The following is a 53,594-nucleotide window of genomic DNA, read 5'->3' on the forward strand; positions in this document are numbered from 1 at the left end:
TCCAAGCGCGGCATCGCGATGGTGTTCCAGTCCTACGCCCTGTATCCGCATATGTCCTGCGCCGAAAACATGGGCTTTGCCCTGAAACTCGCCGGCACGCCGAAGGCGGAAATCGACGAGCGCGTGAAAAAGGCTGCCGAAATCCTGGAAATCACCCATCTGCTGGAGCGCAAGCCCAAGGCCCTGTCCGGTGGCCAGCGCCAGCGTGTGGCCATCGGCCGTGCCATCGTGCGCAATCCGAAGGTCTTCCTGTTCGACGAACCGCTGTCCAACCTGGATGCCGCGCTGCGTCTGAACATGCGTGTCGAACTCTCCAAGCTGCACCAGGAGCTGAAGACCACCATGATCTACGTGACGCACGATCAGGTGGAAGCGATGACCCTGGCCGACCGCATCGTGGTGTTCCACGCTGGTCTGATCCAGCAGGTGGGCACGCCGCTCGACATGTATGACAACCCGTCCAACCTGTTCGTGGCCGGCTTCCTCGGTTCGCCGAAGATGAACCTGCTGGAGGCCGAAGTGGTGGCGGCATCCGGTTCCGAGGCCACCGTCAAGCTGCCCAAGGGGCTGACCGTGCGTGCGGCCGTTGACGCCAGCACGGCCAGGGTCGGCGACAAGGTGACCATGGGCGTGCGTTCCGAGCACATCCGTCTGGTCGAAGCCGGCACGCCGGATGCGCTGCCGGCGCGCGTCGACCTGATCGAGCATCTGGGCGACATCGTGCTGGCCTATATCGAGATTCCGGGAATCCACGAAATCCTGTGCATGAAGCTGCCGGGACACATGACCGGGCTGAAGTATGGCGACGCGATCCACATCGTCTTCCCGCAGGAACACACCATGCTGTTCGACGCCGAGGGGCTGGCGCTGCCGCGGGTGGGACAGGTGTAAACCATAAAAAACCCGCCGGGCTCGGCGGGTTTTTATTGGGTATATGACTACAGCCATTATCCATATTTGGCTGCAGGGCAATACCCCTCAGTCACCAAGAAAGAGCTGGTAAGCCGGATTGTCGCTTTCGTCCCACCACGGGTAGCCGATGGCCTGCAGGAATTCGGCGAACTGCGCGTCGTCGCTGTCCGGCACCTGGATGCCGACCAGCACGCGGCCATAATCGGCGCCGTGGTTGCGGTAATGGAAGAGGCTGATGTTCCAGCCGACATTCATGCCATTCAGGAAGGCCATCAGGGCGCCCGGGCGCTCGGGGAATTCGAAGCGCAGCAGACGTTCGTGCGTGACCTGTGGCGCGCGCCCGCCGACCAGGTGACGGATGTGCAGCTTGGCCAGCTCGTTGTCGGACAGGTCGATGGCGGCCAGGCCCGCGCTGGCGAGCTTTTCGATCAGCTCGACGATTTCATGGCGATTCTGCACCGAGAGACCCACGAAGACGTGCGCAGCCTCGGCGCTGGAATAGCGGTAGTTGAACTCGGTGATGTTGCGCGCACCGATCAGCTCGCAGAAGGTCTTGAAGCTGCCGGGACGCTCGGGGATGGTGACCGCGACGATGGCTTCGCGCTGCTCGCCCATTTCCGCCTGCTCGGCCACATAGCGCAGGCGGTCGAAATTCATGTTGGCGCCCGAGGCAATCGCCACCAGCGTCTTGCCCTGCACGCCCTCGCGCGCCGCCCAGGCCTTGGCTCCGGCAATGGCCAGCGCCCCGGCCGGTTCGAGAATCGAACGGGTGTCTTCAAACACATCCTTGATCGCCGCGCACATGGCGTCGGTATCGACCAGCACCACATCGTCGACGAGGTCCTGGCACAGGCGGAAGGTTTCCTCGCCAACCTGCTTCACCGCCACGCCGTCGGCAAAGATGCCGACCTGCGGCAGATTGACGCGGTTGCCCAGCTTCAGCGACAGATACATCGCGTTGGCGTCGGTCGGCTCGACGCCGATGATCTTCACTTCGGGGCGCAGCGCCTTGATGTAGGCGGCCACGCCAGCGAGCAGGCCACCGCCGCCGACCGGGATGAAGATCGCATCGAGCGGATCGGGGTGCTGCATCAAGAGCTCCATGCCGATGGTGCCCTGGCCGGCGATCACGTCCGGATCGTCGTAGGGGTGGACGAAGGTCATGCCTTCTTCCTCGGCCAGCTTGACCGCATGGGCATAGCAATCGGAATACGAGTCGCCGACGAGCACGACCTCGGCGCCACGGCGGCTGACGGCGTCCACCTTGATGCGCGGCGCGGTGGCCGGCATGACGATGATGGCGCGGCATTTCAGCGCCTGCGCCGACATGGCCACGCCCTGCGCATGGTTGCCGGCGGAAGCGGCCACCACGCCGCGATCCAGCTCGGCGCGCGAGAGCTTGACCATGCGGTTGTAGGCCCCGCGCAGCTTGAAGCTGAATACCGGCTGCATGTCCTCGCGCTTGAGCAGCACGGTGTTGCCGATGCGGCGCGACAGGTTCGGCGCGATGTCCAGCGGCGACTCGATGGCGACGTCGTAAACACGGGCGGTGAGGATGCGTTGCAGGTATTCGGAAGCCATGGCAAATCCGCAAAAATGGGCGTCAAACGCAGGATTGTACGCACAAATGTCACAGGCCGGCAGAAGCCGGCCTGTTTCACAATGCACAAGCGCGAGGCTCAGACCGGGTCGCTGTCCTGATACTGCTCGACGATGGCCTCGAAGGCCGGCAGGCTGCGCAGGAAGGCCTCGACCACGCGCGGATCGAAATGCGTGCCGCTGCCCTCATCAATGGTCTTGATCACGTCCGCGGGCGGCCAGGCCGGCTTGTAGCAGCGCGCGTGCGTCAGCGCGTCGAACACATCGGCCAGCGCGATGATGCGCCCGGCGATATGGATGTCTTCGCCCTTCAGACCACGCGGGTAACCGCTGCCGTCCCATTTTTCGTGATGCTCGTGCGCAATCGTCGCGGCCATCCTGAGAATGCGCGGCTTGGCGTCCTTGAGCATGCGGTAGCCCAGCTCGGCATGGGTGTCCATGATCTTGCGCTCTTCCTCGTCCAGCCGGCCGGGCTTGTTGAGCACGCGATCGGGAATGCCGACCTTGCCAATGTCGTGCAGGGGGCTCGCCGCCTTGATGATCTGCGCTTCCTGCTCGTCCAGCCCCAGCTCGCGGGCCAGCACATAGGCAAATTCGGCCATGCGGTGGATGTGCTTGCCGGTGTCGGTCGAGCGGCTTTCGACCACCTCGGAGAGCTGGTAAATGATGCTGCGCTGCGTATCCTCGATTTCCTTGGTCAGCATCAGGTTTTCATAGGCGATCGCGACGTTCTTGCAGAACAGCTCGATCAGGTCGGCATCGGGATGCGACAGCGCCACCGGGCCGTCGATGATCAGCAGATTGACCGGGCCGTGCGGCGCCTGGAAGAAACCGACGAAATGATCGGGGGCATACACGGTGCGCTTGCCGGCGATGGCTTCGTCGATCGAGGGCTTGAAACGCAGCAGCGCCGCGTCGTCCAGCTCCTTGCCGCAGTAGTTCTGATAACCGCCGGTGGCGTACATCACCTTGACCTTGTCGTCGTGCGTCAGCGCGGTCATGCCGCCATTGACGACGACAAACAGTGCTTCCTGCTCGAAGAACAGCAGGGCCTGCAGCTGCTCGAGCACGCCCTGGGCGAACTGCTGGATGGACTGCTGGCGGAAAATGGTGGTGGACGCCTCGACCACCTTGATCAGCCCGCGCCGGTTCGCCTCCAGAATCCGGCGCTGGTGTTCGATGGTCATGATGTCGTTGTAGGAGCGCAGCGTGCCCAGCACGGCCGTGTAGAGCTTGTCGCGCGTCAGCTCGGTCTTGGCCTTGTAGTCGTTGATGTCGTAAGACTCGATGACATGGCGCTCGGGCGCAACGCCGGGCTGACCGGTGCGCAGGATGATGCGGATGCAGTGGTTGTGCAGCTCTTCGCGGATGATGCGCGCGACCTTCAGGCCGGCGTCTTCGGTTTCCATCACCACATCGAGCAGCATCAGCGCGATGTCATGGCGTTCCTTGAGGATGGCAATGGCCTCGCGGCCGGAATAGCAGGACAGGATGTTCAGCGGGCGGCCGAGGAAGGAAATATTGGTCAGCGCCAGCCGCGTGACGTGATGGATATCCGGCTCGTCATCGACGACCAGCACATTCCAGGGCTCGAGCTGGGCCACCGTGCCTGCGTCATCGGTGTCGTCTTCAAGCCAATCGTCATCCTGCGCTGCCATACTTACTCCGGTCTTTCCTAGCTTGGGCCAAGGCCACACGTACTGAGCAGTTTAGAACGGCTGACACCGTTTCCCCAAACGGCGCGCAGAAAAACGAGTCGCTGTTGCCACGCCCGCCCTTTAAATCCGGCGGAACGGCCCCGATCTGCGCTGAATAATCCACGCATCCCACATGAGGCAGGGCAATGAGCCAGATGACGCCGCAGGAAATCGTTCACGAACTCGACAAGCATATCGTTGGCCAGCGCGACGCCAAGAAGGCCGTCGCCATTGCGCTGAGGAACCGCTGGCGCCGCCAGCAGGTGGCTGAGCCGCTGCGCCAGGAAATCACCCCGAAGAACATCCTGATGATCGGCCCGACCGGCGTGGGCAAGACCGAAATCGCCCGGCGGCTGGCAAAGCTGGCCGACGCCCCTTTCATCAAGGTCGAGGCGACCAAGTTCACCGAGGTTGGCTACGTCGGCAAGGACGTCGACAGCATCATCCGCGACCTGATGGAAATCGCCATGAAGCAGGTGCGCGACCGGCTGATGAAGCAGAACCGCATCCGCGCCGAAGAGCTGGCCGAAGAGCGCGTGCTCGATGTGCTGCTGCCGCCGCCGGCGCCCAGCTATGGCAGCGTGAATGCCGACGAGGGGCAAAGCGAAACACGGCAGAAATTCCGCAAGATGCTCAGGGAAGGCAAGTTCGACGACAAGGAAATCGAAATCGACGTTGCCGCCAGTGCGCCCAGCATGGAGGTGTTCGGCCCGCCGGGCATGGAGGATTTCTCCAGCCAGATCCAGAGCATGTTCAAGGGCGCGTTTGCCGACAAGAAAAAGTCGCAGAAGCTGAAAGTGAAGGACGCGCTCAAGCAGCTGAGCGACGAGGAGGCCGCCAAGCTGGTCAATGAAGACGACGCCAAGGCCGAGGCGCTGCGCGTGGTCGAGCAGCACGGCATCGTCTTCATCGACGAAATCGACAAGGTCACCACGCGCGCCGAGGGCAGCGGTGGCGAAGTCAGCCGCCAGGGCGTGCAGCGCGACCTGCTGCCGCTGGTCGAGGGCACGACGGTGTCGACCAAGTACGGCATGGTGAAAACCGACCACATCCTGTTCGTGGCGTCCGGGGCCTTCCACCTGGCCAAGCCGTCCGACCTGATTCCGGAGCTGCAGGGTCGCTTCCCGATTCGCGTGGAGCTGACCTCGCTGACGGTGGATGATTTTGTGCGCATTCTCACCGCCACCGACGCCTGCCTGACGCGCCAGTACGAAGCGCTGCTGGCAACCGAAGGCGTGACGCTGAGCTTTACCGATGCCGGCATCCGGCGGCTGGCCGAAATGGCCTGGCAGGTGAATGAAAGCACCGAGAATATCGGTGCGCGCCGGCTGCACACGGTCATGGAAAAACTGCTGGAGGACATTTCCTTCGATGCGCGCAGCGGCGTCGTGAACATCGACGCGGCCTTTGTCGAGGAAAAGCTTGGCAATATTGCAGGGAATGTCGATCTCGCGCGCTATGTGCTGTGATGACGCGTGTGGCCTTTCGAGAGGACGAATGAGGCCTTTCGAGAGGGCGAATGAGGCCAGCGAAAGGACGCGTGAGGCCTTCGTGAAGACGCGTGAGGCGTGAGGCGTGAGGCGTGAGGCGTGAGGCGTGAGGCGTGAGGCGTGAGGCGTGAGGCGTGAGGCGCAGAATACCCGCAGACCCATGCCGCTCAAGCCTTTTTTTTGAATTGACCTGCATGAAGATACCCATTGAACCAGCCAATTCCCACTTACCAGCAATTGCTGCGTGACAGCGGACTGGAGCGCATCGATGCCCAGGTGCTGTTGCTGCATGTCTGCCGGCAGAACCGTGCCTGGCTGATCGCCCATGGCGACGAGATGGCGAGCGCGGCACACGCGGCCGCCTTCGCGGCGCTGAGCGCGCGCCGCCGCGCCGGCGAGCCGGTCGCCTATCTGGTTGGCACGCGCGAATTCTATGGCCGCGAATTTGCGGTCTCCCCCGCCGTGCTGATTCCGCGCCCCGATACCGAACTGCTGGTCGAGCTGGCGCTGGAACTGGCGCCGCCCGCCGCGCGCGTCGTCGACCTGGGCACCGGCTCCGGCTGCATTCCGGTCACGCTCAAGCTTGAGCGTCCGGATCTCTTCGTCAGCGCCGTCGATGTCTCGCCGGACGCGCTGGCCGTCGCGATGGATAACGCCCGCAGGCTGGGCGCCAGCGTGCAGTTCCACGAGTCCGACTGGTATGCGGCGCTCGCCGGGCAATGCTTCGATCTCATCGTCAGCAACCCGCCGTACATCGACCAGCACGATCCGCACCTGCAGCAGGGCGATCTGCGCTTCGAACCGCGCGGCGCGCTCACCGATCACGGTGACGGCCTGAGCCATCTGCGCGCGATTGTCGCCGCAGCGCCCGCTCATCTGGTGCCCGGCGGCTGGCTGCTGCTGGAACACGGCCACGACCAGGGCGCCGCCTGCCGCACCCTGCTGCACGAGGCCGGCTTTGCGGCGGTCGCCACGCGACGCGATCTGGGCAGCAACGATCGCGTCAGCCTGGGGCAGCTCGTTCGTCCGGACGATTGCCGAGCCTGAGGCATCTGTCTTACAATTTATCCGAGTAATTTGCTCAACTTTTATCCCCCCATTTTTGCAAGCGAGAAGGCCATGACCGCCCAGGAATTCATTCATCAAACCGTTACCGAAAACCCGGTCGTGCTGTTCATGAAGGGCACGCCGACCTTCCCGCAGTGCGGTTTCTCCGCCGGCGCCGTGCAGATCCTGAAAAACTGCAATGCGCAGTTCGTGGCGATCAACGTGCTGGAAAACCCGGAAATCCGCCAGGGCATCAAGGACTACGCCAACTGGCCAACCATTCCGCAGCTCTACATCAAGGGCGAATTCATCGGTGGCTCGGACATCATGCGCGAGCTGTTCGGCAACGGCGAGCTGCAGCAGCTGCTGTCCGGCACCAGCGACGCGGCCTGATCGCGATGAGTGATGCGATGACGGGCGAACTGCAGGTCTTCGACCTGCAAACCGGCACGGGCAAGGCCGCGGTCAAGGGTGCGCTGATCACCGCGCACTACACCGGCTGGCTGGAAGACGGCACCGAGTTCGATTCCTCGCACGCGCGCGGCAAGCCCTTCCAGTGCGTGATCGGCACCGGCCGCGTGATCAAGGGCTGGGATCAGGGGCTGATGGGCATGCAGGTCGGCGGCAAGCGCCGCCTGCTGGTGCCCAGCCATCTGGCCTATGGCGAGCGGCAAATCGGTGCGCACATCAAGCCGCACTCGAACCTGATCTTCGAAATCGAGCTGCTGGAAGTGCTGACCCGCGACGACTGAGCCGCCACGGCGCGCGACAAGGCCATGCCCGCGGCATGGCCTTGTTGTTTCACCCGGTTGCCGAAAGCATCAGCCCTCGCTAATCTTGCTCCAGAACCGCGCCAAGGACAGGACCATGAAGCGATTGCTGACCCCGGTATCCAGACTGCTCGACCGCATCGGCTTTGGCCCGCGCACGCCGGCACAGGGCGCCGATGCGCGCATCCAGCAATTGCTGGCGCTGCTGCACAAGCAACGCTTCGGCGAACTGGAACAGTTGCTGCTGCGCCTGCCTGCGGATCTGCAGCACCCCGCCTATCTGGCCCTCGGCGAAGAGCTGAAACTGGTCGAAGACTGGGTGCTGCTGCAGGCCTCGCCGCCCGCGCTCCTGGCCGAGGCCGCCGCCCACCTGCACACGGCGCGCAGCCAGAGCAATGCGCTGGAGCAGCATGGCAGCCTGCAGGAGGCGGAACGCAGCCTGCGCAAGGCCCAGCAGCTTGATCCCGGCAATCCGGAACTGTTTTGCCTCGGCATCGTGGTCGGCAGCGAACAGGGCCTGGATCTGGCCACGCTGGAAGACCGCTGTACGGCGTTGCGCCGGCTGGCCTCCCGGCATTACTGGGGGCAGGTCGCCATGCTGGAAGCCTATGCGCGGCGCGGCACTGAGAGCCAGCTGTTCGAATTCGCCCGCAAGATGCAAAGACGCAGCCCGCGCGGCGATGGCCTGAACCTGCTGCCGGTGTATGCGCATTTGCTGCTCATGCGCGACATGAGCCTGACGCAACGCCTCGACTATGCCCGCCGTCCCGAAGTGCGCGAGGAAGTCCTGCGACTCTATCGCCGCTCGCTGGGCGCCAGCCAGTATGTGATCGGCCCGGCCACGCTGCACCAGCGCAATCGCTGCGCGGTGGCGCTGGCCTGCTGTGGCGCGAGCCGGCTGGCGCTGCGGGAAATCCGCCAGCTGCGCCAGCACGATCCGGCGCCGTGGGCGCTGCTGGCGCGCAACTGGCGCGAAGAAGGCAATACCGGCCACATCGTTGACCGCGTGGCCCGCGAACTGCACGGGCAGCGCCTGCGCCGGGAAGCCGGTGCAAGGCCCTCAGGCCAGATGGCCGAGACCGTGCCGGGCTAGCAGCTGTGCGGTTTCATGCACCGGCAGGCCCATCACGCCGGTAAAACTGCCGTCCATCCAGCTCACAAACAAACCTCCCCAGCCCTGGATGCCATAGGCGCCGGCCTTGTCCAGCGGCTCGCCGCTGGCGACATAGGCGGCGATCTGCGCATCGGTCAGCGGCATGAAGCGCACCGCACTCGTTGACAGCGTCACCTCGACCTCGCCGCCCACGCACAGCGCCACGGCGGTGAGCACCGCGTGCGTGCTGCCTGACAGGTCGCGCAGCATGGCCACGGCATCGGCCGCGTCGGCCGGTTTGCCGAGAATGCGCCCGTCATGCGCGACGGTGGTGTCGGCGCCGAGCACCGGCAGCGCCGGTTCGCCCGCCGCGCGCCAGCCGGCCAGCGCCTTCTCGCGCGCCAGCCGCAGCACATAGGCCTCGACGCCTTCGCCGGGCAGCGGCGTTTCGTCGATGTCGGCGCGGATGATGTCAAAGGTCACGCCCAGCTGCGCCAGCAGCTCGCGCCGGCGTGGGCTGCCGGAAGCCAGATAGAGTTGGGGTTGAGTCATGCCTGATTCGCCTTGCGAAGATGATGCAGGGTATATGGCCACAGCCATTTCACTTGATTGGCCACCAGCTGATAGCCATACGGGTATCTATTCGCGATGGTAGGGATGATTGTTCAGGATCGACACCGCGCGGTAGAGCTGCTCGGCCAGCAGCACGCGCACCATGCCGTGCGGCAGCGTCAGCGCGGAGAGCTGCAAGAGCTGGTCGGCGCGCTTCTTGACCTGCGGGTCCAGCCCGTCGGTACCGCCGATCACGAAGGCCACCGGCCGGCCGTCGCCATGCCAGCGCTTGACGTTATCGGCGAGCTGCATCGTCGTCCAGTTGGCGCCGCGCTCGTCGAGCGCCACCAGCCTGGCATCCTGCGGCACGGCGGCGAGAATGCGTTCGGCTTCCTCGGCCATCACCTGCTGCGGGGTTTTCGCCCCCACGCGCTTGTCGGGCTTGAGCTCGACGAGTTGCAGCGCGAATTCGCGCGGCATGCGCTTCACATACTCGGCAAAGCCGTCGGCGATCCAGCCCGGCATCTTGTGGCCGACGGCGATCAGGATGATCTTCATGCGGGGTTCCTGAAAACACAACGCCCGGCGCGGGCCGGGCGTTGCATTGTGCCAGAGTTGGCAAGGACTTGGCACCGGCCGCCAGCGCAGCCATGCCATCTGTGGCGACCCGCTGTCAGCGGCTGACTTCGCGCACGATCTTCCACAGATTCTGTTCACGCGCCAGCGTCAGCACCTTCTGTACCTGGTCGCTGTAATTGTCGGCCTGGTAACGCTGGGTGAAACGCACCTCGACGGTATTGGCGTCGATCTTCTTCACCACCGGCTGCTCGACCTTGACGCTGATGCTGTTCGCCCTGGCGATGCGCTGCTGGCGCTGCTTTTCCCAGTCGGCGCGGCTGCCCTGTTCGGGCTTGAACTGGCTGCCATAGCTGGCCAGATACTTGCCCGCATCGCGCGCCGACCAGGCGCTGGCCCAGGCGTTGACCGCATCGAGCACGGCCTTGTCGGCGACGTCGGCCACCGGCTTGACTTCGCCCTTCTCGGCCGCCTCGACCAGCGGATCCGGGCCGCGGGCCGGGCGCTCGGCCATCGCGGCAGCACGATCCAGCGTGACGGTTTCCGGAATCGGCACCGCGCAGCTCACCTCATCATCATTGGCTTCCAGGCCACCCAGATCGCTGTCGGGCGAGGTCTGCTCCAGCGGCGCCAGTTCCAGCGCCGGCAGCAGGCGGTTGCTCACCGCCAGCACGCGTACCTGTGCGAACAGCTGCTCGTATTCGGAACGCACCACGCTGGCGCGGGCCAGGAACAATTCGTTTTCGCTGTCGAGCAGGTCGAGCAGCGAACGCTGGCCGATGTCGTACTGACGCTGGTAAGCCTCGCGCGCCTTGGCGGTCGACAGCGCGTGCTGCTCCTGATAGCGGCGCTGCTCGCTCAGGCGATGCACATCGTTCCAGGCAATCGCCACGGTCTGGCGCAAATCGCGGCAGGCCTTGTCGCGCTGCTCATAGGCGCCGTTGAGCAGTTGTGCGTGCTGGCTGACGCGCGCGCGATCAGCGCCACCGCTGAACAGGTTGTAATTCATGACCAGCTGGACGACGCCATCCTTGTAGTTGCCGTCGATGCCGTCACGATCCTGATCCCAGCCCTGCGAGGCGCGCAGTTCCAGCTGCGGCCAGTAGCCACCCTTTTGCACTTCGGTCTTGGCACGGGCTGCGCGCAGATTGCTGACTGCAGCCAGGAAACCCGGGCTGCGCTTGAGCGCGGCCAGCAGTTCGTCGCGAGCGGGCAGCTTGCCCGACAAATCCGGCGCCGGCGCCATGTCCGCCGGCGGCGGGCTGCCCACGATGCGGGTAAAGCGCGTGCCGACATCCTGCAGATTGGCCTTTTCGGTCAGCCAGTTCGACTCGGCCAGCGCCAGACGGCCGGCGGCCTGCTCCAGATCGACACGGCGGCCGACCCCGGCCTTCACGCGCTCTTCGATCTGGTCGTACAGCTCGCGGTGCACGGCGTAATTGTTGCGCGCCAGCTCTTCGAGCTTGCGATAGCGCTGCACGTCGTAATAGGCGAGCGCGGCCTGCTGGGCGATGTCATCGCTGGCGGCCAGCAGTTCGTAATAGCGGGTCAGCTGGAAATAGCCCTGGCTGCGCACTTCGTTCTGGGCGGCGAAACCGTCGAACAGCAGCTGGCGCAGCTCAATGCTGGCGCCGGGATGACTGAAGGAATTACCGTCGGTACGCGGGCGACTCTGGCGCTCGCCGCCAACATAGCCCTGCAGGTTGACTTGCGGCAGATAGCGGCTGCGCGCCACATCGACCTGATCGCCTGCCGCCTTGTATTCGTACCAGCGCGCCTTGATTTCCGGGTTGCGCAAGACCGCCTGCTCGGTGGCGTCCTTGAGCGTGTACGCGTGCGCCGTGGCCAGCATGCTGCCGGTCAGGGCCATGATCATGGCCATTGTCAGCCGTTTTAGGGTCATTTCCGTGCTACTCCAGTCAGTAATAAGTAATCTTGTCTCGTCAGACTATTGCGCGCAGGTCTGGGCTCTTGCTATATATCGGATGCGCCAGAGTAGCTGGTGGCGCCCCAAGGGCAGTCCAGCCTTATTCCGCAGGCATTCTACATTCCCTCAGGGGTTTTCGGAAAATTCGGGATTTTCTTGACCGCTTTCGGCAAATTGCTGCCGTTTCCTTCATTTATGGGATAATTCTTGCGCGTTCACCTGTCCGGGCGGCCAGTCGGGCCACTCCTTCTTGCCGCAGCCCTGCTGCTGGGCGCGCTGGCCCTGCTGGGCAGCGCCGCAGGCTGGGACAATGAACGCATCGGCAAGCTGATGGCCCAGCGCCATGGCAATCAGGCCGCGCGCAGCTTCGACGAGCTCGACCGCGTCATCAGCGCCAGCCGCACTCTCGCGGACGCCGACAAGCTCAAGCGCATCAACGAATTCCTCAACCGCAAGCTGCGTTTCGACGACGATGACAAGCTCTGGGGCCAGGCGGATTACTGGGCCTCGCTGGGCGAGACGCTGGCCAAGGGCGCCGGCGACTGCGAGGATTTCGTCATTGCCAAATTCGTCAGCCTGCGCGAGGCGGGCATTGCCCCGGAAAAACTGCGGCTGACCTACGTCAAGGCCCGCATCGGCGGCGCCAACAGCAGCGTCACCCAGGCACACATGGTGCTGGCCTACTACGCAAACCCGGAAGCCGAGCCGCTGATTCTCGATAACCTGCTGACCGACATCAAGCCGGCCAGCGCCCGCCCGGACCTCAATCCGGTGTTCAGCTTCAACAGCGAGGGCATTTTCACAGGCGGCGCCAAGCGTCCTTCCGCCGGTGTTGATCGCCTGTCGCGCTGGAAAGACCTGCTGCTCAAGCTGCAGGCCGAAGGCATTGATTAGGAAACGCCCATGTCGATTTACCGCCAACTCTGGCTTGTCATCGCCACCCTCATGGCCATCATGTTCATCGGCTGCTTTGCCCTGAACCTGCATACCGCGCGCGGCTATCTGGAACAGCAGCTCTACACGCAGAGCAATGACAGCGCGGCCGCCCTGGCGCTGACCATGTCGCAGAACACCGACCCGGTGTCCGACGAGCTGCTGATCAGCGCCCTGTTCGACAGCGGGCATTTCCAGCGCATCACGCATCTGGACGCGCGCGGCAAGGTCGTGCTCGAGCGCACCAGCAGCACCCCGCCCGACCGCGTGCCGGAGTGGTTCATCCGCCTGCTGCCCATCACGCCGCAATCGGGCAAGGCCCAGGTCACCCATGGCTGGAAACAGGCCGGATCGGTAGTCGTGGAGGCGCACACCCGCTTTGCCTATGTGTCGCTGTGGAAAGGCTTCATCAGCCTGCTGCTGTGGATGCTCGCCGGCGGCATCGCCATCGGCCTGCTGGCGACGCTGTTCCTGAAATGGCTGAAAAAGCCGATCAGCCAGATGGTCGATCAGGCACAGGCCATCACCGAGCGCCGCTTCATCACCATCCCCGAGCCCCGCACCAAGGAGCTGCGCACGGTGATCCGCGCAATGAACGCCATGGTGCTGCGCGTCAAGGCCATGTTCGACGAACAGGCCGAGCGCATCCAGCAGCTGCGCCAGGATGCCAACCGCGACCACACCACGGGCCTGGCCAACCGCGCCTACCTGATGGGACGCCTGGCCAGCACGCTCAGCGACCATGACGCGCCGCCGCAGGGCAGCCTGCTGCTGATCCGCCTGCACGACCTGGCCGGCATCAATCGCGAGCTGGGCCGCCAGGCCACCGATCGCTTGCTGGCACGCCTTGCCGAGCAGCTGGCCAGCATCAGCAGCGGCAATCCGGACTGGCTGGCCGCGCGCCTCAACGGCGCCGATTTTGCGCTACTGGCGCCGGAACTCGACGCTGCCGACAGCCTGGCCGCGCAACTGCTGGCCGCGCTGGCGCCGCTGGCCGCCCGCCCCTGGCTGGTGAATATCGGCCACAGCAATTATCAGCATGATGAAAACCCGGCCCAGGTGCTGGCGCGCACGGATGCGGCACTGGCGCGCGCCGAGCAGCAGCAGGCCAACGCCTGCGCCGGCGACCAGCAGGGCTGCAGCCAGCAGGCCAGCGGGCAGTGGGAAGCCCAGCTGCGCCGCGCCATCGCCGACGGCAGCTTCGAGCTGATGAGCTACCCGGTGCTGCGCATGGACGGCCAGCTGCTGCACCACGAAATGCTGCTGCGCATGCTCAATCCGGGCGGCGGCCCGCTGCTGGCGGCCGGGCAGTTCATGCCCTACGCCAGCCGCTACAACCTGCTGCCGCAACTCGACCTGATCGCGGTACGCCTCACGCTGGCCCGGCTGGCCGACAGCAAGGACGCCATGGCGGTCAATCTGGCGCCGCAATCGGTGCGCAATCCGCAATTCCGCCAGGAACTGGTGCGTCTGCTGGAACTGGCCGGGCCGCTGGCGCGCCGCCTGTGGCTGGAAGTGTCGGAGAACGGCCTGACACTGGAGCTGGATTCCTTTGCCACCTTTGCCGCCGAAGTCAGCCGCTATGGCTGCCAGGTCGGCATCGAGCATTTCGGCCGCCAGTTTGGCAGCATGCCCAGGCTGTATGACCTGCCGCTGGCCTTCCTGAAGATCGACGGCAGCTTCATCCACGAAATCGACCAGCACCCTGGCAATCAGCACATGGTGCAGGCCATGGTCGGAATTGCCCGCAGCCTCGGCATCCTCACGATTGCCGAACAGGTCCGCAGCGACGGCGAATGGCGACGACTGCAGGAGCTGGGCCTGGATGGCGCCACCGGCCCGGCAGCCGGCGCGCGGCAGTCAGCATAAAGGTATACCCCTGCAGCCAAACCAAGCATTGGGCCACAAGCAGATACCCCATGCACATGCAAACCGGTTCCTGATTATGTCTCTGCTTCAGGAAGCCTGAGCAACAAAGGCGCTGATTAGCACGCTCTGCCCTGAAAGCCGCTGAGAAGCGCAGGTTTTCCGGGATCAGGCGCGGGACGTGTTTGAGGCCCGCAGGGCCGAGTTGTCCCGCGCCCCCGGAAAAACGAGCATCGCAAGGCACCCCGCGCAGCGGGGCGGCTGACCGGGCGCGCCTTGGGGGTGTCGGGGGGCTTGGCAAGACAAGCCCCCTGACGTGCCGCCGGGCACCCCCGGCATCAAAACACCGCGCCGCAGGCGCTGAAAACCTTGCTTCCTGAAGGAAAGACATAATCAGGAACCGGTTTAGTACAGGGGCGACTCGGTCGTCCCGCTGCCGGTGGCAGCCGCAAAGAAAAAAGCCCAGTCTGACGACTGGGCTTCTTATTGGTGGGTTGTCACAGGCTCGAACTGTGGACCTACGGATTAAGAGTCCGCTGCTCTACCAACTGAGCTAACAACCCGAAGACACCCCGGAATCCGGTGCGCCTTGCAAGGGGGTGGTGGGTTGTCACAGGCTCGAACTGTGGACCTACGGATTAAGAGTCCGCTGCTCTACCAACTGAGCTAACAACCCATTCTGGAATTTGGTGGGTCGGGTGGGGGTCGAACCCACGGCCAACGGATTAAAAGTCCGCTGCTCTACCACTGAGCTACCGACCCGTTTTCCAGAGAGGCTGGATTATTCAGTCTTCACCGCCGGGTGTCAAGCCCCTTTTTCGCCATCCGGGATTTGTCACACAGACATCGCCGGGCCTCTTCCCGTAAACTCGCGACCATCCTGTCTCACACACCCTGTTTACGGAGCTTGATCATGCGTTTGCTGCACACCATGTTGCGGGTCGCCAGCCTCGACCGATCGCTGGCCTTCTATACCGACGTCCTGGGCATGCGCCTGCTGCGCCGCCAGGACTACCCGGAAGGCCGCTTTACGCTGGCCTTTGTCGGCTATGGCGACGAGGCCGACCATACGGTGCTCGAACTCACGCACAACTGGGATACCGATCACTATGAACTTGGCACGGCCTACGGCCATATCGCCATCGAAACCGCCGACATCGTCGCCACCTGTGACGCCGTGCGCGCCAGAGGCGGCAAGGTCGTGCGCGAGCCGGGCCCGATGAAACACGGCACGACCGTCATCGCCTTTGTCGAAGACCCGGACGGCTACAAGATCGAATTCATCCAGCGCTGATGCTGGGCTGCCCATCCACTCCCGCCCGGCACGCCGGGCGCACCCGTTCTTTTGCGAGCCCTTCATGTTCCGCACCCTGCCCCTCCTTGCCCTGCCCTGTCTGCTGTTCCCGGGCGGCGCAGCGGCCGCCACGCTGGACGGCAGCCAGCTGTCGCTGGCCTGGATCTTGCCGTTTGCCGGCATCCTGCTGTCGATCGCGCTGTGCCCGCTGTTCCTGCCCAAGTTCTGGCACCACCATTTCGGCAAGGTGGCCGCCTTCTGGGCCCTGGCCTTCCTGATCCCCTGCGCCCTGAGCCTTGGCCCGGGCCTGGCCGGCGGCGTGGTCGTGCATGCACTGGTCGAAGAATACATTCCCTTCATCATCCTGCTGCTGGCGCTGTATACGATTTCGGGCGGGATTCTGATCTGGGGCAATCTGCACGGCTCGCCCCTGCTCAACACCGGCCTCCTGGCGCTGGGCACCGTGCTCGCGTCGCTGATGGGCACCACCGGTGCGGCCATGCTGCTGATCCGCCCGCTGCTCAAGGCCAATGACAACCGTCGCCACAATGTCCATGTAGTGGTGTTCTTCATCTTTCTGGTCGCCAATATCGGCGGCGGGCTGACGCCGATTGGCGATCCGCCGCTCTTTCTGGGCTTTCTGAAGGGTGTGGGCTTTTTCTGGACGTTTGAGCACATGCTGCCGCTGGTGGCGCTGGCCGCGGCCGTCTTGCTGGCGGTGTTCTATGCCATCGACAGTTATTACTTCCGCAAGGAGGGCGTACTGCCCGTCGACAAGACGCCGGATTCGGCGGTGAAAATCCATGGCAAGCGCAATATCGTACTGCTGGCGGCGGCGGTGGCCTGCGTGGTGCTCTCCGGCGTCTGGAAGCCCGGCATCGAACTGCAGCTCGGCGCCGTGGCGCTGCAACTGCAGAACATCGTGCGTGACCTGCTGCTGCTGGGCCTCACCCTGCTGTCGCTGCGCATCACCCCGAAGCCGGTGCGCGCCGGCAACGATTTCAGCTGGGGGCCGATCCAGGAAGTGGCCAAGCTGTTCGCCGGCATCTTCATCGTCATGGCGCCGGCCATCGCCATTCTGCGCGCCGGCGAGACTGGCGCCCTGGCCGGCCTGGTGCGCCTGGTCTTCGACGCCGACGGCCTGCCGCGCGACCACATGTTCTTCTGGCTCACCGGCGCGCTGTCGGCCTTCCTGGACAATGCGCCGACCTATCTGGTGTTTTTCAACCTCGCCCACGGCGATGCCCAGCACCTGATGAGCGCCATGGGCACGACACTGCTGGCCGTCTCGGCCGGCTCGGTCTTCATGGGGGCGATGAGTTACATCGGCAATGCGCCCAATTTCATGGTCAAGGCCGTGGCGGAAGACCGTGGCGTGAACATGCCCAGCTTCTTTGGCTATATGGCCTGGTCCTGCGCCATCCTGCTGCCGACCTTTGCGCTGATTACCGGGGTATTCTTCCTGAATTAAAGCAGAGCAAGGGCTTCAGCCACATACCCATAAAAATGCCCGGCATCCAGCCGGAATTGCGTCAGACAGGACACCCGGCCAGACCGGGTGTTTTGCCATCTGCCAGTCACGCCTCAGCAGACCCTTGGTATGACAATGCGTTTTGTTTGTATAAACTTGCCCAGGGCTGTCTTCCGGCTTGTGAAGGCCGGTTTTTTCAGGCAATACGGGAAAAACAGTCTTGCTGCCGCACCTTTGACCTTAGTCAGTAGGCAGAAACATCAGCTGCGTATACTGCATTGCGAAGAGGGAAGTCAGCCGGAAGGCCGATGGCCTCCGAGAAACCAATCACAAACCAAGAAACGAGGTGTACTGTGGCTCAACAACCGCTTTCTGCCGATCTGCTCGACAAGATGCATCGCTACTGGCAGGCGACCAACTACCTGTCCGTTGGTCAGATCTACCTGCTGAACAACCCGCTGCTGAAAGAACCCCTGAAGCGCGAACACATCAAGCCGCGTCTGCTTGGTCACTGGGGCACGACTCCCGGCCTGAACTTCATCTACGTTCACGCCAACCGCCTGATCAACGACCGCGACATCAACGCCATCTACATCACCGGCCCTGGCCATGGCGGCCCCGGCTTCGTGGCCAACACCTGGATGGAAGGCTCCTACGAAGAATTCTTCCCGAACATCGACCGCACCGAAGCCGGCATGCAGCGTCTGTTCAAGCAATTCTCCTTCCCGCGCGGCATTCCTTCGCACGTGGCTCCGGAAACCCCGGGCTCCATGCACGAAGGCGGCGAACTGGGCTATTCCGTCTCCCACGCCTATGGCGCGGCACTGGACAACCCGGATCAGGTCGTATTTGCAGTAGTCGGTGACGGCGAAGCCGAAACCGGCCCGCTGGCTGCATCCTGGCACTCCACCAAGTACATCCACCCGATCAACGACGGCTTCGTACTGCCGATCCTGCACCTGAACGGTTACAAGATCGCCAACCCGACGCTGATGGCCCGCATGAACAAGGACGAACTGACCGCCCTGTTCGTCGGCTACGGCTATGAGCCGATCTTCGTTGAACTGAAGAACGAAACCTTCAACGACAAGCCGGAAAGCTTTGTCGACATCCACCAGGAAATGGCCGCCGCCATGGACCTGTGTATGGACAAGTTCAACGCCATCCGCGAAGCCGCCAAGGCCGAACAGGCTGCCGGCAAGCCGATCACCCGTCCGCGCTGGCCGATGATCATCATGCGCACGCCGAAGGGCTGGACCGGTCCGAAGGAAATCAAGGGCAAGAAGGTTGAGGATTACTGGCGCAGCCACCAGGTGCCGTTCTCCGACATCGACGGCGAAAACGTGCAGAACCTGGAAATCTGGCTGAAGTCCTACCAGATCGATAGCCTGTTCAACGCTGACGGCACCGTCAAGCCCGAACTGCTGGCCATCGCACCGAAGGGCCTGAAGCGCATCGGCTCCAACCCGGTCGTGCACGGCCAGGTGTCGAAAGACCTGAAGATGCCGGACTTCCGCAAGTACGAAGTGAAGTTCGACAAGCCGGGTACCGTGAACGCCGAAATGACCCGCGTGATGGGCAACTTCCTCGCCGACATCATGCGCGAGAACGAAGCCGAGAAGAACTTCCGCATCTTTGGCCCGGATGAAACCGCGTCGAACCGCTGGAACGCCACCATCGAGTACTCCGGCAAGACCTGGCTGGCCAACCACTTCGAAGTGGACGGCATCAATAACAACGACAATCTGCAGCAAGACGGTCGTGTTATGGAAATCCTGTCTGAGCACACCTGCCAGGGCTGGCTGGAAGCGTACAACCTGACCGGTCGTCACGGCTTCTTCAGCTGCTACGAAGCGTTCATCCACGTGATCGATTCGATGTTCAACCAGCACGCCAAGTGGCTGAAGACGACTCGTCACATCAACTGGCGCAAGCCCATCCCGTCGCTGAACTACCTGCTGACTTCGCACGTATGGCGTCAGGATCACAACGGCTTCTCGCACCAGGATCCGGGCTTCATCGATCACGTTGTGAACAAGAAGGCCGAGGTGATCCGCGTTTACCTGCCGGCCGATGCCAACACCCTGTTGAGCGTGACCGACCATGTACTGCGCAGCCGTCACTATGTGAACGTGGTGGTAGCGGGCAAGCAGCCGGCACTGCAATACCTGACCATGGACCAGGCGATCAAGCACGCCACCAAGGGTCTGGGTATCTGGGACTGGGCGTCCAACGACCAGGACGGCGAACCGGATGTGGTCATGGCGTGTGCCGGTGAAATCCCGACCATGGAAGCCCTGGCTGCGACCGATCTGCTGCGTCAGCACTTCCCGGATCTGAAGATCCGCTTCGTCAACGTCTGCGACCTGATGACGCTGCAACCGGAAGAAGAACACCCGCACGGCCTGTCCGATCGCGAATTCGACGCGATCTTCACCGCCGACAAGCCGATCATGTTCGCCTTCCACGGCTACCCGTGGCTGATCCACCGCCTGACTTATCGCCGCAACGGCCACAGCAACATCCACGCCCGCGGCTATATCGAGGAAGGCTCGACCTCCACACCGTTCGACATGGTGGTCGTGAACCAGCTGGACCGCTTCAACCTGGCCATCGACGTGATCGACCGCGTGCCGAAACTGCAGAAGACCGGCGCACACGTTCGCCAGAAACTGCAGGACAAGCTGGTTGAACACGCCCAGTACATCGCCGAAGTGGGTGACGATCTGCCGGAAGTGAAGAACTGGAAGTGGTCGTACTAAGCGATTGACCACCGCATGGCCCCAGGGTCATGCAGCCGGAGCAGAAAACCCCCGCCACAAGCGGGGGTTTTCTTTTGCCGCACGCCTGCGCCGGCTATGAAGGCGATAGTGATTTTTTCACAGCACAAGGGCATGGCCTGTGCTTTAATCCGAGAACTTTGTGCGGGCTTAGCACTCTATCCGCGAGAGTGCTAATATCTACGCCAAGCCGTATCTTCCCAGGAAGGAGCAACATCATGTCCCATGCGCTTGCCTTGCCGGTTCTCTCTGCGGGTGACAGCATCGACCGCTACATCCAGAGCGTCAACACGGTGCCGCTGCTCACGCAGGAAGAAGAAACCGAACTGGCAACCCGTTATCACCGCGACGACGATCTGGAAGCCGCCCGCCGGCTGGTGCTCTCGCACCTGCGGGTAGTGGTCTCGATCGCCCGCGGCTATTCCGGCTACGGCCTGCCGCAGGCCGACCTGATCCAGGAAGGCAATATCGGCCTGATGAAGGCCGTGAAGCGCTTCGAACCCGATCGCGGCGTACGCCTGTTCAGCTTCGCCGTGCACTGGATCAAGGCCGAAATCCACGAATACATCCTGCGCAACTGGCGCCTGGTGCGCATCGCCACCACCAAGGCGCAGCGCAAGCTCTTCTTCAACCTGCGCTCGATGAAAACCGGCTTTGCCGCGCTGACCCACGCCCAGGCCAAGGAAATCGCCGACGACCTCGGCGTGAAAACCGAAGAGGTGCTGGAAATGGAAACGCGCATGACCGGCCAGGACATCGCGCTGATTGCCGACGACGGTGACGAGGACGGCTATGCCCCCATCGACTGGCTGGCCGATGCGCACGACGAGCCGACCGAGGCGCTGAACCGCCGCGCCATCGACCACCTGCATTCGGAAGGCCTGCAAAACGCCCTGGCCACGCTGGATGACCGCAGCCGCCGCATCATCGAGACGCGCTGGCTGGCCGATGAGGGCGAGAGCAAGACGCTGCACGACCTTGCCGCCGAATACAATGTTTCGGCCGAGCGCATCCGCCAGATCGAAAGCAAGGCACTGCAGAAAATGAAACTGGCACTGTTGCCGGCCTGATCATCCGCAAGCGGAGCACCGGGTTTCGCCAAGACAAGGACTCCCCACGGGGAGTCCTTGTTTATTTCGGGGGTATGTGACTCCAGCCCAAGCAGGGCATAGGCCACATGACCATGGATATCAACGTATCAGGCGCAGCAACAGCACGGCGACGGCACTGCACAGCAAAACGGCAGCACTGATGCGCACGGTGCGGTCCAGCTCGGCCCGCTGCCGCACCCCGAGACAGCGCCATGTCAGCCAAAGGGCAAAACCGGCCAGCAGGCCGTAGATCAGTACTCCGGGCAAGCGCATGACGGCCACTCATCGTGAAAATTCTGGGGAAAATCGTAAGCAAGGCCAGCCACCGCGCCACGAGTTAAGAGATTACTTTAACTTGTGCTTATTAAGCATTCTTTTAAAAAGAAAATAGATTCAGGCACTTAGTCCGGCTAAGTGATTGTATCAAAAAGACATTTCCCCGGGTCGCGCTTGTGCGGCCCTTTTTTTTCCCTTATAGTGGGCCGTAGTGGGAAAAAGTGGGTAAAAGTGGCAGAAATTGGCCAACCCGTGAGCCAGGCCAAACCGGCTGAGAAGCTGGAAGCTTACGGGGTTTCTGACACAACCGTTCCTTTCCACCCGAGATGGGCATGTTCAGTGGTGTTGCAACTTTGACGATCGACAGCAAGGGGCGCATGGCGATTCCAGCCAAGCAGCGCGACCTGCTGGCCGCGCTCGGTCAAAACCGCCTCTGGCTCACGCTCAACCTCACCGGCAGCAACCCTACCGGCTCGCTGGCGCTCTATACCGATGCCGAATGGCAAAAGGTCTGCAGCCAGATCAATGCCACCCCCGGCACCCAGGGCCAGATCCTCAAGCGCACGCTGATCGGCAATGCCGAAGAAATCGAGCTCGACGGCTCGGGCCGCATGCTGCTGTCCGCCAATGTGCGCAAGCTCTCCGGGCTGACGAAGGCCGTCGCCTTTGTCGGCGTCGGCAACCGCTTTGAAATCTGGGATGAAGAGCGCTGGAATGCGCTCAATGACGACGTGCTGGCGCTGGATGGCGACGCACTGAGCACACTGATGCAGGGGATCGTGCTGTGAGTTTTGTTCACAAGACGGTCCTCCTTGACGAGGCCGTGGCCGGGCTGGCCATTGATCCGGCCGGCATTTACGTTGATTGCACCTTTGGTCGCGGCGGCCATTCGCGCCTGATCCTCGGGCAACTGGGCCCGCAGGGGCGGCTGATTGCCTTCGACAAGGACCCGGCCGCGATTGCCGAAGCCGCCACGATCACCGACCCGCGCTTCACCATCGTGCACAACGGCTTTGCCACGCTGGCCGATGCGCTGCGAGGGCTCGACATCGCCGCTGTCGATGGCGTGCTGATGGATCTGGGTGTCTCATCGCCGCAGCTGGATGACGGCAGCCGCGGCTTCAGTTTCCGTTTTGATGCGCCGCTGGACATGCGCATGGACACCACCCGCGGCATGACCGCTGCGGAATGGCTCAACACCGCTCCTGAAAAGGACATTGCAGAGGTTATCAAGGACTATGGCGAAGAACGGTTTGCTAAATCGATTGCAGCAAAGATTGTTGCGCGTCGGCTCGAACAGCCCCTTGCAACAACACGCGAGCTTGCCGCACTCGTGGCGCAATGTGTCCGCACCCGCGAGCCGGGCCAGGACCCGGCGACGCGCACCTTCCAAGCTGTTCGGATTTTCATCAATCGGGAGCTTGAGGAGCTCGCGCTAGTCCTCCCGCAGGCACTGGCGGCACTCAAGCCCGGCGGTCGCCTGTCGGTGATCGCCTTCCACTCGCTGGAAGACCGCATCGTCAAGCGCTTCATGCAGGACAAGGCCAGCGCCGACAAGCTGCCGGCCGGCCTGCCGATCCGCGCCAGCGACATTCCGCCCGCGCCGCTGAAGATCGTCGGCAAGCCCGTGCGCGCCAGCGAGGCCGAAGTCGCCGCCAATCCGCGCGCCCGCAGCGCCATCCTGCGCATTGGCGAGCGCACCACGGGTGCGCTGTGATCCGGCTCAATCTGTTTTTGCTGGCCTTGCTGGTGCTGTGCGCCCTCAGCGTCGTCACCAGCTCGCACCGCACGCGCAAGCTCTATGGCGAGCTGCAAAAGCAGGAGGCCGCCGCGCGTGCGCTGGAACTCGAATGGGGCCAGCTGCAACTCGAGCAGAGCGCCTGGGCCATCCACTCGCGCATCGAGCGTGAAGCCAGCCAGCGTCTGGGCATGATGGTCGCCCCCAGCAACCGCACCCAGGCCATCTTTTCCAGCGGTGCCAGCGTGCCGCAACCGGTCATCCAGCAGGATCTGTACTGATGGCCTTTGCCCACACCGCCAGCCGCCACGCCGGCCGCCGCCCGCAAAACCCGCAACCACGCCTTGAACACTGGCGCACCTGGTTCGTGCTGGGCAGCCTGCTGGCACTCTTTGCCGTATTGCTGGGGCGCGGCATATACCTGCAAGGGTTCAATGAAGAATTCCTTCAGGAGCAAGGGGAACAGCGCTATACCCGCAGCCTTCGCCTTGAAGCGCTGCGCGGCATGATTGTCGACCGCAATGGCGAGCTGCTCGCGCAATCGACTACGGTGCAATCAATCTGGGCCAGCCCCCGTTCGGTTTACGCCCTCCCCAAGGGCCAGCAGCGCCCCAAGGACTGGCGGCAGAAAAACGACACCGACAAGGTGCCGGTCAGCGGCGAGGAAATCCAGCTGCTGGCGAAGCTGCTGGGCGTGCCGGAGGCGGAAATCCGCCGCAAGATGTTCGACGAGCGCCGCAACAGCAAGGGCGAGGTGCTCAAGCCCGCCGATTTCGTCTGGCTCAAGCGCCAGCTCTCGCCCGAAGAAGCCCGCAAGGTCATGGCGCTCAATATTCCCGGCATTTATTCGCAAACCGAATATCGCCGCTTCTACCCGGCCGGCGACCAGCTGGCGCATGTCATCGGCTTTACCGACATCGACGGCCGCGGCCAGGAAGGCTTCGAACTCACGCGCGACAAGACGCTGGCCGGCAAAGCCGGCAGCCGCACGGTAATCCGCGACCGGCGCGGCTACATCGTCGAGGATGTCTCCACCATCGTGCCGCCACTTGACGGACAGACGCTGCAGCTGTCGATCGATGTGCGCATCCAGTACCTGGCGTTTCGCGAACTGAAGGCCATGGTCGAGCAGAGCGATGCCAAGGGTGGCGCCATCGTGGTGCTGGATGCACGCACCGGCGAGGTGCTGGCGATGGCCAATGCCCCCTCCTACAACCCGAACAGCCGCAATGGCATCGACCCCGCGCACCGTCGCAACCGCGCGATTACCGACCTCTACGAGCCCGGCTCGACGATGAAGGCGATCACCGCCGCGATGGCGCTGGATGCTGGCAAGGTCAAGCCGACCACGGTCATCAGCACCGATGGCGGACGCATGACCATTGGCCCGGCCACCATCCGCGACGATCACCCCGGCGGCGCGATGACGGTCGAGCAGATCATGCAGAAGTCGTCCAACGTCGGTGCCGCCAAGCTGGCGCTGATGATGGACCGCGAAGCCATGTTCAATTTCCTGAAAAGCATGGGCTTTGGCGAGAAGGTGAATACCGGCTTTCCTGGCGAAGCGGCCGGCCGCGTGCGGCCCTGGAAGGACTGGCGCCCGATCGAACAGGCCACGATGGCCTATGGCTACGGCGCCTCCGCCAGCGTGATGCAGATGGCGCGCGCTTATCAGGTCTTTGCCACCGACGGTGAAATCCGCCCGCTGACCTTTACCAAACTGGTGGCGCCGCTGCCGGGCCGCCCGGTCATCAAGCCGGAAACCGCGCAGGCCGTGCGCAAGATGCTGGAAATGGTGACCTTGCCCGGCGGCACCGCCACGCGCGCGCAAGTCGTCGGCTACCGTGTCGGCGGCAAGACCGGCACGGCCAAGAAGCTCGTCAACGGCGTGTATTCCGACACCGCCCGCGTCGGCTCCTTTGTCGGCATCGCGCCCATTTCCAGCCCGCGCATTGTCGTGGCGGTGATGATCGACGAGCCGCGCTTCGACATGCGCTATGGCGGCCTGGTGGCTGCCCCCGTCTTCAGCAATGTCGTGGCAGGCACCCTGCGCATTCTGGGCGTGCCGCCCGATTCGCCCACCGAGAACATCCTGCTGCCGCCGCCGGGAGCGGCGGAAATCCTGGAGGAAACATGAAGCCAGCCAGCTGGGCCCTGCCCGCGCTTGACCTCGCCGCCATCGATGCCATCGCCGCAGGCAGGCCGCTGGCCGTCGACAGCCGCAAGGTCCAGCCGGGCGATGTGTTTCTGGCCTTCCAGGGCGAATACGCCGACGGCCGCCAGTACATCGCCGACGCGATTGGCAATGGCGCCGCCGCCATCCTCTGGGAAGCCGAGGATTTCCGCTGGGATCCGGCCTGGACCGTTCCGAACCTGGCCATCGCGCAATTGCGCGCCCAGGCCGGCATCGTGGCCAGCCATCTGCTGGGCAATCCCTCGCAGCACATGACAGTGGTCGGCATCACCGGCACCAATGGCAAGACGTCGATCGCCAACTGGCTGGCACAGGCCTTCGCGCTGCTGGGCAAGCAATGCGGGGTGCTCGGCACGCTCGGCAACGGTTTCCCGGGCGCACTGGAAGAATCGACGCACACGACGCTCGACCCGGTCAGCCTGCAGGGCTGGCTGGCCCGCCTGCACCAAGCCGGCGCCAGCCATATCGCCATGGAAGTCTCCTCGCACGGACTGGTGCAGGCGCGTGCGCATGGTACGGCCATCGACATCGCGGTATTCACCAATCTGACGCGCGACCACCTCGACTATCACGAGACCATGGACGCCTACGGCGCGGCCAAGGCGCAGCTGTTCGCCTGGGAAGGTCTGCGTGCTGCCGTGATCAATGCCGACGATGCCTTTGGCCGCCAGCTGCTGGAGCAGTGCCAGGCCGCACTGGTCCATGGCTATGGCTTTACCGCTGGCGACCTGCGCATCACCCGCTATGCCGCCACGCTGGACGGGCTCAGGCTGGACATCCACACGCCGCAGGGCGAAACGCGCATCGAATCGCCACTGCTGGGCCGCTTCAACGCCAGCAATCTGCTGGCCTGCCTGGGCGTGCTGCTTGCCAGTGGCGTGACGCTGTCGGATGCCAGCCGGGTGCTGGGCCAGATCCAGCCGGCCGCCGGACGCATGCAGCGCCTTGGCGGCGCGGGCAAGCCGCTGGTCGTGGTCGACTACGCACACACGCCGGATGCGCTGGAAAAGGCGCTGGCCACGCTGCGTGACGCCATGCCGTCGCAAAGCCGGCTGTTCTGCGTGTTCGGCTGCGGCGGCGACCGTGATCGCGGCAAACGCCCCATCATGGGCGAGATTGCCTGCCGCATGGCCGATTCGGTGGTGATTACCAGCGACAACCCGCGCAGCGAAGCGCCGCAACGCATCATCCAGGACATCGTCGCCGGCGTGGCCGGCGTGCCGGGTACCGGGCACGCCAATTATTCGATCGCCTCCGACCGCGCCCACGCCATCAACGACACCATCGACATGGCGCACGCCAATGATGTGGTGCTGATCGCCGGCAAGGGACACGAGACTTATCAGGAAATCATGGGCGTGCGCCACCACTTCGACGATGTCGAGGTCGCCACGCGCGCCCTGGCCAGGAAGAAGAAGTAATGATGCTGTCGCTGCGGGAAACCGCAACCGCCCTTTCTGCAGAACTGCTCGGCGACGACGCGCAGGCCTTTGCGCGCGTCACCACCGACAGCCGCGCCCTGCAGCCGGGTGATCTGTTCGTCGCGCTGAAGGGCGAGCGCTTTGACGCCCACGATTTCGTGCCGGCGGCGCTGGCCGGCGGTGCGGCCGCCGCCCTGGTCGACCATGCCGTGCCGGATTGCGCACCGCAACTGGTCGTCAAGGATACCCTGCAAGGGTTAGGGCAACTTGCTCATTACTGGCGTGGGCTGCATGACGATACCCCACTAATCGCCATCACCGGCAGCAATGGCAAGACCAGCGTCAAGGAAATGTGCGCCAGCATTTTTGCGGCCGCTGCCGGCGACGCTGCGGCGGTGCACGCCACACAGGGCAATCTGAACAATCACATCGGCCTGCCGCTGACCGTACTGGGCATGCGCGCCGAACACCGTTACGTCGTCGCCGAGATGGGCATGAACCACTTCGGCGAGATCGACTACCTCACCCGCATTGCCCGGCCCGATGTGGCACTGGTCAACAATGCCGGCGCGGCACATCTGGAAGCACTCGGCTCGGTCGCCGGCGTGGCGCGCGCCAAGGGCGAGATCTTCGCCGGCCTCAAAGCGGACGGCGTCGCCATCATCAACGCCGACGACGAATTCGCCCCGCTGTGGCGCGAACTGGCCGGCCCCTGGCGCCAGCTGAGTTTTGGCCTTGGCGCAGAGGCCGACATCGGTGCGCGCGCGCTGGCCAGCGATGCGCTGACCAGCCGCTTCGAGCTGGTGATCGGCGGCGCCACCGCCAGCGTCACGCTGGCGGTGCCCGGCCAGCACAATGTACGCAATGCGCTGGCCGCCGCCGCCTGCGCCCATGCGCTGGGCGTGCCGCTGGCCACCATCGCGCAAGGGCTGACAGCGTGGCAGGGCGTGAAGGGCCGCTTGCAGCGCAAGCTTGCCGCCAATGGCGCGACCGTGCTCGACGACAGCTACAACGCCAATCCCGATTCGATGAAGGCCGCCATCGACGTGCTGGCCGGCATTCCCGGCGACACCATCCTGGTGCTGGGCGACATGGGCGAGGTCGGCAGTGACGCGCCGCAGCGGCATGCCGAAATCGGCGCTTACGCCCGCGACAAGCACATCGCGGCGCTGTTCACGCTGGGTGAACACATGGCCGAGACTGCGCGCGCCTTTGGCAGCACGCATTTCGCCACACTGGCCGAACTGCTGGCCGCGCTCGACGCTCGCTGCGCGCCGCATTCGACCGTGCTGGTCAAGGGTTCACGGTTCATGAAAATGGAACGCGTCGCGGATGCACTGGTCCACGGCACGCTGGTCGCTGACACACCAAAGGGAGAGAAGTAATGCTGTTGTGGTTGACCCAATGGCTCGGCGAATCGGTTCGCGCCTTCAATGTTTTCAATTACCTCACGTTGCGTGCGGTGCTGGCGACCATGACCGCACTGGCCATGTCCTGGCTGCTCGGCCCCTATGTGATCCGCAAGCTGACCGAACTCAAGGTCGGCCAGGCGGTGCGCAACGACGGCCCGCAAACGCATCTGGTCAAGGCCGGCACGCCGACAATGGGTGGCACGCTGATCCTGCTGTCCATCGGCATCACCACGCTGCTGTGGGGTGACCTGAAGAATCAGTACATCTGGCTGGTGCTGATCGTCACACTGGCCACCGGCGTGATCGGCTTTGTCGATGACTACAAGAAAGTGGCGCTGAAAGACCCGAAGGGGCTCTCGGCCCGCGCCAAGATGTTCTGGCAATCGCTGATCGCCATCGGCGCCGGCATTTTCCTGACCGTGTATGTGAAGGATCCGGCCCAAACCGGCTTCATCATTCCGCTGTACAAGGAAATCCTCTATCCCTTTGGCGCGGTGGGTTTCTGCGTACTGACCTACTTCGTGATCGTCGGCACCTCGAATGCGGTCAATCTCACCGACGGGCTCGATGGCCTGGCCATCCTGCCGACGGTGCTGGTGTCCGGCGCCTTCGTGATCTTCGCCTATGTCGCCGGCAACGCGGTGTTCTCGAAATACCTTGGCGTACCGCACGTACCCGGAGCCGGCGAGCTGGCGGTATTCTGCGCGGCAATGGCTGGCGCGGGGCTGGGCTTCCTGTGGTTCAACGCCTATCCGGCCGAGGTCTTCATGGGCGACGTCGGCGCGCTGGCGCTGGGTGCGGGCCTGGGTATCGTCGCCGTGATCGTGCGCCAGGAAATCGTGCTGCTGATCATGGGCGGCGTGTTTGTCGTCGAGGCGCTCTCGGTGATGATCCAGGTCGCCAGCTTCAAGATGACCGGCAAGCGGGTCTTCAGAATGGCGCCGCTGCATCACCACTATGAACTCAAGGGCTGGAAGGAGACGCAAGTCGTCGTGCGCTTCTGGATCATCACCATGCTGCTGGTGCTGGCGGGTCTCGCCACGCTGAAACTGCGCTGAGGTGAACGATGAAGCTCAACGGTAAACACTGCATCGTCGTCGGCCTGGGTGAAACCGGCCTGCCCACCGCGCTCTGGCTGGCCAGACACGGCGCGCGCGTGACGGCTGCCGACAGCCGCAGCGCCCCGCCCAGCCTGGCAGCGCTCCAAGCAGCACTGCCCGACATCGAAGTCCGTCTTGGCGCCTTTGACGACCACACCTTTGCCGACGCCGACCTGCTGGTAACCAGCCCCGGCGTGCCGCTGGCCACTCCCGCCGTCGCGGCCGCTGCGGCGCGCGGCATTCCGGTGGTGGGCGATGTCGAGTTGCTGGCGCAGGCCATCGAAGGCAAGCCGACCAAGGTCATCGCCATCACCGGTTCGAACGGCAAATCCACCGTCACCACCATGGTTGGCGAAATGTGCAGGGCGGCCGGACTGGATACCGTCGTCGCCGGCAATATCGGCCTGCCGGTGCTGCAGGCACTGAGCGATTACGAAGCGCAGGGCAAGCTGCCGGATGTGTGGGTGCTCGAATTGTCCAGCTTCCAGCTGGAAACCACGGCCTCGCTGAAAGCCGATGCCGCCACCGTGCTCAATGTCAGCGAGGATCACCTCGATCGCTACGCCGGCATGCGTGAGTATGCCGCCGCCAAGGCGCGCATCTTTGCCGGGCTGGGTGTGATGGTGCTCAATCGCGAAGATGGCTGGTGCAGGGGTATGGCAGCTGCAGGTCGCGACATTGTTTGGTTCGGGGCAGATACCCCTCGAAACGGCAGTGAGTACGGCCTTGTTGCACAGGGCGATGACTTCAGTTTGCGTGCCGGTGATTACGAAATGATGAAGGCGGCCGAACTGCCGCTCGCCGGCCTGCACAATGCGGTCAATGCGCTATCCGCCATCGCGCTGTGCCGCGCCATCGGCATCGCCACCGGCCCGCTGGTCGCCGCGCTGAAAGCCTTCAAGGGTCTGCCGCATCGTGTGGAATTCGTGGCCGAAGTAAATGGCGTGCGTTACTACGACGATTCGAAGGGCACCAATGTGGGCGCGACCGAAGCCGCGCTGAAGGGCATGACCCAGCCGGTCGTGCTGATCGCCGGCGGCGACGGCAAGGGCCAGGATTTCACGCCACTCAAGCCCGCCTGCGAGCGCATCTGCCGCGCCGTGGTGCTGATCGGCCGTGACGGCCCGCAAATCGCCGAGGTGCTCTCCGATGCGCAATCGGCACTGGTGGCGGAAAACGACGAAGGCGAAGCCTTCCTGCCGGTGCTGCAGGTGCCGACGCTGGAAATGGCCGTGAACGTGGCCGCCAACCTGGCCGAGCCGGGTGATGTGGTACTGCTTTCGCCGGCCTGCGCGAGCCTCGACATGTTCCGCAACTATCACCACCGCGCCGAAGTCTTCATCGCCGCCGTGCAGGCGCTGGGAGCCTGAGCATGCGGCACATCTTCTACCAGGCCATGAAGCGGCTGAAGCCCACGATGAGCGCCTATGACCAGGCGCTGCTGTGGTGCGTCGTCCTGCTGCTGGCAATCGGCCTGGTGATGGTGTATTCCTCCTCGATCGCCATGGCGGAAGTCGACAAGGACACAGGCTTTCGCTCCGGCTATTTCCTCGGTCGGCATGCCGTGTTTCTGGTCGTGGGTGGCCTAGCCGGGCTGGTGGGCTTCAGCATCGCCAGCAAGCACTGGCAGGATTACGCCCCCATGCTTTTCCTGCTGGGAGTCTTCCTGCTGATCCTGGTGCTGATTCCCGGCATCGGCCGGGAAGTGAACGGCTCGCGGCGCTGGCTGTCGCTGGGGGTGGTGAATCTGCAGCCTTCCGAGCTGATGAAGTTCTTTGTCGTGCTCTATGCCGCCGACTACGCCATGCGCAAGGCGCACAGCATGAGTGGGCGCTTCATCGACAGCATCACCAAGGTGCTGCTGCCCATGGGTCTGGTCATGGCCATCGTCGGCGCGCTGCTGCTGCTGGAGCCCGACATGGGCGCCTTTGTGGTGATTACCGCCATCGCCATGGGCCTGCTGTTCATCGGCGGCTTCAACTGGCAGCTGTTCGCCGCCCTGGTGCTGATGCTGGGCGGCGCCTTCGCCGCGCTGATCATGTCATCCGAATACCGGCGCGACCGGGTTCTGGGTTTCATGAATCCCTGGGATGACCCGTTTGGCAAGGGCTATCAGCTGTCGCACTCGCTGATCGCTTTCGGACGCGGCGAATGGACGGGCGTCGGCCTGGGCGCCAGCGTGGAGAAACTGTCCTACCTGCCCGAGGCGCATACCGACTTCATCATGGCCATCATTGCCGAAGAATTCGGCTTTATCGGCGTCGCCGTCGTGATCCTGCTGCTGACCTTCCTGGTGTTCCGCGCCTTTCGCATCGGCCTGCAGGCCGCGAAGCTCGAACGTCACTGGCAGGCGCTGGCAGCACAGGGCATCGGCATCTGGATCGGCGTGCAGTCGGTCATCAATATCGGCGTGAACATGGGCCTGCTGCCCACCAAGGGGCTGACCCTGCCGCTGCTGTCGTTCGGCGGCTCCGGCATCGTCGCCAACCTGCTGGCGCTGGGCGTGCTGCTGCGCATCGATTATGAAAACCGCCAGATGATCCGGGGGTATGCACTATGAGCAAACGCACGCTGCTCGTGATGGCCGGCGGCACCGGCGGCCACATTTTCCCGGCGCTCGCCGTGGCACAAGCCATGGAAGCCCGTGGCTGGAAGATCATCTGGCTGGGCGCGGCAGGCGCCATGGAAACGCGCGTCGTTCCGCAATACGGGATCGCGCTGGAAACCCTGGCGATTACCGGTGTGCGCGGCAAGGGTCTGCTGACCAAACTGGCCCAGCCCTGGGTGCAACTGAAGGCGCTGTTTGGCGCGCTGCGCGTGATTTTCCGCCACCGCCCCGATGTCGCCATCGGCTTTGGCGGCTTTACCGGCTTTCCCGGCGGGCTGGCGATGCGACTGCTGTGGCTGCCGCTGGTCATTCATGAGCAGAACTCGGTGGCCGGGCTGACCAACAAGGTGCTGGCCCGCATAGCCAATCGCTTGCTGTTTGCCTTCCCTTCCGCCTTTCCGGGGCGCGATGGCTGCATCGGCAACCCGGTGCGCGCGGAACTCAGCGCGATGCCAGCACCGGAGCAACGCTTTGCCGGACGCAGCGGCCCGCTGAAGCTGCTGGTCGTCGGCGGCTCGCTCGGCGCGCAGGTGTTCAATGAAGAAGTGCCCAAGGCGCTGGCGCTGCTGCAGGCGGATGAGCGCCCACAGGTCATTCATCAGGCTGGCGAAAAGCACATCGATGCACTGCGCGCGAACTACGCCGCTGCCGGTGTTGCCGCCGAATGCGTCGCCTTCATCAGTGATATGGGCACTGCCTATGCCGAAGCCGATCTGGTAGTGTGCCGCGCCGGCGCGCTGACGGTTTCGGAGCTGGCCTGCGTGGGCGCGGCCAGCGTGCTGGTGCCTTTCCCGCATGCCGTGGATGATCACCAGACGGGTAATGCCCGCTACCTCAGCGACAACAAGGCCGGCAGACTGATACCCCAGACAGAATTCAGCGCAGCACAGCTGGCGGCGCTCTTGCAGGACATGAATCGCGACCAGTGTCTGGCGCTGGCGCAAGCCGCGCGGCAGCTGGCCAAACCCGATGCGACCGCCAGTGTGGTCGCCGTCATCGAAGAATTGGCATCGTAAGAATATGAACCACAGAGACACAGAGTTCACAGAGAAAGCCACAGAGATTTTTCCTCTGTGTTCTCTGTGCCTCTGTGGTTAAAAAGGTCTTGAACGTAATGAAACACAAAGTCCATCACATCCATTTTGTCGGTATCGGCGGCGTTGGCATGAGCGGCATCGCCGAGGTGCTGCTCAACCTCGGCTATCGCGTCAGCGGCTCGGACCTCGGCAGCAATGCCACGACCCGGCGCCTGGAGGCCGCCGGTGCGACCGTGTATCAGGGCCATGCGACCGAATACATGCAGGGCGCCGACGTGGTGGTGATTTCCAGCGCGGTGAAGGATGACAACCCGGAAGTCGTCGCTGCGCGCGAGAAAAAGATTCCGGTCGTGCCGCGCGCGATGATGCTGGCCGAGCTGATGCGCCTGAAGCAGGGCATCGCGATTGCCGGCACACATGGCAAGACCACCACCACCAGCCTGACCGCGTCAATTCTGGAAGCCGCCGGGCTCGATCCGACCTTCGTGATCGGCGGCAAGCTGCACGCGGCCGGCAGCAATGCCCGGCTGGGCAGCGGCGACTTCCTGGTCGCCGAAGCCGACGAAAGCGATGCGTCCTTCCTGTTGCTGAGTCCGGTGATTTCGGTCGTCACGAATATCGATCAGGATCACATGGATACTTACGGGCATGACTTCGAGAAACTGAAGCAGGCCTTCGTCGATTTCCTGCACCATCTGCCCTTCTACGGGCGAGCCGTGCTGTGCATCGACGACCCGCATGTGCGTGCCATCCTGCCGCGCGTGACGAGCCCGGTGACGACCTATGGCACAAGCTCCGACGCCATGCTGCGCGCCGAGAACATCCGCGCCGTCGGTCACCAGATGCATTTCGATGCCGTGTGGGAAAACGGTGAAACCCGCCGCATTCCGGTCGTACTGAATACCCCGGGCCATCACAACGTGCTGAACACGCTGGCCGCGATCGGCGTGGCACTGGAAGTCGGCGCCGACGAAGCCGCCATCCAGAAGGCACTGGCGGAATTTGCCGGCGTCGGTCGCCGCTTCCAGCGCTATGGCGACGTGGCGCTGCCGCAGGGCGGGACGATGACCGTCGTCGACGACTACGGCCATCACCCGGTGGAAATGGCTGCGACACTGGCCGCCGCACGCGGGGCGTTCCCGGGACGCCGGCTGGTGCTGGCCTTCCAGCCGCACCGCTATACCCGTACCCGGGATTGCTTTGAAGACTTTGTAAAGGTTCTCTCCACGGTCGATACCCTGGTGCTGGCCGAGGTGTACGCCGCCGGCGAAGCGCCCATCGTCGCCGCCGATGGCCGCGCACTGGCCCGTGCCGTGCGCGTCACGGGCCGTGTAGAACCGATTTTTGTCGAACAGATTACCGACCTGCCCGACGCGATTCTGGCCATCGCACAGGACGGCGACGTGATCATGACCATGGGCGCCGGCTCGATCGGCGGTGTTCCCGCAAAACTGCTGGCGAAAAACGAACAATGACAACGAAACACTACGGCAAGGTCGCCGTGATCATGGGCGGCAGCTCCAACGAACGCGAAGTGTCGCTGATGAGTGGCGGCGGCGTGCTGGCCGCGCTGCAAAGCCGCGGTGTCGATGCGCATGCTTTCGATCCGGCCGAAAAACCGCTGGCCGCCTTGCAAACGGAAGGCTTCGACCGCGCCTTCCTGATCCTGCACGGTCGCGGCGGCGAGGACGGCACCATCCAGGGCGCGCTGGAATTCCTCGGCGTTCCCTACACCGGCTGCGGCGTGATGGCCTCGGCCATCGCCATGGACAAGTGGCGCACCAAGCTGCTGTGGGAAGCCGCCGGCCTGCCGGTGCCCGAATACCGCATCGTCGAGAGCGCCGACGAACTGGTGCGCGCCGCCGACGAGCTGGGTCTGCCGCTGTTTGTAAAGCCGGCGCATGAAGGTTCGAGCGTCGGCGTGGTGAAACTCAAGACGCTCGATCAATGCCAGGCCGCCTGGGAAGAAGCGTCGAAGCACGACGCCATCGTGCTGGCCGAGCGCAACATCGCCGGCGGCGAATTCACCTGTGCGGTGCTCGACGGCAAGGCGCTGTCGACGGTACGCATCATTCCGGCGACCGAGTTCTACGACTTTGAGGCCAAGTACATCCGCGACGATACCGAATACCGCTGCCCGGCCGGCCTGTCCGATGCCGACGAGACGCTGGCGCGCCAGCTCTCGGAAAAAGCCTACAAGGTACTGGGAGCCTCGGGCTGGGCGCGCATCGATTTTCTCGCCGACACCGATGGCACGCTCTACCTGCTCGAAGCGAATACCGCACCGGGCATGACCAGCCACAGCCTCTTTCCCATGGCCGCCCGCGAAGCGGGGCTGAGCTACGAGGATCTGGTGCTGCAGGTGCTGGACACCACTTTGTAAAAGGAAGGAAAGGAAACGTGTATTCGAGCGGAAAACCTTGTCAGGCCGTCGCGAGCGGCACCCGGACAAGGAGCCAGCAGCGCAGCGACCGGAACGTACATGCGGTACGTGAGGATCGCGAGCAGCGCACGACGCCGGACGGGTGTCGCGCAGTAGGCATGGCGAGGTTTTCCAATGTGGGATAAGCCGCAACTGCTGCTCTGGCTGGCCAACTTGCTCACCGCGCTGGCCGTGCTGCTGCTGTTCTATTCGCTGCTGTTCCTGGCCGTGCACTCGCCGCTGTTTCCGGTGAAAAGCATCAAGGTCGACGGCAACCTCGAACACATCACCCGGCAGCAATTGCAATACGTCGTGAAGAACGAACTGAAGGGCACGTTCTTCACGCTGAATCTGGACAAGACCCGGCAAGCCTTTGAAAAGCTGCCCTGGGTCAGAAAGGTCGAAGTACGCCGCCGCTGGCCGGACCGGCTGGAAGTGAACATCGAAGAGCATCGCGCGATTGCACGCTGGGGCACGGTGGGTCTGCTGAACCAGTACGGCGAGCGCTTCGATGCAGCAAGCAATGATGTCCTGCCGGTGCTCGAAGGCCCGGAAGGCACGGAGAAGGAAGTGGTGGACGGGTATCTGGCGCTGAATGCCGCCTTGCAGCCCTTGGGCAAAAAAGCCACGCACCTGTGGCTGTCCGAACGGCGCGCCTGGCGCATTCAGCTCGACAAGCAGCTGATCGTGGAAGTCGGTCGTGACAACGCCCGCGAACGGGTGCAGCGCTTTGTCGCAGCCTACCCGCATTCGCTGGCCCGCCTGCAGCAGCCGTTTGAATACGTGGATTTGCGTTATCCGAACGGTTTTGCCGTGCGCCTGCCGGATTTCCGGCCGGCCAGCGGTCCGGCTTCGGCGCCGGCGGCCAGGCCGCCGGTGAAGCCGGTCGTCCCACGCGCATCGGTTTGAATGGTTTAATTCGGATTTATTCGATATAAAGCAATTAATTAGCCGGTAAATTTAAAGTACTGGTTTAAGTGAAGAGGTTTTCAGTGACAAGAGACGCAAAAAATCTCATCGTCGGACTCGATATCGGCACCTCAAAGGTCGTGGCCGTGGTCGCGGAAATCACCGATGAGGGGGCGCTGAACGTGGTCGGTCTGGGCTCGGCTGCGTCCAGGGGGCTCAAGCGCGGGGTCGTGGTCGACATCGAGAAGACGGTGGCTGCCATCCAGTCGGCGCTGGGTGAAGCCGAGCTGATGGCCGACTGCAAGATCCGCGAGGTGTTCACCGGCATCGCCGGCAGCCACATCAAGGGCATCAATTCGCACGGCATGGTGGCGATCAAGGATCGCGAGGTCACCCAGGCCGACATCGACCGCGTCATCGAAACCGCCAGCGCGGTGAACATCCCCACCGATCACCAGGTGCTGCACATCCTGCCGCAGGAATACATGATCGACGGCCAGGAAGACGTGAAGGAGCCGCTGGGCATGTCCGGCGTGCGCCTGGAAGTCCGTGTGCACATCGTGTCCGGCGCGGTGTCGTCGGTGCAGAACATTACCAAGTGCATCCGCCGCTGCGGACTGGAAATCGCCGAGGTCGTGCTGCAGCCGCTGGCCAGTGCGCACGCGGTGCTCACCGAGGACGAGAAGGACCTGGGCGTGTGCCTGGTCGACATCGGCGGTGGCACCACCGACATGGCCGTATTCATCAATGGCGCGATCCGCCACACGGCGGTGATTCCCATCGCCGGCGATCAGGTCACCAACGACATCGCCATGGCGCTGCGCACGCCGACCGGCGAGGCCGAGAGCATCAAGATGCAGCACGGCACGGCGCTGCGCCACATGACCGATCCCTCGGCCATGATCGAAGTACCGGGGGTGGGCGAGCGCGGGGCGCGCCAGATGAGCCGCCACACGCTGGCCGAAGTGGTCGAGCCGCGTGTGGAGGAGCTTTACAGCATGGTGTTGCAGGAACTGCGCCGCTCGGGTTTTGCCGAGCGCCTCTCCAGCGGCATCGTCATCACCGGCGGCGCGGCGCTGATGCCCGGCATGGTAGAGCTCGGCGAGGAGATTTTCCACATGCCGGTGCGGCTGGGTCTGCCCAAATACGTGGGCGGCCTGGCGGAAGTGGTGAAAAACCCGCGTTATTCGACTGCAGTGGGCTTATTGCTGCTGGCGCGCGAACAGATGATGAAAAACCCGATGGGGCGTGGCAAGGAAGCCGGCATTGGCGACCTGCTGGGCCGCATGAAATCGTGGTTTAAAGACAATTTTTAGGCAATCAGATTTCTGATTAATTCAGCTTGGCGGTAAAATCGGGTCAGAGGAGAAACAAAATGGCATTGACCATCGAAGTACAAGAACCAGTTCATCACGTGAACATCAAGGTAATCGGCGTGGGTGGCGCCGGTTGCAATGCGATCAACAACATGATCGAACACAATCTGCGTGGTGTGCAGTTCATTGCGGCCAATACCGACGCACAGGTACTGCGCCTGTCGCAGGCCAATGACGTGCTGCAGCTTGGCCAGGCGCTCACGCGCGGCCATGGCGCCGGCTGCAAGCCGGACATCGGTCGCCAGGCAGCAGAAGAAGATCGCGAAGAGCTGGCCCGCCTGATCGAAGGCGCCGACCTGCTCTTCATCACCGCCGGCATGGGCGGCGGCACCGGCACGGGCGCAGCCCCGGTGATTGCACAGATCGCCCGCGAAAAAGGCATCATGACCGTCGCTGTCGTGACCCGTCCGGGCATGGTCGAAGGCGTGCGCGAAAAGGTGGCACAGGCCGGTATCGACGAGCTGTCGCGCTATGTCGATTCGATGATCGTGGTCTCCAACGCCAAGCTGGAAGAAGTGCTGGGCGATGACGTCACCTTCGACGAGGCCTTCCGCGCCGCCGACAATGTGCTGCGCGACGCCGTCGCCTCCATCGTCGAGATCATCCATTACCCGGGCCTCGTGAACGTTGACTTTGCCGACGTGCAGACCGTGATGCGCGAAGTCGGCATGGCGATGATGGGCTCGGCCCGCGCCGCCGGCGAAGGCCGTGCGCTGGCTGCCGCCGAGGAAGCCATCCGCAGCCCGCTGCTGGACAATATCAGCATCAAGGGCGCGCGCGGCGTGCTGGTCAACATCTCCGGCGCACGTGCTTCGCTGAAGCGCTCCGAATACACCAATGTGTTGCGCTTCATCCAGGAACAGATCGCCGAAGACGCCGAAATCAAGTGCGGCGTGATTTACGACGAAGAACTGGGCGACGATATCCGCGTCACGCTGATCGCCACCGGTCTGGGCGGCAAGGCCAGCGCCAAGCCGCAACTGTCCGTGGTCAGCACCCCGGCGCTGAAGACCGGCACCGACAATGCTCCGGTCATCAACCCGGAAGACTTCGACACGCCGGCCATCTGGCGCAACAACCGTCGCGGCAGCGATGGCGGCACGGGCGGTCGCACGCCGGTCAGCGTTGGCAGCAATGTCGACATGGACATCCCGGCCTTCCTGCGCCGCCAGGCCGACTAAGCAGCAGCACGCAGTACCGCAGCACCCGCCAAGACAGCAAAACCCGCCAGCACCCTGACCCGGGCTGGCGGGCTTTTGCGTTTCCTGATCCGCAAGATTTCACGGTAAAACCCAAATCAGGCACAAAGGCACAGAGAAAACCGAAGGCAGGCCAGCGGCTTGTTTCAGTGTTTTGCTTCCTCTCGGGCCACAGTGGCTCAAAATGGTTTCTGATTATTTGTCCTCAGGAAGTCCGAGAAGCAACGGCGCTGGTTAGTACGTTCTGCCCTGAAAGCCGCTGAGAAGCGCAGGTTTCCCCGCAGGGGGATGATCAGGTGCGGGACGTGTCTGAGGGCGAAGCCCGCGTTGTCTCGCGCCCCCCGGAAAAACGAGTCCCCCAAGGGGATTTCCTGCGTGGCACATCGCAAGGGACCCCGAGCAGCGGAGCGGAGCGGCTGTCACCGCGCGCGCCTTGGGGGTGTCGGGGGCTTGGCAAACGCGGGGTCCCCGCAAAGTCGCAGACTTTTGGGGGTGCAGTAGAGCCCCTTGACGTGCCGCCGGGCACCCCCGGCATCTAAAACATCGCGCCACAGGCGCGGAAATGATTGCGGCTGTGCTGGCACAACCGGCGAACAATCGGCCTGATTGGCGCAATCAATCCAGCCGGGCCGGCCGTGCTGCTAGAATGCGCAGACACGTCAAGAACGAAGCCGCCATGTTCCAGCAACGCACCCTGAAGTCGCCCATTCGCGCCACCGGCGTCGGCCTGCATTCCGGCGTCAAGACCACGCTGACACTCAAGCCCGCTCCCGTCGATTCAGGCATCCGCTTCCACCGCGTGGATCTGCCCGACAGCCAGCCCTTTCGCGTGCATCCGGACCAGGTGAACGACACCCGCATGTCGTCGACGCTGGTCGTTGATCAGGTACGCGTCGGCACCATCGAGCACCTGATGTCGGCCTTTGCCGGGCTGGGCCTGGACAATGTGCTGGTCGAGGTCGACGCGCAGGAAATGCCCATCATGGACGGCTCGGCGGCGCCCTTCATCTACCTGCTGCAAAGCGCCGGCATTGTCGACCAGGCCGCGGCCAAGCGTTTTGTGCGCGTGAAAAAGCCGCTGGAAGTGCACGACGGCGACAAATGGGTGAAGCTCGAACCGCACGAGGGCTACAAGGTGCAGCTGACCATCGATTTCCAGCACCCGGCCTTCAAGAAATCCAGCCAGACCGTGGCCTTCGATTTTGCTGACACCAATTACATCGACGCCATCGCGCGCGCGCGCACCTTCGGCTTCATTCACGAGGTCGAATACCTGCGCGCCAATGGCCTGGCGCGCGGCGGCAATATGGACAACGTCGTGGTGATCGATGAATACCGCGTCATCAACGAAGGCGGCCTGCGCTTTGAGGACGAGTTTGTGCGGCACAAGATTCTGGACGCCATCGGCGACCTCTACATCCTTGGCCACCCGCTGATCGCCAGCTTTTCCGGCTTCAAGTCCGGCCATGCGCTGAACAACAAGCTGCTGCGCGCCCTGCTCGCCGACCCGGATTCCTACGAGTTCGTCACCTTCACGCGCCGCGAAGACGTGCCCTCAAGCTTCCACGAACTGCCGCCGCTGGATATCTGAAAAGCATCTCACCACAGAGTCACAGAGAACACAGAGCAGGCAACAGGCTGTGCGAACACTGGACATTCCGACCGTATTAGCCTGTAGCCTTTTATAAATAAGCGCTACAGCGCCATACCTAGCCCATCGTCGTCTTGAAGTTTCGTTTTCTCTGTGTCCTCTGTGTCTCTGTGGTTCATAAATAGGTTTTGCAAGCATGCCCCGTTTCCATCTTCCCCAGGCACTGAACCCCGGTGCCGAGTTCGAACTGCCCGAGGCGCAAGCGCGCCATGTGCAGGTACTGCGCATGCAGCCCGGCGAGTCCATCATCCTGTTCAACGGCGCTGGTGGCGAGCATACGGCGGTGATCACCGCAATGGGCAAGCGCAGCGTGGCGGTGCGGGTCACCGGTTTTGACGAAACCACGCGCGAATCACCGCTGCAGCTCACGCTGGTGCAGGTCGTCACCGCCGCCGATCGCATGGACTACACGGTGCAGAAGGCCACCGAGCTGGGCGTGAACGTCATTCAGCCCATCACCAGCCAGTATTGCCAGCAGCGCTTTGCCGGCGAGCGCGCCGAAAAACGCCTCGCTCACTGGGAAGGCGTCGCCGCCGCCGCTGCCGAGCAGTGCGGCAGAACGACGGTGCCGGAAATCCGCGCCATCGTGTCACTGGAGCAATGGCTGGCGCAGCCCTGTGCGGCCGATTTGCGCCTGCTGCTGTGCCCGACCGGCGCCATGCGCTGGGCCGATCTGCCGGCCACGGCTACTTCGGCGGTCATGCTCGTCGGCCCGGAAGGGGGGTTTAGCGCCGCCGAGGATGAAATGGCGATCGCCTGCGGCTATACCCCGGTCATTCTCGGCCCGCGCCTCTTTCGCGCCGAAACCGTCGCCCCGGTCGTTGCCGGCCTTTTGCAGGCCCGCTATGGGGATTTCTGAGTGAGGTGTGAGGTGTGAGGTGTGAGGTGTGAGGTGTGAGGTGTGAGGTGTGAGGTGTGAGGTGTGAGGTGTGAGGTGTGAGGTGCAGCCCAGCATACTGCAATGCCCATAACCACACAGCCCAACAGAGCAAAAGGCTGCAAGCGCATACCCATCAATCCAGCAATTCATTCTGCTGCAAGGCACCTGAATGGCTGCCGCCGTACCTGGCAAACCACAGCTTGCCCGCGCCCAGCGCCATTCTTCGGCCCGCCCCTTCCCGTATAATCGCCGGCTTCATCCGGAGGCACCATGAACAGCAGGCAGCTCTATTTCCGCGTCCTGGGAGAAATCAAACCCTATTGGCCGGTCATCCTCTTCAATATGGTCTGTCTGGGCCTCGCAGCGGCGGTCGACGCCGGCATGACGCTGCTGCTCAAACCATTGATCGACCAGAACCTGAAGGCCGACTCGCTGGCGCAAACCGCCGCCTGGGTCGTGCCCGCGCAGATTTTCGGGCTGGCCATCCTGCGCATGCTGACCAATTTCGGCAATGAATACACCAGCAACTGGCTGGGCACCCGCGTGGTGGCCGACCTGCGCGACAAGATGTTCGCCCGCATGATCAACATGCCGGTGCGCTTTTTTGACCAGAGCTCGACCGGGGTGCTGATTTCGCGCATCACCAACGACGTCAACCAGATCATGCAGGCCGGCATCCAGGTGATGACGGTCTTTGTGCGCGACATTCTCTCCGTCATCTTTTACCTCGGCGTCATGCTCTATCAGGACTGGCGCCTCACGCTGCTGTGCATCGGCCTGATTCCCGCCGTGGCGCTCAGCATACGCCTGGTGGGCAAGCGCCAGCGCCGGCTGGCGCGCGAATCGCAGAATCAGGTCGGCATCATCACCAGCACGCTGGACGAGGCCTTTTCCGGCCAGCGCGTGGTGAAGATTTTCGGCGGGCAGGAGTATGAAAAGGGCCGCTTTGGCGTGGTGAACAACAAGCTGCGACTGGTCAACGTGAAGCAGACTGCCACCTCCAGCCTCAACTCCAGCCTCATGATGCTGATGATCGGCACCACACTGGCCATCGTCATCTACTTCGCCACGCTGCAGGCGCAGGCCGGCCACCTCACGGCCGGCGGCTTTGTCGCCTTCATTGTCGCCATGATGGCGATGCAGGGGCCGATCAAGAGCATCACCAAGATGAACGAGCAGCTGCACAAGGGTCTGGCGGCCGCCGAATCGGTGTATCACGTGCTCGACCAGGAGGCCGAACGCGACAGCGGCACACGCCCGCTCGAACGGGCACGCGGAGAAATCCGCGTCGAGGGCCTGCGCTTTCACTATGGCGCCGAGCACGCGGGTGATGCGCAAAAATGGGCGCTCGACGGCATCGACCTCGCCATCGCCGCCGGTGAAAGCATCGCCCTTGTGGGTTCATCCGGCTCGGGCAAGACCACGCTGGCCAACCTGATGCCACGCTTCTACGAGCCGGTGGCAGGACGCATCCTGCTCGATGGCGTGCCGCTCGCCGATTACCGGCTGAAGGATCTGCGCCAGCAGATTGCGCTGGTCAGCCAGGATGTCGTGCTGTTCAACGACAGCGTCAGCGCCAACATCGCCTACGGCGACCCGCAGCCGGACGCGGAACGCATCCGCCTGGCGGCCGACGCGGCCTTTGCCACCGAATTCATCGAGCAGATGGCGCAGGGCTTCGCTACCGAACTGGGCGAGAATGGCGTCAGACTCTCTGGCGGCCAGCGCCAGCGACTGGCCATTGCCCGCGCCATCTACAAGAACGCGCCCATCCTGATTCTCGACGAGGCGACCTCGGCACTCGATACCGAATCGGAGCGCAAGGTGCAGGCCGCGCTGGAAAACCTGATGAAGGACCGCACGACGCTGGTGATCGCGCACCGCTTGTCCACCATCGAAAACGCCGACCGCATCGTGGTCATGCGCCAGGGCAAGATCGTGGAAACAGGCCGCCACGCCGAGCTGCTGGCCAGACAGGGGCTGTATGCACAGATGCATGCCGTGCAGTTCAGTGACGCACCATAAACAGCAAGGGTATTGGCTTGCAGCCTTTTCACCTCAAGGCCCGCAGACCCATACCCATCAAACGCAGCACTGATCAGGCAGCTGCGTCAGCAAAGTTCAATTCGTCATTCCCGCAAAAGCGGGAATCCAGCTGCAATGCCTGTTCAAGCGGTGCTCTGGATGCCGGCTCTGACCTGGGCAATCCCCGTGGGACGCCGGCACGACGAGTTGCTGAGCTGGCTACCTAATCAGGAACTGCCTTGCCCTCTACTTGAGCAAGCCCTCCTCGCCCAGCGCACGATGCACGGCCGGCCGTGCGGCGATGCGCGCCTGGAACGCCAGCAGGGCCGGATAGCCGGAGAGGTCGATGCTCAGGAAATCGCACCAGCCCAGCAGCGCAAACAGATAGCCATCGGCCACGGTGAACTGGCGCAGCAGGTAATCATGGCTGCCCAGCACCTGCTCCAGCCGGCCCAGCCGTGGCGCCAGCCGCGCGAGCAGCAACGCCTTGCTCTGGTCCGGCACGGCCGGGCTGAAAAACGGCGTGAGGCACTGGTGGATTTCGGTGGCGAGAAAATTCAGCCACTCCTGCAGGCGATAGCGCGCCAGCGTGCCATTGGGCGGCGCCAGCTGTTTTTCCGGCACGCGGTCGGCGATGTACTGCACGATGGCACTGCCCTCGGTGAGGATTTCGCCATCCGGCAGCTCCAGCGCCGGCACATAGCCCAGCGGATTGACCAGATAGTAGTCGCGCCCGGCTTCGGTGACGTGGCTGGCAACATCGATGCGCTCCAGCGTGTAATCGAGCCCCGATTCGGCCAGGGCGATGTGCGGCGACAGCGAGCTGGCGCCGGGAAAATAATAGAGTTTCATGACGGATTACCTCGCAGCGTGAAACACAGACTGGCCGCCCACCTGCCGGCCGGCAAGACCGGGGACAACCTCCAACGGCTGAACTGTGGTCCAGTTCCCCAGCCAAGACAAGCCAGACTGCCCGCAATCCGTTCCCGCCGGCGATTGCCAGCGCCAGCGCGGTATCGCACACTGCGGCATCGCCACGCTTGCCGGAGCATGGTCAGCAAGTCCTGGTACTTGCTTGCGCTTGCTTTCGCGCCCCGGCAAACTGGCGGGCTTGCGTAAAAAGTAATCAAACATCAACTGAGCCTGGCCCATGTTGCTGCACCGCATCCAGATCGCCAACTTTCGCGGCATCAGCCAGATTGACCTGACGCTGGATGATGACGCCACGGCGCTGTTCGGCGAGAACAACTGGGGCAAGACCAGCCTGGTCGTCGCCCTGTCGCGCTGCCTGGCCAGCCCGCTGCCCGACGCCAGCCTGTTCAGCCTGGACGACTTTCACCGCGTCGCCAACAACCGCGCCAGCATTGCCAAGCGCCTGCACATCACGCTGTGGTTCCGCCTGCGCGACGGCGAGGACTGGTTTGACCGCCGGCTGGCGGTGCTGGGCTGGCGTGATGCCGAGGGGCGCATGCTGCTGGGCCTGCGCTTTGCCGCCGAACGCTTCGGCCACGGCGAGTGCCGGGCACGCCGCAGTTTTGTCGGCGAGGATGGCAGCGAAATCCGCCCGGCCGACGGCGACGCCCTGATCGATGCGCTGATCCGCCTGCACCCGGCACTGCGCTTCAAGGACATGATGCTCACCGACTGGCTGGAGCATCCGCGCCTGAATGCGCGTGCGGCGACCGAGGCGGCCGATCTGCCGGCCAACGACGCGGTGCGCGCCGTCTTCGAGCGCATCCTGAATCTGCCGCACCAGCTGCACCCGCAGGAGCTGGCCCAGGGCCTGGCTGCGATGCAGGGCCTGCTGGGCGAACACCACCGGCTGCTGGGCGAGCGCGCGCCCGACCAGCGCACCGCGGAAGACATCGCTGCCGCGCCACTGCGTTTTCGCAGCGAGGACAGCCTGATCGAGCTGGCGCAGCGCTCGGGGTCGGGTCTGCGCCGCGTCGCGCTGCTGATGCTGCTGGGCGGGCTGCTGGCCGCGCGCGGCGAGCACCCGCTGCCCGACGAGGCCGAGCCCATCCTGGTCATGGAAGACCCGGAAACGCATCTGCACCCGATCCAGCTTGCGCTGATGTGGGGGCTGATCGAGCAGCTGCCACTGCAAAAGCTGGTCACCACCAACAGTGGCGAACTGCTGGCCAGCTTTCCGCAGCAGGCGCTGCGCCGGCTGGTGCGCCAGCCCACGCACATCGAGGTCTACCAGCTGGGCGCCACGGCCTTGTCGCTGGCCGACGCGCGCAAGGTGGCCTTTCACATCCGCAGCAACCGCGCCAGCAGCATGTTTGCGCGCGTGTGGCTGCTGGTCGAGGGCGAAACCGAGTTCTGGCTGCTGCCCGAGCTGGCGCGCATCTGTGGCGTCAATTTCGCCGTGGACGGCATCCGCTGCGTCGAATTCGCCCAGACCGGGCTGACACCGCTGATCAAGTTCGCCGATCACCTCGGCATCCGCTGGCATGTACTGTGCGACGGCGACGACGCCGGGCAGAAATACCTGCAGCGCAGCCAGGCGCAGCTGCGCGGCCGTGACGCGGCGCTGCACATTACCGCGCTGCCCAGCCGCGACATCGAGCATTTCCTGTGGGACAACGGCTTTGCCGATGCCTTCCGCGACGCCGCCGCCCCCAAGGCCAGCGGCAATCCCTGGCATGAGGCGGCGCTCGCCAGGCAGGCGCCGCTGGCCGACGAAGAAGTGATCGCCCGCGCGCTGCGCCATCACAGCAAACCCGGCATGGCGCTGGAAATTGCCGAGGCCGCCGAAATCAAGGGCCGCGACGCCATCCCCCTGCAACTGCAGCAACTGTTCGCCACCGTGCAGCGACTGGCCGGCGAAGGCGACTGATTGCCCGGCACGGCCAAGGATCGGCGTCGGCGGCAGCGCAGCTGGCCGGCAATACACGGCACCGTATATTACTGCAGCCAATCGCCATGAAAGGCTGCACGCCCATACCCCATCAACCCTGCAATGCCGCCAGTACGGCCTGCTGGTTGTCGCAGTTTGCCAGCGCCAGCCGCAAACGGTTGTAGGCGGCACTGGCCTCGTCCGGGTATTTGCCGAAAGGCACCAGATTGTGGTGCTTCCAGCCAGCCGCCTGCAGCGCGGCCGTGCGGAACTTGTTGTGATCGCTCATTTCCCCGGGCAGCTGCAACAATGCATGATCAATCAGCACATGCGGCCAGGGCGTGCGGGAAAGCGAGGTGAAATGCTGGGGCTGAACTTCATCAAACTGCATGGCTGGGATTCCCTTTGCCGGGTGAATGGGCCGAGCCACAGGCAGTGGCACTGGTTCAGGAAGTCTTGGTCAGCCCCCGGAGAAGTGCAAGCGCCGTTGGCGTGCCGGCCTCAGAAAATGAAGGCATAAGCGATCATCACCGCCAGATCGATCAGCATGCCGGCCACCACCAGATACAGCGCATTGAACACCCACTGCTGCTCGGCCGGAATTGCATGGCGGCAGGCCCGGGAAAACACCAGATCGTTCACCGTATTGGCGTCGCTGTTGAACTGGCCGATCATCAGACGCGGATCGTTGAAATGCCGGGTGCGCAGATCGCGCTCGTTTTCCAGCTCCACGTCCGGGTAGTAGCGATAAATCAGCCGCCGCGCGCGGTGATAAAGCTCGGCGTACAGCACGCCGAGTGCGGCCATGATCAGTAACAGGATGAGCGTCATTTCTGATTGTCCGGAAAGGGCCTGGCGCCACGATGCTGCCGGCCTTTCTGCATGATAAGCTGGCTTACTCCCAACCGACAGGGTTCCGCGATGTCTGTTCACCTGCTGCTCATCGACCCGCAAAACGATTTCTGCGACCAGCCGGGCGCTGCGCTGCCGGTGGCCGGCGCGACCGCCGACCTGCAGCGCGTGGCGCAGTTGATAGCCCGGCTCGGCGAGCGGCTCGCCGCCATCCATGTCACGCTCGACACCCACCAACCGCTCGACATCGCCCACCCGGTCTGGTGGCGCGATGCGGCGGGCAACCCGCCTGCGCCATTCACCGTCATCACCGCGAATGAGGTGCACGCCGGGATCTGGCTGGCGCGCGACCCCGCGCAGCAGGCGGCGAGCGTAGCGTATGTCGACGCACTGGCCGCCAGCGGCAAATACCAGCTCGTCATCTGGCCCGAGCACTGCCTGGCCGGCAGCCCCGGCCACGCCGTGCAGCCGGACGTGCTCGCCGCGCTGCACAACTGGAGTCGCAGCCAGCTCAAGACGGTGAACTTCGTCAGCAAGGGCATGAATCCGCGCACCGAGCATTACTCGGCGATCCAGGCCGAAGTGCCCGACCCGCAGGATGCCGCCACGCGCCCCGACGACGCCTGGCTCGCGCAGCTGGCGCAAGCCGACACGCTGCTGATCGCCGGCGAAGCGCTGTCGCACTGCGTCGCCAGCACCGTGCGCGACCTTGCCGCGCAACTGCCGGATCGCATTGACCGCTTCGTGCTGCTGACGGACTGCAGCAGCCCGGTGGCGGGCTTTGAAGCACTGGGCAAGGCGTTTGTGGCGGAAGTGGCAAACCAAGGAATGACGTTGGCAACCTCGGATAACCTTGCCGTAGGTACGATTAGCGCAGCGTAATCGTACGCATGCCCGCCCCCCCCATAAACAAAGGAAAACCATGCCCGATTACCGTCGCGCCTTTGTCCCCGGTGGCACTTGGTTTTTCACCGTCAATTTGCTGCAGCGACACCAAAACGATTTGCTGGTTCGCGAAATCGACACGCTACGGCGGATTGTCCGGCAGGTACGCCAACGGCATCCCTTTCACATTGATGCCTGGGTCGTGCTGCCTGAGCACCTGCACGCGGTGCTGACCCTGCCGCCCGGCGATGCCGACTTCAGCCTGCGCTGGCGGCTGATCAAAAGTGGCTTTGCCAAAGCGCAGCCGCGCACCGAGCGCCTCTCGGCTGCGCGCCAGCGCTACGGCGAACGCGGCATCTGGCAGCGGCATTTCTGGGAACACCTGATGCGCGACGAGGCGGATTACCAACGGCATGTGGATTATGTGCACGTCAATCCGCTCAAGCACGGCCTCGTCACCCGCGTCGCGGATTGGCCGTATTCGACCTTTCATCGCGCGGTGGCGGAAGGCATTTATCCCGCAGACTGGTGTGGCGATGTGGCGGCAGTGGTCGGTGGCGGCGATTGACATGCGTACGATTACGCTGCGCTAATCATACCTACGCGGGCTATTTATCCGATAAGCAGGCAAGCACCAGGGGATTCGACTCAATGATCAATAGCAATTTGATTGAGATTGACAACTACTTGTCAACACCCTCGTTTTTTGACTTCCTCAAATCACTTGATACGGAAAGCGCACTGGACTCAAGAGACGATCCGAATTTTGACAAACGCTGGATGACCGAATTCAGCGCATTAACAAGCGCAAAAATCCAGGACGAGGATGTTCAATTTATTGACTCTTTGCGAGAAAAGGCATTCAAACTCTCATTTCGTGCAAGCAACAGCACCGAGCTTGCTGCATACATCTCCGACGACATCGAATTGATCTCCAAAAGCTATGCCACCGGACAGGAAACCTGTTGGCCGATTACTCACTTATGGACTTATTATAAAAACGGAAAATTTCCAGAATAGGCACCGACAGTCCGAGCCGTCCCGTTAAATCGGCACGCTACTGCGGATTAACCGGCAATGCCAAACCAGTCTAGTCTAACGAATCGGATCTATCAGATCGACAAGTGCAGCAATGCAAATGCGATGAATGGTGGCAATGAGTGACATGCGTACGATTACGCTGCGCTAATCGTACCTACGCGGGCTTCTTATAAAAACGGAAAATTTCCAGAATAGGTACCGACAACCCGAGCAGTCGCGTTAAATCGGCACGCTACCGCGAATTTCGACAATTTCATCCAGGCAAGACAATAAAACCAAGGCAATCATGCAAAATTCAATCAAAGCAATCTCAGAAGCAGTACTGAACACGCCACCCAACACAGACTGGGATAAAATCACTGTAATCGCAAAAATAATATCACGACACTGTGAATTCGAAGGCTGGGCAACAAACAAAGGCAACACCAAATCAACTTCAGTTGACTTTGATGCAACAGATTTAATCGAAGAATTAAGAGAAAAAATGGCAGCTGACACAGGCAATGCCTGGTACACAATGAGGATCGACATCAACCGTAACGGTGAGTTTGATTTTTTTCTTTGACTATGAGAACTTTCCCAATTTTACTTACCCCCCAACTGAAGACAAAATACGAGAAGAGCGCACTAAGTATCCTGCAAAACCCGCGTAGGTACGTATATGGATTCCTCCGTCAATAAGCAAACTGATGCGATCTCCAACAATACTTTCATAAAAAATTGTTTACAGATAGCACGATTGAAAATGCGCAAATAGCCCGCGTAGGTACGATTAGCGCAGCATAATCGTACGCATGCGCGGCCACCTTCCCGCCCCAACCCCGCTGGCGCATACTCCCCTCACCCCACCACGCCCGTCCGCCCATGCCCGCCTTCCTCCCCGTCATCGAATCGCTGCTCGACACCGATCTGTACAAGTTCACCATGATGCAGGAGATCCTGCACAAGCAGCCGCAGGCGCAGGCGGAGTACGCGTTCAAGTGCCGCAATGTGCCGCAGCATCCGCTCAGCCAGTGCCGCGACGAGATCGACGCGCAGCTCGATCATCTGTGCAGCCTGCGCTTTGCCGAGCCGGAGCTGGCGTATCTCGGCGGGCTGCGTTTCATCAAGTCCGATTTCGTCGATTTCCTGCGGCTGTTCCAGTTGCAGCGGCGCTTTATCCATGTGGATGTGGCGGACAATGGCGAGCTGACGATCCGCGTGCGCGGGCCGATGCTGCATTGCATGCTGTTCGAGATTTATGTGCTGGCCATCGTCAACGAGGTGTATTTCCGGCAATTCCCGCCAGCGGCGGCGCTGGCCACCGGGCGCGCGAAGCTGGCGGAGAAACTCGCGCAGTTGCGTGACTTTGGCAGGGAAGCGCCGCGCCGCCATCCCTTCGTGTTTTTCGATTTCGGCACACGGCGGCGCTTTTCGCGCGACTGGCATGCCGAGGTGGTGGCGACGCTGGCTGCCGAGGCGCAGCCGGCGTTTCGCGGCACCAGCAATGTGCTGCTGGCGATGCGCTACGGCCTCACGCCCATCGGCACGATGGCGCACGAGTACCTGCAGGCCTTCCAGAGCTTCGGTTCGCGGCTGCGCGATTTCCAGAAGAATGCGCTGGAGCACTGGGTGCACGAATACCGCGGCGATCTGGGCATCGCGCTGACCGATGTGGTGGGCACCGACGCCTTCCTGCGCGATTTCGACCTGTATTTCTGCAAGCTGTTTGACGGGCTGCGCCACGATTCAGGCGATCCGTTTGCCTGGGGCGAGAAGGTGATCGCGCATTACGAGGCGATGCGCATCGATCCGGCGACCAAGCAGCTGGTGTTCAGCGACGGGCTGAATCTGCCGCGCGCGTTTGCGCTGTATCGCCATTTTGCCGATCGGGCGAAACTGGGCTTTGGCATCGGCACCGATCTGTCCAACGATTGCGGGCACGAGCCGCTGCAGATCGTGATGAAGCTGGTGGCGTGCAACGGCCAGCCGGTGGCGAAGGTGAGCGACACACCGGGCAAGGGCATGTGCGAGGACGTGAATTTCCTCAACTACCTGTGCGATGTGTTCCGGATCAATCAGCTTGCCGGAAACTGATACCCAGCACCGCATTACCCTGTAGCCTTTACTCATAAATGGCTACAGGTCAATACCCTTTAATAGTTCGTCACCAACAACACGACTTGCCGAATCCGGACAAGCCGCTGGCTGATCCGGCCATGTTGTGCGGGCAAGCCTGGGCGTAGAGTCGCGGCATGCCGGCGCGGACGGTCCGCGCGCGGTTTCAGGGAGAAGAACATGTCCAGAATTCTGATTGCCGGCAGCCTGCTCGGGCTGGCCGCGCTGTCCGCCCCGCTTGCCGCTGCCGACAAGCTGGTTTCCTATCTGCCGACGTGGAAAGACGCCGGCGCCATCAAGCTGGCTGGCGAGCGCCTGCCGCAGCTGACGCACGGCATCCTGTCCTTTATCGAGGTGAACGAAGCCGGTGAAGCCTTCCTGGCGCCGGCGACCAAGGCTGGCGCGGCGCTGTGGCAAGCCGAGCTGGCCAAGGCGAAAAAAGCCAACCCCGAATTCGTCTGCCTGTGGGCCATCGGCGGCTGGACCGGCTCGAAGAACATCGCCAAGACGGCGCGCAGCGAAGCTGGCCGTGCGAAGCTGATCAAGTCGTCGATTGCCATCATGCGCGATTCGCAATGCAGCGGTCTGGATCTGGACTGGGAGCATCCGGTGACCGGCGGCGACTACGCGGCGGACGCCAGCGCGGCCGACCTGCAGAACTGGGTGAGCCTGCTGCGCGAATTCCGCGTGGCACTGGACGCCGCCGGCAAGGCCGACAAGAAGCGTTATGAACTCAGCGCCGCCGTGCCGGCGCTCAACGGCGGCTGGGTGCTGCAGGGTTACGACCTGAAGGCCGCGCTGCCCAGCCTCGATTTCGTCAACCTGATGGCCTACGACTACGCGGGCGGCTGGAGCAAGACCAGCACGCTGCAGGCCGCGCTGCACCCGGTGCCCGGCGATCCGGACGGCCAGGTGCTGGCGATCAGCAAGGCGGTGGAGTACTACAGGGCGCAGGGCGCGAAGCCCGAGCAGCTGGTGCTGGGCGTGCCCTTCTACGGCCGCGCGCTCGGCAATGTCGCACCCGGCCCCAGGGGCGACGGCCTGGCCCAGCCCATGTCCGGCCCGGGACTGAAGGATGCCGGCGGCGATGGCACCTTCGCCTTTGCCGAGCTGGGCAAGTATCTGGGCAAGGACGGCTGGCAGCTGCACCGCAGCAAGGAAGCCGGCAACGCGCCGTATCTGTACCACGCCGGGCGCAAAGAGCTGCTGACGTATGACGATGCCGAATCGCTGGCCGAGAAGGTGAAATTCGTGAAGGCGCAAAAGCTGGGCGGGCTGATGATCTGGGAAATCACCCAGGATGATGCGAAGCACACGCTGTTCGACGCGCTGAAAGGCACAAAGAAGTAAGCCGCGCTGCCGGTCAGGCTGGCCTGACCGGCAGCATGGCGCGCAGCCATTCGCCGTGCGGCGTGTCGCGCCAGTGGTAGACGTAGGGGCGCGTCATGTCGGCCGTCCACGTGGTCTGGCGGTCCAGCCAGTCCTCGTGCAGCCATTGCGTGAGGAAGGGCTCGTTCACCGTTTCCAGCACTGCATACAGGCCGCCGGGAATGCTGCGCGCCAGCAGGCCCTGCGGCGGCGGGCCGTCGGCCAGCAGACCGATGTCGCCGATCAGGTCATCGGGGCGGGTTATGCCGTTGTCTTCCGGCCACAGGCTGCACCAGGTCGGATTCTCGCCGATCAGCCCGGCGCGCTGGTACGACTCGGCCAGCCGAACACTACTGGCATAGCTGTCGAATCCCCACAGGCCGAACTGGCGGACGAACCACATGTGCGCCGCCGGCATGCGCCTGAGCGTGATCCGGTCGCCGACAAAGCTGCGGCGGGCCATCACGTCGCGCCAGAAATCATAAAAGGCCAGCGCATCCGGGCTTTGCTGGCTGGCCAGCCGGGCATCGATGTGCTTCTGGTTGTCCTGCATGTAGTCGTGCCAGGCACCGTGGCGCCAATCACTGGGACTGAAACCGAAATACTGGCGAAAACTGCGCGAGAAACTGGCGTTGCTGGCAAAGCCGCACTCCTGCGCAAGCTGCAGCAGGCTCGTGCGCGCCTCGTAGCGCACGCGCAGGGCAGCGCGCTGCAGACGGCGCAGGCGCAGGTAATCCATCGGCGTGCGCCCGACTGCGTCGCCGAACACGCGCTCAAAGTGAAACCTGATTAGCAAGCCCCCTCAGCTTTCTTACGTAGCCACAATTCTGTCTTTGGGCCGCAAGCCACTACCGCCAGTAGTAAGCGTTCAGGCAAGCTATCCAGCCGGAAGCGGCGGTTGAAACGGTAGGCGATGGCGGCCAGGTAACGATCAGCGTACTTGCCGAAGGCAAACGCATGGTAAGCGCCCGCGAGCGTCATCTTGACATTCCCGAGCACGGTGTTGATCCAGTAAAACTCCGGCAAGTCCTTCGGTTTCTTGCCGCCAGCGACCCGAACCTCATGCTGGCAGCCCGCGGCAGTCACCGCCCGGAATGCCGGCAAGCCATCCGAGATCACTCGTGCGCCACTGGCCAGGTTGCTCTTGGCCCACTCGGCAATGG

48 protein-coding genes and 3 tRNA genes are annotated in these 53,594 nt (G+C 63.3%); 37 read left to right on the top strand and 14 right to left on the bottom strand.

Annotated features, from left to right (window positions below):
• Positions 1 to 891, top strand: an 891-nt coding sequence (locus tag C515_RS20695) for an ABC transporter ATP-binding protein (protein WP_043649206.1), incomplete at its 5' end; no start/stop codon positions are given.
• A gap of 87 nt (positions 892 to 978) precedes the next feature.
• Here C515_RS20695 and ilvA read toward each other — a convergent pair.
• A complete protein-coding gene (gene ilvA, locus C515_RS0111290; protein WP_028455624.1) occupies positions 979 to 2,493 on the bottom strand; it encodes a threonine ammonia-lyase, biosynthetic in 1,515 nt (504 codons plus the stop codon).
• A 98-nt stretch (positions 2,494 to 2,591) separates the two neighbouring features.
• Positions 2,592 to 4,169: a response regulator gene (locus C515_RS0111295; protein WP_028455625.1), complete on the bottom strand. Its 1,578-nt coding sequence runs from the start codon at positions 4,167 to 4,169 to the stop codon at positions 2,592 to 2,594.
• Between the two features lie 185 nt (positions 4,170 to 4,354).
• Between C515_RS0111295 and hslU the strand changes: the two genes are divergently transcribed.
• The 5 genes from hslU to C515_RS0111320 all read left to right on the top strand — a co-directional run bounded on the left by hslU (position 4,355) and on the right by C515_RS0111320 (position 8,608).
• Positions 4,355 to 5,677 (top strand): ATP-dependent protease ATPase subunit HslU, encoded by a 1,323-nt coding sequence (hslU, locus tag C515_RS0111300; RefSeq protein WP_028455626.1) that lies wholly within the window; start codon positions 4,355 to 4,357, stop codon positions 5,675 to 5,677.
• A gap of 228 nt (positions 5,678 to 5,905) precedes the next feature.
• The gene (gene prmC, locus C515_RS0111305) at positions 5,906 to 6,745 is read left to right on the top strand and encodes a peptide chain release factor N(5)-glutamine methyltransferase (RefSeq protein WP_028455627.1); all 840 of its coding nucleotides are present in this window, start codon (positions 5,906 to 5,908) and stop codon (positions 6,743 to 6,745) included.
• A 72-nt stretch (positions 6,746 to 6,817) separates the two neighbouring features.
• Positions 6,818 to 7,138 (top strand): Grx4 family monothiol glutaredoxin, encoded by a 321-nt coding sequence (gene grxD, locus C515_RS0111310; RefSeq protein ID WP_028455628.1) that lies wholly within the window; start codon positions 6,818 to 6,820, stop codon positions 7,136 to 7,138.
• Positions 7,139 to 7,155: 17 nt separating this feature from the next.
• The gene (locus tag C515_RS0111315) at positions 7,156 to 7,497 is read left to right on the top strand and encodes an FKBP-type peptidyl-prolyl cis-trans isomerase (protein WP_028455629.1); all 342 of its coding nucleotides are present in this window, start codon (positions 7,156 to 7,158) and stop codon (positions 7,495 to 7,497) included.
• Between the two features lie 115 nt (positions 7,498 to 7,612).
• A complete protein-coding gene (locus tag C515_RS0111320) occupies positions 7,613 to 8,608 on the top strand; it encodes a tetratricopeptide repeat protein (protein ID WP_043649209.1) in 996 nt (331 codons plus the stop codon).
• Here C515_RS0111320 and C515_RS0111325 read toward each other — a convergent pair.
• From C515_RS0111325 to C515_RS20700, 3 genes are all read right to left on the bottom strand, one after another.
• Positions 8,576 to 9,160, bottom strand: coding sequence for a Maf family protein (locus C515_RS0111325; protein WP_028455631.1), 585 nt, complete (start codon positions 9,158 to 9,160; stop codon positions 8,576 to 8,578). The two genes, C515_RS0111320 and C515_RS0111325, sit on opposite strands and share 33 nt — an antisense overlap.
• An 87-nt stretch (positions 9,161 to 9,247) precedes the next feature.
• A complete protein-coding gene (gene rlmH, locus C515_RS0111330) occupies positions 9,248 to 9,718 on the bottom strand; it encodes a 23S rRNA (pseudouridine(1915)-N(3))-methyltransferase RlmH (RefSeq protein WP_028455632.1) in 471 nt (156 codons plus the stop codon).
• A 115-nt stretch (positions 9,719 to 9,833) separates the two neighbouring features.
• On the bottom strand, positions 9,834 to 11,639 hold the full coding sequence (locus tag C515_RS20700) for a TolC family outer membrane protein (RefSeq protein WP_081686909.1): 1,806 nt from the start codon (positions 11,637 to 11,639) through the stop codon (positions 9,834 to 9,836).
• A gap of 231 nt (positions 11,640 to 11,870) precedes the next feature.
• On the opposite strand from C515_RS20700, the gene C515_RS0111340 reads away from it, so the two are divergent.
• A complete protein-coding gene (locus C515_RS0111340) occupies positions 11,871 to 12,557 on the top strand; it encodes a transglutaminase-like cysteine peptidase (protein ID WP_245575026.1) in 687 nt (228 codons plus the stop codon).
• Positions 12,558 to 12,566: 9 nt separating this feature from the next.
• A complete protein-coding gene (locus tag C515_RS0111345; RefSeq protein ID WP_028455634.1) occupies positions 12,567 to 14,465 on the top strand; it encodes a bifunctional diguanylate cyclase/phosphodiesterase in 1,899 nt (632 codons plus the stop codon).
• 484 nt (positions 14,466 to 14,949) lie between these two features.
• Here the strand turns inward: C515_RS0111345 and C515_RS0111350 are convergent.
• From C515_RS0111350 to C515_RS0111360, 3 genes are all read right to left on the bottom strand, one after another.
• Positions 14,950 to 15,025, bottom strand: a tRNA-Lys gene (locus tag C515_RS0111350).
• Positions 15,026 to 15,062: 37 nt separating this feature from the next.
• Positions 15,063 to 15,138 (bottom strand) — tRNA-Lys (locus C515_RS0111355).
• Between the two features lie 11 nt (positions 15,139 to 15,149).
• Positions 15,150 to 15,224: transfer RNA gene (locus C515_RS0111360), tRNA-Lys, on the bottom strand.
• Positions 15,225 to 15,375: 151 nt separating this feature from the next.
• On the opposite strand from C515_RS0111360, the gene gloA reads away from it, so the two are divergent.
• The 4 genes from gloA (at position 15,376) to rpoH (ending at position 21,077) form a co-directional block, all read left to right on the top strand.
• Positions 15,376 to 15,756, top strand: coding sequence for a lactoylglutathione lyase (gloA, locus tag C515_RS0111365; protein WP_028455635.1), 381 nt, complete (start codon positions 15,376 to 15,378; stop codon positions 15,754 to 15,756).
• Between the two features lie 64 nt (positions 15,757 to 15,820).
• Positions 15,821 to 17,227 carry a sodium:proton antiporter gene (locus tag C515_RS0111370; protein WP_028455636.1) on the top strand — a complete coding sequence of 469 codons (1,407 nt, stop codon included), beginning with the start codon at positions 15,821 to 15,823 and terminating at the stop codon, positions 17,225 to 17,227.
• Positions 17,228 to 17,535: 308 nt separating this feature from the next.
• Positions 17,536 to 19,989, top strand: coding sequence for a phosphoketolase family protein (locus C515_RS0111375; protein WP_081686910.1), 2,454 nt, complete (start codon positions 17,536 to 17,538; stop codon positions 19,987 to 19,989).
• Between the two features lie 236 nt (positions 19,990 to 20,225).
• On the top strand, positions 20,226 to 21,077 hold the full coding sequence (rpoH, locus tag C515_RS0111380) for an RNA polymerase sigma factor RpoH (protein ID WP_028455638.1): 852 nt from the start codon (positions 20,226 to 20,228) through the stop codon (positions 21,075 to 21,077).
• Between the two features lie 120 nt (positions 21,078 to 21,197).
• On the opposite strand, the gene C515_RS24040 is transcribed toward rpoH, so the two are convergent.
• Positions 21,198 to 21,371, bottom strand: coding sequence for a protein MIGRI (locus C515_RS24040; RefSeq protein WP_158380814.1), 174 nt, complete (start codon positions 21,369 to 21,371; stop codon positions 21,198 to 21,200).
• Positions 21,372 to 21,706: 335 nt separating this feature from the next.
• Here C515_RS24040 and C515_RS0111390 point away from each other — a divergent pair, with 335 nt between their 5' ends.
• The 18 genes from C515_RS0111390 (at position 21,707) to msbA (ending at position 43,346) form a co-directional block, all read left to right on the top strand.
• Entirely contained in the window at positions 21,707 to 22,162 is a 456-nt protein-coding gene (locus C515_RS0111390) for a division/cell wall cluster transcriptional repressor MraZ (RefSeq protein WP_028455639.1), read from the top strand.
• Positions 22,159 to 23,091 carry a 16S rRNA (cytosine(1402)-N(4))-methyltransferase RsmH gene (gene rsmH, locus C515_RS0111395; protein ID WP_028455640.1) on the top strand — a complete coding sequence of 311 codons (933 nt, stop codon included), beginning with the start codon at positions 22,159 to 22,161 and terminating at the stop codon, positions 23,089 to 23,091. The genes C515_RS0111390 and rsmH overlap by 4 nt, the downstream gene beginning before the upstream one ends.
• A complete protein-coding gene (ftsL, locus tag C515_RS0111400) occupies positions 23,088 to 23,393 on the top strand; it encodes a cell division protein FtsL (protein WP_028455641.1) in 306 nt (101 codons plus the stop codon). The genes rsmH and ftsL overlap by 4 nt, the downstream gene beginning before the upstream one ends.
• Entirely contained in the window at positions 23,393 to 25,249 is a 1,857-nt protein-coding gene (locus tag C515_RS20705; RefSeq protein WP_051304869.1) for a peptidoglycan D,D-transpeptidase FtsI family protein, read from the top strand. The genes ftsL and C515_RS20705 overlap by 1 nt, the downstream gene beginning before the upstream one ends.
• Positions 25,246 to 26,727, top strand: a complete 1,482-nt coding sequence (locus C515_RS0111410; RefSeq protein ID WP_028455642.1) for a UDP-N-acetylmuramoyl-L-alanyl-D-glutamate--2,6-diaminopimelate ligase — start codon at positions 25,246 to 25,248, stop codon at positions 26,725 to 26,727. The genes C515_RS20705 and C515_RS0111410 overlap by 4 nt, the downstream gene beginning before the upstream one ends.
• On the top strand, positions 26,727 to 28,112 hold the full coding sequence (locus C515_RS0111415; RefSeq protein WP_211234047.1) for a UDP-N-acetylmuramoyl-tripeptide--D-alanyl-D-alanine ligase: 1,386 nt from the start codon (positions 26,727 to 26,729) through the stop codon (positions 28,110 to 28,112). The genes C515_RS0111410 and C515_RS0111415 overlap by 1 nt, the downstream gene beginning before the upstream one ends.
• Positions 28,112 to 29,197, top strand: a complete 1,086-nt coding sequence (mraY, locus tag C515_RS0111420) for a phospho-N-acetylmuramoyl-pentapeptide-transferase (protein WP_028455644.1) — start codon at positions 28,112 to 28,114, stop codon at positions 29,195 to 29,197. Before C515_RS0111415 ends, mraY begins: the two co-directional genes overlap by 1 nt.
• An 8-nt stretch (positions 29,198 to 29,205) precedes the next feature.
• Positions 29,206 to 30,609 (top strand): UDP-N-acetylmuramoyl-L-alanine--D-glutamate ligase, encoded by a 1,404-nt coding sequence (murD, locus tag C515_RS0111425; RefSeq protein WP_028455645.1) that lies wholly within the window; start codon positions 29,206 to 29,208, stop codon positions 30,607 to 30,609.
• Positions 30,610 to 30,611: 2 nt separating this feature from the next.
• Positions 30,612 to 31,799 (top strand): putative lipid II flippase FtsW, encoded by a 1,188-nt coding sequence (ftsW, locus tag C515_RS0111430; RefSeq protein ID WP_081686911.1) that lies wholly within the window; start codon positions 30,612 to 30,614, stop codon positions 31,797 to 31,799.
• The gene (gene murG / locus C515_RS0111435; protein ID WP_028455647.1) at positions 31,796 to 32,863 is read left to right on the top strand and encodes an undecaprenyldiphospho-muramoylpentapeptide beta-N-acetylglucosaminyltransferase; all 1,068 of its coding nucleotides are present in this window, start codon (positions 31,796 to 31,798) and stop codon (positions 32,861 to 32,863) included. Before ftsW ends, murG begins: the two co-directional genes overlap by 4 nt.
• Before the next feature lie 98 nt (positions 32,864 to 32,961).
• Positions 32,962 to 34,359 (top strand): UDP-N-acetylmuramate--L-alanine ligase, encoded by a 1,398-nt coding sequence (gene murC, locus C515_RS0111440; RefSeq protein WP_028455648.1) that lies wholly within the window; start codon positions 32,962 to 32,964, stop codon positions 34,357 to 34,359.
• Positions 34,356 to 35,267, top strand: a complete 912-nt coding sequence (locus C515_RS0111445) for a D-alanine--D-alanine ligase (protein ID WP_028455649.1) — start codon at positions 34,356 to 34,358, stop codon at positions 35,265 to 35,267. Before murC ends, C515_RS0111445 begins: the two co-directional genes overlap by 4 nt.
• Before the next feature lie 174 nt (positions 35,268 to 35,441).
• On the top strand, positions 35,442 to 36,215 hold the full coding sequence (locus C515_RS0111450) for a cell division protein FtsQ/DivIB (RefSeq protein ID WP_028455650.1): 774 nt from the start codon (positions 35,442 to 35,444) through the stop codon (positions 36,213 to 36,215).
• Between the two features lie 83 nt (positions 36,216 to 36,298).
• Positions 36,299 to 37,531, top strand: a complete 1,233-nt coding sequence (gene ftsA / locus C515_RS0111455) for a cell division protein FtsA (RefSeq protein ID WP_028455651.1) — start codon at positions 36,299 to 36,301, stop codon at positions 37,529 to 37,531.
• A gap of 59 nt (positions 37,532 to 37,590) precedes the next feature.
• Positions 37,591 to 38,772, top strand: coding sequence for a cell division protein FtsZ (ftsZ, locus tag C515_RS0111460; RefSeq protein ID WP_051304870.1), 1,182 nt, complete (start codon positions 37,591 to 37,593; stop codon positions 38,770 to 38,772).
• 694 nt (positions 38,773 to 39,466) lie between these two features.
• A complete protein-coding gene (gene lpxC, locus C515_RS0111465; protein ID WP_028455653.1) occupies positions 39,467 to 40,381 on the top strand; it encodes a UDP-3-O-acyl-N-acetylglucosamine deacetylase in 915 nt (304 codons plus the stop codon).
• A 196-nt stretch (positions 40,382 to 40,577) separates the two neighbouring features.
• Entirely contained in the window at positions 40,578 to 41,300 is a 723-nt protein-coding gene (locus C515_RS0111470; RefSeq protein WP_028455654.1) for a 16S rRNA (uracil(1498)-N(3))-methyltransferase, read from the top strand.
• Between the two features lie 291 nt (positions 41,301 to 41,591).
• On the top strand, positions 41,592 to 43,346 hold the full coding sequence (msbA, locus tag C515_RS0111480; protein ID WP_028455655.1) for a lipid A export permease/ATP-binding protein MsbA: 1,755 nt from the start codon (positions 41,592 to 41,594) through the stop codon (positions 43,344 to 43,346).
• Positions 43,347 to 43,592: 246 nt separating this feature from the next.
• On the opposite strand, the gene gstA is transcribed toward msbA, so the two are convergent.
• Positions 43,593 to 44,198 carry a glutathione transferase GstA gene (gene gstA, locus C515_RS0111485; protein WP_028455656.1) on the bottom strand — a complete coding sequence of 202 codons (606 nt, stop codon included), beginning with the start codon at positions 44,196 to 44,198 and terminating at the stop codon, positions 43,593 to 43,595.
• Between the two features lie 298 nt (positions 44,199 to 44,496).
• On the opposite strand from gstA, the gene C515_RS0111490 reads away from it, so the two are divergent.
• Positions 44,497 to 46,188, top strand: coding sequence for a DUF2813 domain-containing protein (locus tag C515_RS0111490; protein WP_028455657.1), 1,692 nt, complete (start codon positions 44,497 to 44,499; stop codon positions 46,186 to 46,188).
• 112 nt (positions 46,189 to 46,300) lie between these two features.
• Here the strand turns inward: C515_RS0111490 and C515_RS0111495 are convergent, their stop codons facing one another.
• Both C515_RS0111495 and C515_RS0111500 read right to left on the bottom strand, forming a co-directional pair.
• Entirely contained in the window at positions 46,301 to 46,579 is a 279-nt protein-coding gene (locus tag C515_RS0111495) for a hypothetical protein (RefSeq protein WP_028455658.1), read from the bottom strand.
• A 110-nt stretch (positions 46,580 to 46,689) separates the two neighbouring features.
• Entirely contained in the window at positions 46,690 to 47,019 is a 330-nt protein-coding gene (locus C515_RS0111500; protein ID WP_028455659.1) for a hypothetical protein, read from the bottom strand.
• 90 nt (positions 47,020 to 47,109) lie between these two features.
• Between C515_RS0111500 and C515_RS20715 the strand changes: the two genes are divergently transcribed.
• The 6 genes from C515_RS20715 (at position 47,110) to C515_RS0111525 (ending at position 52,413) form a co-directional block, all read left to right on the top strand.
• The gene (locus C515_RS20715; RefSeq protein WP_043649215.1) at positions 47,110 to 47,922 is read left to right on the top strand and encodes a cysteine hydrolase family protein; all 813 of its coding nucleotides are present in this window, start codon (positions 47,110 to 47,112) and stop codon (positions 47,920 to 47,922) included.
• Between the two features lie 40 nt (positions 47,923 to 47,962).
• Positions 47,963 to 48,493 (top strand): REP-associated tyrosine transposase, encoded by a 531-nt coding sequence (locus tag C515_RS0111510; protein ID WP_028455660.1) that lies wholly within the window; start codon positions 47,963 to 47,965, stop codon positions 48,491 to 48,493.
• 83 nt (positions 48,494 to 48,576) lie between these two features.
• A complete protein-coding gene (locus C515_RS0111515) occupies positions 48,577 to 48,945 on the top strand; it encodes an immunity protein PIM1 family protein (protein ID WP_028455661.1) in 369 nt (122 codons plus the stop codon).
• A 307-nt stretch (positions 48,946 to 49,252) separates the two neighbouring features.
• The gene (locus C515_RS23560; RefSeq protein WP_144290433.1) at positions 49,253 to 49,531 is read left to right on the top strand and encodes a hypothetical protein; all 279 of its coding nucleotides are present in this window, start codon (positions 49,253 to 49,255) and stop codon (positions 49,529 to 49,531) included.
• A 299-nt stretch (positions 49,532 to 49,830) separates the two neighbouring features.
• Positions 49,831 to 51,042 carry a nicotinate phosphoribosyltransferase gene (pncB, locus tag C515_RS0111520; RefSeq protein ID WP_028455662.1) on the top strand — a complete coding sequence of 404 codons (1,212 nt, stop codon included), beginning with the start codon at positions 49,831 to 49,833 and terminating at the stop codon, positions 51,040 to 51,042.
• Between the two features lie 201 nt (positions 51,043 to 51,243).
• Positions 51,244 to 52,413, top strand: coding sequence for a glycoside hydrolase family 18 protein (locus C515_RS0111525; RefSeq protein WP_028455663.1), 1,170 nt, complete (start codon positions 51,244 to 51,246; stop codon positions 52,411 to 52,413).
• 13 nt (positions 52,414 to 52,426) lie between these two features.
• On the opposite strand, the gene C515_RS0111530 is transcribed toward C515_RS0111525, so the two are convergent.
• On the bottom strand, positions 52,427 to 53,227 hold the full coding sequence (locus C515_RS0111530) for a helix-turn-helix domain-containing protein (protein ID WP_144290434.1): 801 nt from the start codon (positions 53,225 to 53,227) through the stop codon (positions 52,427 to 52,429).
• On the bottom strand, positions 53,221 to 53,594 hold a 374-nt coding region (locus C515_RS0111535), incomplete at its 5' end, for a transposase (protein ID WP_028455665.1). The genes C515_RS0111535 and C515_RS0111530, both read right to left, overlap by 7 nt.

Source organism: Chitinilyticum litopenaei DSM 21440, from assembly GCF_000428145.1.
Classification (GTDB): Bacteria; Pseudomonadota; Gammaproteobacteria; order Burkholderiales; family Chitinibacteraceae; genus Chitinilyticum; species Chitinilyticum litopenaei.

What these genes read in the sequence shown, in the direction of transcription:
- rpoH (WP_028455638.1), top strand. Translation starts at nt 20,226, where the DNA reads ATGTCCCATGCGCTTGCCTTGCCGGTTCTCTCTGCGGGTGACAGCATC.
- mraY (WP_028455644.1), top strand. Translation starts at nt 28,112, where the DNA reads ATGCTGTTGTGGTTGACCCAATGGCTCGGCGAATCGGTTCGCGCCTTC.
- C515_RS0111390 (WP_028455639.1), top strand. Translation starts at nt 21,707, where the DNA reads ATGTTCAGTGGTGTTGCAACTTTGACGATCGACAGCAAGGGGCGCATG.
- C515_RS0111345 (WP_028455634.1), top strand. Translation starts at nt 12,567, where the DNA reads ATGTCGATTTACCGCCAACTCTGGCTTGTCATCGCCACCCTCATGGCC.
- C515_RS0111375 (WP_081686910.1), top strand. Translation starts at nt 17,536, where the DNA reads ATGGCCTCCGAGAAACCAATCACAAACCAAGAAACGAGGTGTACTGTG.
- C515_RS0111410 (WP_028455642.1), top strand. Translation starts at nt 25,246, where the DNA reads ATGAAGCCAGCCAGCTGGGCCCTGCCCGCGCTTGACCTCGCCGCCATC.
- grxD (WP_028455628.1), top strand. Translation starts at nt 6,818, where the DNA reads ATGACCGCCCAGGAATTCATTCATCAAACCGTTACCGAAAACCCGGTC.
- lpxC (WP_028455653.1), top strand. Translation starts at nt 39,467, where the DNA reads ATGTTCCAGCAACGCACCCTGAAGTCGCCCATTCGCGCCACCGGCGTC.
- C515_RS0111470 (WP_028455654.1), top strand. Translation starts at nt 40,578, where the DNA reads ATGCCCCGTTTCCATCTTCCCCAGGCACTGAACCCCGGTGCCGAGTTC.
- C515_RS23560 (WP_144290433.1), top strand. Translation starts at nt 49,253, where the DNA reads ATGCAAAATTCAATCAAAGCAATCTCAGAAGCAGTACTGAACACGCCA.
- C515_RS0111370 (WP_028455636.1), top strand. Translation starts at nt 15,821, where the DNA reads ATGTTCCGCACCCTGCCCCTCCTTGCCCTGCCCTGTCTGCTGTTCCCG.
- rlmH (WP_028455632.1), bottom strand. Translation starts at nt 9,718, where the DNA reads ATGAAGATCATCCTGATCGCCGTCGGCCACAAGATGCCGGGCTGGATC.
- C515_RS20705 (WP_051304869.1), top strand. Translation starts at nt 23,393, where the DNA reads ATGGCCTTTGCCCACACCGCCAGCCGCCACGCCGGCCGCCGCCCGCAA.
- C515_RS0111415 (WP_211234047.1), top strand. Translation starts at nt 26,727, where the DNA reads ATGATGCTGTCGCTGCGGGAAACCGCAACCGCCCTTTCTGCAGAACTG.
- C515_RS0111515 (WP_028455661.1), top strand. Translation starts at nt 48,577, where the DNA reads ATGATCAATAGCAATTTGATTGAGATTGACAACTACTTGTCAACACCC.
- C515_RS0111500 (WP_028455659.1), bottom strand. Translation starts at nt 47,019, where the DNA reads ATGACGCTCATCCTGTTACTGATCATGGCCGCACTCGGCGTGCTGTAC.
- C515_RS0111495 (WP_028455658.1), bottom strand. Translation starts at nt 46,579, where the DNA reads ATGCAGTTTGATGAAGTTCAGCCCCAGCATTTCACCTCGCTTTCCCGC.
- C515_RS24040 (WP_158380814.1), bottom strand. Translation starts at nt 21,371, where the DNA reads ATGCGCTTGCCCGGAGTACTGATCTACGGCCTGCTGGCCGGTTTTGCC.
- C515_RS0111525 (WP_028455663.1), top strand. Translation starts at nt 51,244, where the DNA reads ATGTCCAGAATTCTGATTGCCGGCAGCCTGCTCGGGCTGGCCGCGCTG.
- C515_RS0111450 (WP_028455650.1), top strand. Translation starts at nt 35,442, where the DNA reads ATGTGGGATAAGCCGCAACTGCTGCTCTGGCTGGCCAACTTGCTCACC.
- murG (WP_028455647.1), top strand. Translation starts at nt 31,796, where the DNA reads ATGAGCAAACGCACGCTGCTCGTGATGGCCGGCGGCACCGGCGGCCAC.
- C515_RS20700 (WP_081686909.1), bottom strand. Translation starts at nt 11,639, where the DNA reads ATGACCCTAAAACGGCTGACAATGGCCATGATCATGGCCCTGACCGGC.
- C515_RS0111320 (WP_043649209.1), top strand. Translation starts at nt 7,613, where the DNA reads ATGAAGCGATTGCTGACCCCGGTATCCAGACTGCTCGACCGCATCGGC.
- gloA (WP_028455635.1), top strand. Translation starts at nt 15,376, where the DNA reads ATGCGTTTGCTGCACACCATGTTGCGGGTCGCCAGCCTCGACCGATCG.
- ilvA (WP_028455624.1), bottom strand. Translation starts at nt 2,493, where the DNA reads ATGGCTTCCGAATACCTGCAACGCATCCTCACCGCCCGTGTTTACGAC.
- C515_RS0111445 (WP_028455649.1), top strand. Translation starts at nt 34,356, where the DNA reads ATGACAACGAAACACTACGGCAAGGTCGCCGTGATCATGGGCGGCAGC.
- C515_RS0111490 (WP_028455657.1), top strand. Translation starts at nt 44,497, where the DNA reads ATGTTGCTGCACCGCATCCAGATCGCCAACTTTCGCGGCATCAGCCAG.
- C515_RS0111295 (WP_028455625.1), bottom strand. Translation starts at nt 4,169, where the DNA reads ATGGCAGCGCAGGATGACGATTGGCTTGAAGACGACACCGATGACGCA.
- ftsZ (WP_051304870.1), top strand. Translation starts at nt 37,591, where the DNA reads ATGGCATTGACCATCGAAGTACAAGAACCAGTTCATCACGTGAACATC.
- hslU (WP_028455626.1), top strand. Translation starts at nt 4,355, where the DNA reads ATGAGCCAGATGACGCCGCAGGAAATCGTTCACGAACTCGACAAGCAT.
- murC (WP_028455648.1), top strand. Translation starts at nt 32,962, where the DNA reads ATGAAACACAAAGTCCATCACATCCATTTTGTCGGTATCGGCGGCGTT.
- C515_RS0111325 (WP_028455631.1), bottom strand. Translation starts at nt 9,160, where the DNA reads ATGACTCAACCCCAACTCTATCTGGCTTCCGGCAGCCCACGCCGGCGC.
- murD (WP_028455645.1), top strand. Translation starts at nt 29,206, where the DNA reads ATGAAGCTCAACGGTAAACACTGCATCGTCGTCGGCCTGGGTGAAACC.
- C515_RS20715 (WP_043649215.1), top strand. Translation starts at nt 47,110, where the DNA reads ATGTCTGTTCACCTGCTGCTCATCGACCCGCAAAACGATTTCTGCGAC.
- ftsW (WP_081686911.1), top strand. Translation starts at nt 30,612, where the DNA reads ATGCGGCACATCTTCTACCAGGCCATGAAGCGGCTGAAGCCCACGATG.
- gstA (WP_028455656.1), bottom strand. Translation starts at nt 44,198, where the DNA reads ATGAAACTCTATTATTTTCCCGGCGCCAGCTCGCTGTCGCCGCACATC.
- msbA (WP_028455655.1), top strand. Translation starts at nt 41,592, where the DNA reads ATGAACAGCAGGCAGCTCTATTTCCGCGTCCTGGGAGAAATCAAACCC.
- C515_RS0111315 (WP_028455629.1), top strand. Translation starts at nt 7,156, where the DNA reads ATGACGGGCGAACTGCAGGTCTTCGACCTGCAAACCGGCACGGGCAAG.
- pncB (WP_028455662.1), top strand. Translation starts at nt 49,831, where the DNA reads ATGCCCGCCTTCCTCCCCGTCATCGAATCGCTGCTCGACACCGATCTG.
- C515_RS0111510 (WP_028455660.1), top strand. Translation starts at nt 47,963, where the DNA reads ATGCCCGATTACCGTCGCGCCTTTGTCCCCGGTGGCACTTGGTTTTTC.